This is a genomic window from Mycobacteroides sp. CBMA 271 (assembly GCF_009729205.1).
Taxonomy (GTDB): domain Bacteria; phylum Actinomycetota; class Actinomycetes; order Mycobacteriales; family Mycobacteriaceae; genus Mycobacterium.
The window spans coordinates 283,662-340,978 of the sequence record NZ_VTHB01000004.1 but is presented as its reverse complement, the minus strand read 5'-3'; the positions used below and the strand labels follow the sequence as shown (position 1 = coordinate 340,978).

The following is a 57,317-nucleotide window of genomic DNA, read 5'->3' as shown; positions in this document are numbered from 1 at the left end:
GCCGCCACCGATGCCGACGACCTTGATCACCGCGAGGTAGTTGTGTGGAGGCGTCATAGTCGCCTTCCTCCCTGGTTGCTGCCGTGGTCTGTAGGGTTCCGGGCCCCTCGCAAACTCTCAACCTTTACCTCAGGCTTAGAGTTATGTCAGGTTGTCCCGCTGAAACAGAACGGTAGGGGGCGCGGTCGGACCGCGCCCGTAGGCGCGCCGAAGCATGCCGGGAATTTCCCGTGGCTATTTCTAGATGCCACGAGTAGACGGATAGCCTGCCGCATCCTCGTCGAGTGTGCGGTTTACGGTGAGAAAACGCCGAAAACCACCGAAATCCGCACGCTCGAACCGCACAGCCATGGCGCCGCCGATCTCTTCTGCGACCTTGTCCCCTATTTGACGGTGGGCAGGTCAGGGCTGGACACGTCATAGGTACGGCCGGGCTGCGTCAGCAGCGCGCCGAGCTTCTCCGCTTTCTCCGCGGTGCGCTCGGTGGTCCCCCACACGATGATGCGACCATCATCGAGGGTCAGCGTGATCGACGACACCGACGGCGCCGCCACCTTCGCGACCTGCCGCGCCAAGTCCGGCGCCAGCGAGGTGAGCACCTGCAAGGCCGCCTTGGTCGTCGGGTCCTGCGGACCCGGAGCCACCACATCCAATGCCGGAATACCCGGCGGCGGCGGTTCGGTGCCGAAGTCCACGCCATCGCGGTCGATGAGGTGTATGCCGTCACTGCCCTGCCACGCCGCGACCGGAACCCGCTCGACGATCGTGACCCGCAGCGTGGACGGATACTCGCATTGCACTCTGGCACTGGCCACCCGGCGGATGCTGGCCACCCGATCCGCGGCAGCCGCCGTGTCGATCTGCAGCAGCCGCGTTCCCTGCGGAATATTGAGTGCGCCAAGGACATCCTGCTGGGTGACGACCCCGGTCCCGGTCACCACGGTCTGGCGCACCGACATCAGCGGTGTGAAGTAGAGGATCAGCCCAAGACCCACCGCGATCAGCGCGAGAAGGAGCGCAAGCAGCAGGGTCTGCAGACCGTGGACCTTGCCACGCCCCGCACCCTTGGCCTGGTCGACGTACTTACCCTTGGCCGCAGCCTTTGCCTCGCGCCGGGCCTCTTCCAGGGCGATGGCCCGCTGCTGTGCATCGCGCCGTTCCGCCCGCTCCCTCCGCGCTCGCATCCGCGGGCCTTCGGCGTCAGCCTGATCCTGATCGGCCGTCTCGGCCCCGGAATCCTCGGTCTCCGCGACCGTGGTCGACTCCTCCTCGGAAGTCTCATCCGGCTCGCTCATCGACCATTCCCCGGCGGTGGCCAGTCAACGGCACGTGCGCGCAGCGCACGCACGATCTCCTTGCCCTGCAACGTGACATCGCCCGCGCCCATGGTGACCACGAGATCACCAGGGGCGGCGGCGGCGGCGACCTGTTCGGCCACCGTGGACAGGTCCGGCAGGTAGTGCACCGACACGCCGGAGACCTGCTCGGCGATCAACGCCCCACTGACGCCCGGCAGCGGCTGTTCCCGCGCCCCGTACACGTCGAGCACGAACACCACGTCGGCAGCACTCAGCGCGTCGGCGAAGTCTGCCGCGAAAGCGGCTGTACGCGAATACAAGTGCGGCTGGAAGACGACAACGGAGCGGCCGTGCCCCTGCTGCGCGACAATCCCCGAGACCGCCTGCAGCACCGTGCGCACCTCGGTGGGATGGTGCGCGTAGTCATCAAAAACTCGGACACTCTCGACCTGGCCGACCAATTCGAATCGGCGACGCACGCCCTCGAATCCGGCCAACCCGTCGAGGACATCGTCGACGGAGGCCCCGATCTCGGCGGCCGCCACCACGGCGGCCAGGGCGTTGAGCGCCATGTGCCGGCCCGGCACCGACAAACGCATGGTGCGTGGAATTACCTCGCCTGCCAGCTGAATCTGGGCAATGGCCCCGGTGTCCTTGAACTGCCAATCGCACAGACGCCCCGCGACCGGAACATCCGCGGCGTCGGCCTGTTCGCCGCTGCCATAACCACGCACCCGAATACCACGCTGATGGGCCCGGCGCGCCAACGCCGCCGACCCCGGATCGTCCAGACACACAACCAGAACCCCTTCGGGCCCAAGGTTTTCCGCGAACTCGTCGAACACCGCGGTGTACGCCTCGACGCTGCCGAAATGATCGAGATGGTCGGCCTCGATGTTGGTGACGATGATCAGGTTGGGTCGATACTGCGGCAGGGAGCCGTCGCTTTCGTCCGCCTCTGCCACGAACACGTCGCCGCTGCCGTGGTGGGCGTTGGTGCCGGCCTCGTTGAGCTCGCCGCCGACCGCAAAAGACGGGTCGTATCCGCAATGCTGCAACGCGACGATGAGCATGGATGTGGTGCTGGTCTTGCCGTGCGTCCCGGTCACCATCAGGGTGCGGTACCCGGCCATCAGATCCGCCAGCACTACCGGCCGCAGCAGGACCGGTATACCCCGCCGATTCGCTTCCACCAGTTCGGGATTGGTCTTGGGGATGGCGGCATGGGTGGTGACGACCACGGTGGGACCGCCGGGCAGCAGGTCCAGGGCATCACCGTGGTGACCGACGTTGACAAGGGCTCCGCGCGCGCGCAGTGCGAGCACCCCGCGGGACTCCTTGGCATCCGAACCGGATACCTGCGCTCCCCTGTCCAGCAGAATCCTGGCGATACCGGACATTCCGGCACCACCTATCCCGACCATGTGCACGCGGCGCAGGTGCTCAGGTAGCGGACCAACGGTCATCGTGTCGTGCCTCGTTCCTGAAAGCGCTGATCGCGGGCCACGTCCAACGCCACCTGTGCCACTTGTCGTGCGGCATCGGGATGCCCCGACAACGCGGCGGCCGAGGTCATCTCGGCGAGCTTGCCGGAATCGGCCACGATCTCGATCACCATGCGCGCCAATGTTTCCGGAGTGAGATCACGATCCGCGACGATGACGCCGCCACCAGCATCGACCACCGGCAGCGCATTGAGACGCTGCTCGCCGTTGCCGATGGGTAGCGGCACATAGATCGCGGGCAGCCCGACCGCCGAGACCTCCGCCACGGTCATGGCGCCGGATCGACACACCGCGATATCGGCCGCGGCGTACGCCAGGTCCATCCGGTCCAGGTACGGCAGCGCGACATAGCGGGGGGCACCCGGAGCGGGCTCGGACAGCTCGACGGTGTTCTTTGGTCCATGCGCGTGCAGCACCGAAACACCTGCGGCGGCAAGGTCGTTGGCGGCAGCGGAGACGGCGTTGTTCAGGGACACCGCCCCCTGGGAACCTCCGAATACCAACAGCACCAGCGCGTCATCGTCGAATCCATAGTGGGCGCGGGCCTGCTGACGCATCGCGGCCCGATCCAGCGAAGTGATCGACCCGCGAACCGGGACACCGACCACCTCGGCGCCACGCAGACCGGAGCCCGAGACCGCCGAGAGCACGCGTTGCGCTCCGCGGGCACCGACCCGGTTGGCAAGGCCGGCACGGGCGTTCGCCTCGTGGATGACCACCGGAACGCGTGCGCGGCGCAGCGGTCCACGGCGAGCCGCCAGGTATGCCGGCAGCGCTACGTAGCCGCCGAAACCGATCACCACATCGACCTCGACATTGTCGAACACTGCCCGCGTCTGCCGGACCGCCCTGCGCACCCGCACCGGCAGCCGCACCAGATCACCGGTAAGGCGCCGCGGCAGCGGCACCGGGACGATCAATTCCAGGTCGTACCCGCGGTCGGGCACCAGCCGCGTCTCCAAGCCTCGCTCGGTACCCAGTGCGGTAATCCGCACCGAGGGATCGATCTCACGTAACGCATCGGCGACCGCCATCGCCGGCTCCACGTGCCCAGCGGTACCGCCTCCGGCTAGCACCACAGAGAACGGCCGATCCGATGCTCTATCACTCACTGGTCGAGCATCCTTTCGGTTTGGCAGCGGTCACATGATCGGCGACTATCGGTAGCTTCGGGTCCGTGTGCCGCCGGCCCGGGACTGCTCCCCGGACCGACCGCTCGCACGCGTGGCCCTGTTGGCAACCGCTCCGGCACCACGCTGCACCTGCCTATGATGCCCTGCTTCGTTGTCGGTGCGTGCACGTGGCTTGCGCTTGGCCCCCTGCTTGGGTTCGGGCTGCCGTTTGGCCGTCCCAGCACCCTGCCCGGCCGACTTGGCCCGGAGCCGATCGCGCGCGGTGTCGATCCGCGGCGGTGCATACGGCTCAGGCGCCGGGAGCCGCAGCAGCTTGTTCATGCGGTCACCGGAGCCCGCCCGCAAGGCCGCGACCGCTTCCGGCTCGTGGCGCGCAGCGTTGGCTATCAGGCCGATCATGAAAAGAGCTGTTGCCGTGGCCGTTCCGCCCGATGAGATGAGAGGAAGCTGGATACCGGTGACGGGAAGCAGACCGATCACGTATCCGATGTTGATGAAGGACTGGCCGATGACCCACATGCCGGCGGTGGCGGTGAGCATTCGCAGGAATGGGTCGGCACTGCGCTTGGCGATGCGCATGGCGGTGTAGGCGAAAACCCCGAACAGCGCGAGCACGCCCAGGCAGCCGACGAAACCGAGCTCCTCGCCGATGATCGCGAAGATGAAGTCGTTGTGAGCATTGGGCAGGTAGTGCCATTTAGCCGAACCCTGCCCCAGGCCCTGGCCGAAGAAACCACCCTGTGCCAGCGCGAATCGGGCCTGACGGGACTGGTACCCGGTCGCCTGCGGATCGGCCGACGGATCCAGCCACGCCTTCACCCGGTCCGATCGATACCCAGCCGACACGGCGAGGATGGCCGCCGCCAGCACGGCAGCGACCACCGAGCTCAGGAAGACCTTCAAGGGCAGACCGGCGTACCAGAGCAACGCCAGCAAGATGATGCTCATCGAGACCGTCTGCCCGAGGTCGGGCTGGATGACGATCAGCACCAGCGCAATCATCGCGGCGGGCACCAACGGAACGAGCATTTCGCGCATCGAGGCCTTCTCCATGCGGCGCGTGGCCAGCAGGTGCGCGCCCCAGATCGCGAAGGCGATCTTGGTGAGCTCCGAGGGCTGCATCGACATGCCGCCGTAGACGAACCAACCGCGAGATCCGTTGGAGTACGTGCCGATTCCGGGGATCAGCACCAGGGTGATTAGGACGATGGTGAAGACGAATGCCGGGAACGAGTACTTGCGCATCACCCTGATCGGGGTGCGTAGCGCGATATAGAACCCGACGAGGCCCACGCAGACCCAGAGCACCTGCTTGCCGAAGACGGCCCACGCCGATCCGTCCAGGTCGTAGGACTCGACGCCCGACGCGGACAGCACCATGATGAGACCCAGCGTGGTCAGCAACGCGGCCGTCGCGATGATCAGGTGAAACGACGTCATCGGCCGGTTCAGCCAGGCACCCAGACGAGTGCGGGCGACCAGCCCGTCGGCCTTAGACCCCGAGGCCGCCTTGGCCGGCTGTTTGGCAGCCTTCGCGCGCTCGGAACGGAAAATCTTGGTGAATGGGGCGGTCAGGGTCGACACAGGGCGGGTTACCTAACCGGTAAGTGCGTGCACCGCCGCGGCGAATCGGTCGCCACGTTCGGAGTACCCGCTGAATTGGTCGAAGGATGCACCGGCCGGAGCCAGCAGAACGGTGTCGCCAGGCTGTGCCACTGTGCTGGCGTGCCGGACGGCCGCGGCCATGACTCGGGTACCCACATCGCCCACAGCACAGCCACCCCCATTCGCCTCATCAGTCACATAAACCACATTTGCCTCTTGCACCCCAGCATCCTCGCGCGTAACAACCGCCACGACGGGTACATCCGGCGCGTGTCGCGCCAAAGCCTCAGCAATCACGCCGCGATCCCGGCCGATCAGCACCACCGCGCCCAGCCGGGCGGCACAATTGCGCACCAGATCATCGATCGCGGCGCCCTTGAGCAGCCCCCCTGCGATCCAGACGACCCGCGGATATGCCGCGATGGATGCGGCAGCAGCGTGTGGATTGGTGGCCTTCGAATCGTCGACGTAGTCCACCTCGGCAACCCGAGCCACCAGCTCGGCCCGGTGCCGCCCAACCTGGAAGGCTCCCAACGCCAGGGCAACGGCCGCTGCGGGCATACCCACCGCACGTGCCAGCGCCGCGGCAGCAAGGGCGTTCAGCACGCCAATCGGTCCCCCGACGGGAAGCTTCGACACCTCGATCAACGGCTCATCGACCCCGAACGCGCGGTCCACCAGCCAACCGTCGCGCACCCCGAGCTCGCCGGGCGCGGGCTCACCGATGCGAAATCCCGCCTTGGCCGGCGCCGCGGCACCGGAGAGCAGACCCGCGGCCACCGCGTCATCGAGACCGACGATGGCGATCTCACCGTCGAGCACCCGCGCCTTGTCCCGCGTGTACGCCGCCATGCCGCCGTGCCAATCGAGGTGATCCTCGGCGACGTTGAGCACCACCCCGGCCGCCGGCCGCACCGAGGGCGCCCAGTGCAGCTGGAAGCTGGATAGCTCGACGGCCAGAAATTCGACATCGCGATCCAACACATTCAGCACCGGATCGCCGATGTTTCCGCACAACGCGCTGGTGCGGCCCGCTGCCGTCAGCATGTCGTGGACCATCGCGGTGGTGGTCGTCTTGCCATTGGTTCCGGTCACCACCAGCCATCGCTTGGGCGGTCCATACCGGCCGGAAGCGTCGAGGCGCCAAGCTAATTCGACATCGCCCCAGATGGGCAGCCCGGCCTGCTGGGCCGCGAGCACGATCGGAGAGGACGGGCCGAAACCGGGGCTGACGATCACCAGGTCGTGATCGGCCATGGACCGCGCCGCCTCGGCGGTGGTGAGCGCCGCGCGCCCGGCCTCGCGGTGGCGCTGCAGGGCTTCCTCGTTGTCATCGCAGACGGTGATGCGTAATGCAACATCGGCGAGGGAATCCAGCGCGGCAACGACTGCGTCACCGGTGACACGCGCCCCGCAGACCAGAACCTTTGTGCCGCTTGCCAGCTCGGGCAAGTTAGTCACCGATCGTCGCCAGCCACTCGCCATAGAACAACCCCAGGCCCAGTCCACAGGCGATGGCTGTCAACAGCCAGAACCGGATGATGACCGTCGTTTCCGCCCAGCCCGTCAGTTCGAAATGGTGATGGAACGGCGCCATTCGGAACACCCGGCGGCCGGTTGTTCGGAACGCGGCGATCTGCAGGACCACCGACACGATCTCGGCGACGAACAGCGCGCCCAGCACCACGGCGAGCAGCTCGGTACGGGTGGTCACCGACAGGCCCGCGATGATGCCACCGAGTGCCAGCGATCCGGTGTCCCCCATGAAGATCTTGGCGGGTGCGGCATTCCACCACAGAAATCCGATGCACGCGCCCGCGGTCGCCGCCGCGATCACCGCCAGGTCCAGCGGGTCGCGGACGTTGTAGCAGGCGATGCCGGGATGGGTGGAGCAGGCGTTGCGGTACTGCCAGAAGGTGACGATGACGTAGGCGCCCGTCACCATCGCCATACAGCCGCCGGCCAGTCCGTCGAGGCCGTCGGTGAAATTGACCGCATTGGACCAGGACATCACCAGGATCACGCAAAACAGCACGAATATCGCGGCGGGCATCACGACGGTGGTGATTTCGCGGACATAGGACAGCGACTGGCTGCCCGGTGTCAGACCGTCGCTGTTGCGGAACTGCAGCACCAGAATGCCGAAGACGAGCGCCGACAGGATCTGGCCGACGGTCTTGGATGTCTTGTTCAGGCCAAGATTGCGCGCCTTACGGATCTTGATGAAGTCGTCGATGAAACCAACGCCGCCGAGCATGGTCGCCAACAGCAGCACCAGCAGTCCCGATGCCGAGGGCCCGTCGGCGTCGAACGCGATACCGACCAGGTGCGATCCGAAGTAGCCGGCCCACATCCCGGCCAGGATCGCGACGCCGCCCATCGACGGGGTGCCGCGCTTCTTCTGATGGTGCTGTGGACCGTCGTCGCGGATTTCCTGGCCGAACCCCTGCCGGGAGAACACCCGGATGAGCACCGGGGTGAGCATGATCGAAACCAGGATCGCGATCCCGGCGGCAATGATGATCTGCCTCATGCGTCACCCGCCTTCAGCAGCTCATCGGAGCCGTCTTCTCTTCGCGCAAGCAGCTCATCGGCCACGACCCAGAGACCGGCCGACTGCGAGGCCTTGACCAGCACCACATCGCCAGCGGCCAGCTCGCTGGCCAGCAGCGTGGCGGCTGCCGCAGGATCGTCCACCAGCACCGCCTCGGACCCCCACGACCCCTCCATCACTGCACCTGCATGCATGGCCCGCTGCGACCTCCCGGTTCCGACGACGACTAACCGACTGACATCTAATCGCACTGCGGCCCGTCCGATGCGGTCGTGCTCGGATATGGCATCCGGCCCCAGCTCAGCCATCTCGCCGAGCACCGCCCAGCTGCGACGCGCCGGATTGCCGTGGCGGGCCATCGAGACCAGGGCCTTAAGCCCCGCCATCATCGAATCCGGGTTGGCGTTATAAGAGTCGTTGATCACCGTGACCCCGTCCGCACGCGTGCTGACCTCCATGCGGCGCCGCGACACCGGACCCGCCTGCGCGAGCGCGGCGGCGACCTGCGCGAGGGTGGCGCCGCATTCCAGCGCGACCGCCGCCGCCGCCAGCGCATTGCCCACCTGATGTTCTCCGTGCACCGCCAACCGGACCGGCACCGAGCTTTCCCCGGCGTTCAGGGTGAAGTGGGCGCGAGCCAGGTCGTCGACACTCACCTCCGTCGCCCAGATCTCGGCCGGCCTGTGCACGCTAGTGCGCACCACTCTGGCCGACGTCGTGGCGGCCATCGCGGCCACCGCGGAATCGTCGGCATTCAGAACGGCCACGCCACCGTCCGAAAGCGATTGCGGCAGTTCACCCTTGGTATCGGCGATAGCCTGCCGGGAGCCGAACTCCCCGAGATGGGCGGTGCCGACGTTGAGCACCACCCCGATCGCCGGCGGTGCGATGGCGGCCAGGTCAGCGATGTTCCCGGGACGCCGGGCCGAGAGCTCCAGCACCAGAAATTTGGTCGACTCGGTCGCCCGCAGCACCGTCCAGGGATGACCGAGCTCGTTGTTGAAGGATCCGGGCGGAGCCACCACCTCGCCAAGCGGGGTGAGCACCGCGGCGATGAGGTCCTTTGTCGATGTCTTCCCCGATGAACCGGTGACTCCGACGATCCGCAGCCCCCGCGCCGTCAGCCGCTTGGCCACCTCGGCGGCCAGCGCGGCCGTCGCGGCGAGCACCGCTGCACCCGAACCGTCCGAATCGTGTTCCAGGGCTGACACTTCGGTGCGCGCCACGCCGGTCGGCGACACCACGATGGCGGGTACCCCGACCGGCCGCGCGGCCAGTACAGCAACAGCACCGCCTGCCACGGCACCCGCGGCGTGGTCATGCCCGTCCACACGGGCGCCGGGCAGCGCCAGGAACAGCCCACCGGGGCCGATCTGGCGGGAATCAAATTCGACGGTGCCGGTGACGCGCGTGGCGCGGGCCTCCTCGGGGCTGATCCCGTCGAGACGTCCGCCGACGATCTCGGCGATCTCGGCGACACTCATCTCAATCATCTGAACTCCCGGGTTTGTCCAAGTTCTCTAGGGCTGCCCGCAGTTCGACCCTGTCGTCGAAGGGCACCGTGACATCGCCTGACTTCTGGCCGCTCTCATGCCCCTTGCCCGCAATCAAGACGGTGTCCCCCGGCCGCGCCCAACGGGCGGCGTGTTCGATGGCGGCGCGCCGGTCACCGATCTCGATCACTTCGATATCTGAACCGGCCGTCCCGGAGATGATTTCGGCACGTATCGCGGCCGGATCTTCATTCCGCGGATTATCGTCGGTGACCACCACCAGGTCGGCAAGCTGCGCGGCGACCTCCCCCATATCGGCGCGCTTACCGCGGTCTCGGTTGCCACCGGCACCGAAGACCACCGCAAGTCGGCCCGCACGGTGAGTGCGCAGGCTCTCCAGGACCGCACGCAACGCGCCGGGCTTGTGCGCGTAGTCGACGACGGCCAGGAACGGCTGGCCGGCGACCACCGATTCCATGCGACCCGGCACCGCGGCGGTGGCGATACCCGGTGCGGCAAGGTCGGCGGGAACCCCCAGTAAGTCCAAGATAGCCACGGCCACAAGACAATTGGCAACATTGTAATGTCCGGGAAGTGCAGTGCCGAGCTCGACGCTGCGCGCCGGGCCATTGACGACAAACCGCTGGCTGCCGTCATGGCCCACCGCCACGCCGGAACAGGTCCAGTCCGCGTCGGCGCCGGCCCGCGAGCTCACCGTGAGCACCTGGGCGCCCCCCGCCAACGCGACATCGGCCATGGCCCGGCCTGCCTCGTCATCCACGCAGATCACGGCGCGCTGCGCTCGCGTCGGCGAATCGCGTTGGAACAGACGGGCCTTGGTGGCGAAGTAGTCCTCCATATCCGGGTGGAAGTCGAGGTGATCTCGCGACAGGTTGGTGAACGCACCCACCGTGAAGCTGATGCCGTCCACGCGGCTGAGGGCCAGCGCGTGGCTGGACACCTCCATGACCACGGTGTCGACGCCGCGCTGCACCATTTCCGCCAGCAGTTCCTGCAGCGCGGGGGCCTCGGGGGTAGTCAGGGCGCTGGGAACATCCTCGCCGTCGATCCGCACTCCGACGGTCCCGATCAGGCCAACCCGCCGCCCGGCGGCGCGCAGACCGGCCTCCACCAAATAGGTAGTGGTGGTCTTACCGGAGGTTCCGGTGACACCTACCAGCCGAACCTGGCGGGAAGGGTCTCCGTAGACAGTCGCGGCGAGCTCGCCGAGTACCGCGCGCGGGTTCTCGTGAACCAATATCGCGACATCCGCCATGTCGCGGCCCTGGTCGCCGAGTATCCGGGCTCCGGCATCGTCGGTGAGCACGGCACTCGCTCCCGCGGCAAACGCCTCGGAGGCGAATTGCGCACCGTGTGCCGAGCTGCCGGGCAGGGCCGCGAACAGGTCACCCGGGCGGGCGTCCTGGGCCCTGAGGGTGACGCCGGAGACCGTCGCGTCGGCGTTTCCACCGCTCAGTTCGGCCGACACCATGGCGGCGAGCTCGGTGACCGGGTGCTGGCGCGTCCGTGGGAGGAACCGGTGGGTTCCGGATGCCGCCACCTGTGATCACCTCCTGCCGTTGTGCCGCCCCCTGTCCTCGGGCGTCAAACGACACTACCGGGCGTCCCATGGTCCCCTGATCAGATAACGAACGGCTCAGGTGGCCTGCAAGATCAAAGGTGGTCCGGGATCGGGTGACAGTGGCACGTTTTCGCGGCGCATCAACCAAGACGCAATGTTGTGGAACAACGGCGCGGCGGTGCTCCCAGGACGACCGTCGGCTGCCCGGTGCGGTGCGTTCATCTCGATGCCGATGACGTAACGAGGGTCATCCGTGGTGGCTATGCCCGCGAAGGTGATCCAGTACACGTCATCGAAGTAACATCCGCAGGCCGGGTTGATCTGCTGGGCGGTGCCGGTCTTGCCGCTCAATTGGTAGCCCTCGACCGCACCGGCGGCACCGGTTCCGTTCTGGATCTGACGCGCGTCCGGTTGCAGCACCGCACGCAGCATGTTGCGGACCGTGCGTGCGGTTCCGGCGTTGACCACCTGCACCGGCACGGCGCGCGGCTCTTCCTTACGGGTGCCATCCGGGGCCGTGATACTCCTGACGATACGCGGTGGTATCCGCACTCCATCGTTGGCGATCGCCTGGTACATGCCGGCCATCTGCAGCAGCGTCATCGACAAGCCTTGACCGATCGGCAGATTCGAGAAGGTGCTGCCCGACCACTGCTCGATCGGCGGAACCAGCCCCTCGCTCTCGCCGGGCAGCCCGACACCGGTGCGCTGCCCCAGCCCGAACTTGTCCACCAGATCCATGAAGCGCTCCGGGCCGACCCGTTGGGCCAGCATCAGCGTGCCCACGTTCGAAGACTTTCCGAAGACGCCGGTCGTGGTGTACGGCACGGTGCCGTGTACCCACGCATCGCGGACCGTGACCCCACCCATATTGATGGAGCCCGGAACCTGCAGCACCTCATCGGGATTGGACAGATCGTTTTCGATGACCGCGGCGGCGGTGATGATCTTGTTGACCGACCCCGGCTCGAACGGCGAGGACACCGAGAGATTGCCCATCTCACGGCTCCCCTGCTTGCCCAGGTTCTGTGACGGGTCGAAGGTGTTGTCATTGGCCATCGCCAGGACCTCACCGGTCTTGGTATCGAGCACCACTGCGGAGACGTTCCGGGCGCCCGACAGGTCCTTAGCCTGCTGGACCTGCTGCTGCACGTAGAACTGAATGTCGTTGTCCAGCGTCAATTCCACGGTAGATCCGTTGACGGCATCGTGGCGATCGCGGTAGCTGCCGGGGATCACCGCGCCATCGGTGGCGCCACGGTCATAGGTCAGGGCCCCGTCCTTGCCCGCGAGCGCGCTGTCCAGGGAATCCTCAAGGCCGAGAAGGCCGTAACCCTCCCAGTCGATGCTGCCGACGATGTTCGCGGCCAGCGAGCCGCCGGGATACTGGCGGATGTCCTGCCGCTCAACCCCGACTTCTGGGAACTCCTTGGTGATCTCGGTGGCGACGGCGGGATCGACCGAGCGCGCCAGGTACGCGAAGGTGTCATCACCGCGGAGCTTCTTCAGCAGGCTCTTGGCATCGGGCTTGTTGCCGAGCTTCGCCGAGACGCCAGCGGCGATGTCCTGCAGCCGACGCTCCGGCTCGACGGCCCTTATTTTCGCCGCCGCGGCCTTATCGGCGTCGCTCTTCCCGGGGTCCTTGAGGGTCTCCTGGCTCTTCTCCCACGCCTTGTTGAGCTGTTCGCGAATCTTCTTCGGCTGGAACGTGAGAGCACGAGCCTCGATGGTGAACGCCAGCTTGTTGCCCGCCCGGTCGACGATGGTGCCGCGCAACGCCTTCTCGGTCTCGGTGACCTTCAGCTGACCCGATGCCTCGGCGCGTAGACCGGCGGCACGGGGACCCTGCAGCGTGAACAGCTGGACGGCAGCGATCGCCAACGTCAGGAAGATGATGATGTTGCCCGTACGGTGCCGGAAAGCAAACCCCGCGGTCCGTGAGACGGCGGCGCCGGGCCGCCGGGTGCGACGGGCACCGACCGGCCTGGACCGATCCTGCCGGTTCACGCCGTCGGGTGGGGACTCGTTGTTGCCACGGGATTGAATTGTTCCCCGGTGACTGGCGAATTCGCGATATTTGATGCTTGCGGCGCGTCGGCCACAGGGGGCGGTATCAGGTTAGCGGGGTCCGGCGCCGGAACCACCGGCGCGGGAGCTGCGGCGACCTCCGGTGCCGGCGGTGCAACGGGCCCGTGAGCTATCAGGGGCGCGGGTTCCTGCCCGGCGGGCACGTCGGCAGGCGTGGGCATATGCGGTGCAACGGCCACGGGAGCGGGTACGGGCGGCAGTTGTACCGGCACCTCGACCGAATTGCCTGCTTTCGGAACGGCATCGGCGTCATCGGGGATCACCGAGTTCAGCGGGGCGGGTGCGACGCCCTCGGCCGGCTTCGGCGCACCCACCAGCAGCCAGTTGCCCTGCGGGTCGCGCACCAGGTGCGCAATATCGCGCGACGGAATCATGCCGAGATCACGGGCGGAATCGGCCAGTGCGGGTGCCGATTCCGCGCGCAGCACATCGCGCTCAAGGGCTTCCTTGTGCTGCAGCAGCTGCTCGTTGGTGCGACGTTGGCTACCCAGCTGATATGAACGCTCCGCGGCATCGGTCGACAACCACAGCGTGATGGCCAGGCCGACGCCAAGTGCGCCGATGACCAGCACGACAAACGGGACCTTAGCAATCCATGTATGTGGCCGCAGGTCTACCTGAGAGAGACGGGTGAGGATTCGCTCGCGTAGCGGTATCCGAATGACCTTGGGCGCCTTGGCCTTGCGAGCCTTAGCACGCGCTTTCGCCTGCCGGGTGCTGGTTGCCGGACGAATCTTCTCGGGCGCCTTGCGCTGCACCGGGATCGGCATGGTCTGCGGGGCGGAACGGCGCGGGCGGGCAGAAGGCCCGGCGGCATTCGCCTTGGGCGTAGCACCACGACGCTGGGCGGGCTTGGCTGTGTTGGCCCTCTTGGGCGCCTCGCTTGCCTTCTTGCGTACCCCGATCATGCGTTCCTCCTATCCGCAACTCTCTCGACAGCCCGTAACCGCACTGGTGCACTGCGCGGATTGGCTTCTATCTCCGATTCGTTCGCCTGCTCCGCACCTCGGGTGAGCGCGGTGAATTCCGGTGCATCATCAGGAAGTTCAACGGGCAGATCGATGGGTGACCGGGAGGCGGTGGCAGCGGTGAACTCCGCCTTGACGATCTTGTCCTCAAGCGACTGGTAGGCCATGACGGCCAGCCGGCCCCCCGGGCGCAGCGCGGCCATCGCGGTTGGGATTGCGGCGGCAAGGGAATCCAGTTCGGAGTTGACCGCGATCCGAAGTGCCTGAAAAGTCCGCTTCGCCGGGTGTCCGCCGGTTCGGCGGGTCGCCGCGGGGATCATTGCGTACAGCAGTTCGACCAGTTGCCCACTGCGCGTGAAGGGTTCGACGGTGCGGCGGCGGACGATCTCGCCGGCGATACGGCGCGCGAAGCGCTCCTCGCCGAACCTGCTGAGCACCCGGGATAACTCGCCCGCGGAATAGGTGTTCAGGATATCGGCCGCGGTCAGTTCGTCCTGTGCGTTCATCCGCATGTCCAGCGGGGCATCCACCGAATAGGCGAATCCGCGTTCGGCCTGATCGAGCTGCATGGACGACACGCCCAGATCGAAGAGCACCCCGTCAACCGAAGATGTTGTCTGGTAACCCAACCCGTCGAGCGCATCCGCGAGGCCGTCATAGCGGGTGTGCACGCCGGTGAAGCGCGCGCCGAAGCGCGCCAGCCGCGCCCGGGCAATGTCGAGGGCGTTGGTGTCCCGATCAAGACCGATGACCGTCAGGCCCGGCAGTACGGACAGAAAGTGTTCGGAGTGCCCTCCGGCACCCAAGGTCGCATCGACGAAGACGGCACCCGCCCCGTCCGCGGACCGAGCGGTGAGTGCGGGAGCGAGCAGGTCGAAGCAGCGGTCGAGCATGACCGGGACGTGGCCGAAACCACCTGTCAGGCTTGAGGAATCAGACACTGCGACACCCCTCTGCGAGCGGGAAACGCCCCCGCGGGAGCGCTGGTAGGGAGAATGGGAGCGGCATAGCGCCCGCGAAGCCCGGTCCCTGCCCGATGGTGCGAACCTGGCGTCGGGGAAGTACGCCAGGGCCGTATCGGACAGAGGCCGCGCCGCGCGGGCCTGTGGAGCTGTTGCCTCAGAAAATGCCATTGAGGGATTCATCACTGGCGGTCGAGAAGTTCTCTTCGTGTTCCTCCAGGTACTGCTGCCACTTGACAGCATCCCAAATCTCTAGGTAGTCAACGGATCCAATGACGACGCAGTCCTTGGACAGGTCCGCGTACCGCCGGTGGTCGGCGGCCAGGGTGATGCGTCCCTGTGCGTCCGGATGCTGCTCATCGGTGGCCGCAGCCAGGTTGCGCAAGAACGCGCGGGCCTCGGGGTTGCTCCGAGAGGCTGCAGCGGCCTTGCGTGCGAGCTGCTCGAACTCTGCCCGGGGGTACACGGCGAGGCTGTGATCCTGGCTCTTGGTGACCATCAACCCTCCCGCTAGTGCGTCCCGAAACTTGGCGGGCAACGTCAGCCGCCCCTTGTCGTCGAGCCGGGGCGTGTAGGTACCGAGAAACATCCCGCGACCTCCCGCCTTGCCCTATCGGAGCTACCCTTCCCTCCGATAGGCGCCACTTTACCCCACAATCCCCCACTTTGAATCTGATTTGCCGCGTGTCTCCCCACCACGCACCCACCATTGACGCGGGAGACCACCTCGACTCGCCGTTATCCCAGGTCAACCCGGTGGGGACGAGTGGGGGGCGGTGATGCTGACGTTCTAAACGACTAGATAACGATTTGGCCTGCCTACCCGAAGAGGCTTGCGAGGGATCACCCCACGGCGCGCCGCGGCAGTTCGAGCCGCCTTAGACAGCAACAGACCCGCGCTGATTGCGCGGGTCTGTGGTCCGAGAGTGCGTTAGACGAAGTTTGTCAGTTATCGAAGCGGCGGCGGAAGCGCTCTTCCATGCGCTGGGCGAACGATCCAGACGCGCGCGGCCGACGGATGCGACCACTGGCCCCACCCGATACTCCTTGCCCGGCCTGGCTCGCTGTGCCCGATTCGGAGCGCCGGCTTCCAATGATTGCGAAGACCGCGGCCCCGAACATGACCACAAATCCGATCACGCTCAGGACGGGAAAGTTTCCAATCTGGGTGGCGGGCACCGCGACACCGATAACCAGCATGGCCAACCCAATGCAGAACAGCGCCGCACCCTGCAAACGACGACGGCCGGAGGTCGCTCCCAGGCGTCCTCCACGCACGCTCGACGCAAACTTGGGATCCTCCGCGTACAGCGCGCTCTCGATCTGGTCAAGCATGCGCTGCTCGTGCTCGGAGAGTGGCATCGGTCCCTCCCTCTGGCGCACCGCAACCGGTTGAGTGTGTGTTCTGAGTATCCACACTGGATACCAAGATCTTTTACCAAGGGTGCCGCGGTTACAACACCCTCACGTCCATAATACGAGGTGAATACCCGCCATACCACCCGGTTCGCCGACCAATCTCCCAACCGCCCTGCCTGGCAACACCACACACCGCGGCGCGCCGATGGACCCGGCGAAACTCCGGTCAGCACCCGCAGAATCCGCCGATCGTGATAAACCCGGGCGGTACACGCCACGCCCACACGGAAACCAAAAGGACGCACGTTGACGACATTCCTGGCCGACCTGTCGCAACGCGATATGCAGCGCCGGCTCAGCGAAGCGCTTCGTGTCTACGTCATTGCCATGGGCTACCCACACGGCACCGAGGATCAGCGCGCGCCAATGTGGCTGGAACATAGCCGCAGGCGAGGGTGGCAGGCCGCCGCCATCTTCGACGATGCAGTAGCCCCTACCGAGCTCAGCACCCCGCGTGTCCTTGACCCCGACCAGTCGCGCATCGTCGGGATCGCGTACGGCTACCGAGGTGCCGCTGACCAATGGTGGCATCAACAAGTCAGTCAGGGTCTGCGAAAATCGGGAGTACCGCATGACCGGATCAGCGCTCTTCTCGACCAGTACTTCGAGCTGACTGAACTGCACGTCGACCCCGGCATTCAAGGGCATGGCCTGGGTGAGGCGTTGGCCCGGCGGCTGCTCGCGGGCCGCACCGAACCGCATGTACTGCTGTCCACCCCAGAGATCACCGGCGAATCCAACCGAGCCTGGCGGCTGTACCGCCGACTCGGATTCACCGATGTCATCCGGGAGCACCAGTTCGCGGGAGATCCGCGGCGATTCGCGGTGCTGGGCCGGTCTTTGCCGCTGGGGCCCGTAGATGGGCCGCCGGATGCGGCCACCGTCTGGCACGATGAGCCGCGATGACTAGCCCAACACTCTTCGCCCACGGGCCTCATCGGAGCCCTAAGCGGGTGGCTCGTATCGCCGCCGTGCTGCTGTTGACGACGCTGCCGCTGCTATCGGGCTGCGTGCGCGTCAAGGCATCGATGACGGTGACCACCGACGATCACGTCTCCGGACAGCTGATCGCCGTCGCCAAGCCGCAGGGCGCCAATGACAAGGGCCCCCAGCTCGATCGCAACATGTCCTTCGCCCAGAAGGTTCAGGTGTCCCCGTACGAGGAAAACGGCATGGTGGGATCGCGAGCCATCTTCAACGACCTCACATTCGCGGAGGTCCCGCAGCTGGCCGGGATGAACAAGAACGCCGCCGGGTTTGATCTGACGCTGCGTCGCAACGGAGACGTGGTGGTGCTGGAAGGCCGCGCCGATCTCACCGCGTTGGAAGACACCTCGGATGCGGATGTCTCCCTGGCCATTTCCTTCCCCGGGGATATCGAATCCACCAATGGCGAGATGCTCGGTTCCGACGCCGTGCAGTGGAAACTCACTCCCGGGGTGGTGAGTACCTTCGCCGCGACCGCTCGCTATACCGACCCCAGCACCCGGTCATTCAACGGTGCCGCGATCTTCGTGACGGTGGCCGCACTGCTGGTGGGCGCCCTCGTCGCCTCCATGGCCTGGCTGGCCCGCGACCAGTCCCCGCGGTTTACGCCCGAACAGTTCCCGGAGTAACTCGAACCCCGAGGTTCTCCAACACCTCGGAAGTGGCCCGCGCGAAGTTCAGCGTCATAAAGTGCAGGCACGGAACGCCCTCGGCCAGCAGACGGGAGGCCATCCGGGTGGTCACCTCGACCCCGACCTTGCGGACCTCGTCACGGTTCTCTTCCGGTCCGTCTCCTGCCGCCCGCAGCAGCCGCTCCTCCAGCGCCGGGGGCAGCGTCGAGGAGGAAAGCTCCACCTGACGGCGCACCGACCGTAGCGACGTGATGGGCATCAACCCGGGCACGATCGGCTTGGCGCCCTGCTCGGGATCCGCGGCCACCACGCGGTCCCGCAGTCGCAGATAGTCGTCGACGTCGAAAAACATCTGGGTGATCGAGTACTCGGCGCCGGCACGGAGCTTGTTCACCAGATGGGCGGTGTCGCGCTCGAGGTCGATCGCCTGGGGGTGCCCCTCGGGGAAGGACGCCACCCCAACATGGAAATCACCGAGGTCACGAACCAAACGCACGAGCTCCTCGGCGTAGGTCAGGCCGCCCGGGTGCGGGACCCATTCGGCATTAACGTCCCCCACCGGATCACCGCGTAAGGCAAGGATATTGGTGATGCCGCGGTCCACATACGCGCCGACCATGGCACGCAACTCGTCGACGGTGTGTCCCACGGCGGTCAAATGAGCGACGGGCAGCAGTGTGGTGCTCTCGGCCAGCTCGCCGGTCACCCGCACTGTGCGGTCCCGGGTTGATCCGCCCGCACCATAGGTGACCGACACGAACACCGGCTGGTACCGCTCGAAAACTCTTGCTGCCCGCCACAACCGCGCCTCCGCCGCCTCATCACGCGGCGGCATGAACTCGACCGAGAACGCGACCTCGCCGGGCGCAGCGGCGGCCAGGCGGTCAGCGATCGACCCCGGATCCTGCAGCTCGGCGACCGGTCCAGCGCGGTCGAGCGGGTTAGTTGTCACCTGTCCAGGATAGGTGGGATTAGGCTGACTTCACTCCCGGTGCATCCGGGACCAGTTACCGCACTGAGAAAGGACGCCCCGCTGAGTGTCAACGTAGCCGCTGCCAATGCCCGGCACCTGACCGATGCGGTGAGCGACCAACTGAGCCAATTCCTGGCCGAATGCCGCGATCACACCGCCCATATCGGACCGAACTACGAGCATGCGATCTCCGCCCTGGATCGGTTCGTGTTGCGTGGCGGCAAGAGGCTGCGCCCGGCGTTCGCGTACTGGGGCTGGCGGGCCGTCACCGACGACCCCGACCCGTGGAACCCCGCGGTGCTGCGGGTGTGCGCGGCCTTCGAACTGCTCCATACCTGCGCGCTCATCCACGATGACGTCATCGACAGCTCGGCCACCCGGCGCGGCGAGCCCACCATCCACGTCGAGTTCGCGGCCCTGCACCGGCATAACGGGTGGTCCGGCTCTCCCGAACAATTCGGGATATCTGCCGCGATCCTCCTCGGTGACCAGGCGCTCACCTGGGCCGACGACATGGTGGTCGGCGCCCAGCTGTCTGCCCAGGCACATGCGCGGGTGCGGGCAGTGTGGTCGATGCTGCGCAGCGAGTTGCTCGGCGGTCAATATTTGGACATTCTGTCCGAATCTTCGGGAGACGAGTCCGTCGAAACCGCCTTGCGGGTAATCCGATTCAAGACCGCCGGCTACACGGTGCAGCGACCGCTGCAGCTCGGCGTCGCGATCGCCACCGAGAACCCGGAAATCTCGGGGCTTCTCGGTGACATCGGCCTCGATATCGGCGTCGCGTTTCAGCTTCGCGACGACGTGCTGGGGGTTTTCGGCGACCCGAAGGTTACCGGGAAACCCGCCGGGGATGACCTACGTTCCGGAAAGCGCACCGTGCTGCTGGCCGAGGCTCTTCGACTGGCGCGCATCAATGACAGCGCCGCCGAGGATCTGCTGCACTCCTGGATCGGCACCCCGCTCACCGACCAGCAAGTCGCCGAAATGTGTTCACTGATAGTCGACTTGGGCGCTGTCGCGGCAGTGGAAGCCCGCATCGAAGAGCACACGCACCGCGCACTGGACCAGCTGGCAAGCGCCGAGATCGCCGACGACGCCCGTGCCGCGCTGTCGGATCTCGTCCGACTGGTATCGCACCGGAGCGCATGACCACGTGAGCACATCATCGAAGGCATTGGAGCCCCCCAGCAAGAGCCGAGACAGCTGGGCGGCCGGCTTCCTGCACGCCCCTGCCGGCCGCGCAGCCATCACCGGATTCGGCGGCGCCATGCTCATCGCCATCGGCGGATTGGGCGCGGGCAGCACCCGACAGCACGATCCGCTGCTGGAATCCTTCGGACTGTCCTGGCTGCGTTTCGGCCACGGGCTGGTGGTGTCCTCGATCACGATGTGGCTCGGGGTGGCCCTCATGTTGATGGCCTGGCTCGGCCTCGGCCGACACGTCATCGCGGGCAAAGTGACCAAGGAGTCTCTCTTCGTCGTCATCCCCTGTTGGCTGCTGCCGTTGCTAGCCTCGGTGCCGGTCTTCAGCCGCGACGCCTATTCCTATCTCGCGCAGGGTGCGCTGCTCCGCGACGGATTAGATCCGTATCTGGTGGGTCCGGTCGAGAACCCGAATGCGTTGCTGGAGAACGTCAGTCCGATCTGGTCCACCACCACCGCCCCCTATGGGCCGCTGTTCTTACTGATCGCGCGATTCGTCACCCAAATCGTCGGTGATGACGTGGTGGCGGGAACCATGCTGCTGCGATTGTGCATGCTGCCCGGGCTGGCGCTGCTGGTATGGGCGACACCCCGCGTCGCAAAGTTCTTCTCAACCAACGCCAGTATGGCGTTGTGGATCTGCGCGCTCAATCCGCTGGTGATCATCCACCTCATGGGCGGTGTGCACAACGAAATGCTGATGGTCGGTCTCATGATGGCCGGCATCGCACTCACCCTTGAGCGCCACCATGTTTGGGGTATCGCGGTGGTTGCACTGGGGGTGGTGGTCAAGGCCAGCGCCGGCCTAGCCCTTCCGTTCCTGGTATGGATCTGGATGCGTCGCCTGACCACAGATCACGGTGACGGCGTGCCGCCGCGCCGCCCTTCGGTAGCATTCGCGCTCGCCTCGACCGGTTCGGTGGCGATCTCGGTCACGGTGTTCGCCCTCATGTCCTGGATCACCGGCGTCGGGTTCGGATGGCTCACCGCATTTGCGGGATCCGCTGTGAAGATCGTCAATTGGCTCACCGTGCCGACCGCCGTCGCCAACGTGATCAATGTCTTCGCGGGCCTATTCGTGACCGTCAATTTCGATGCCGTGCTGGAGGTCACGCGCATCATCGGCGTCATGGTCATCGCGCTCAGCCTGCCGGTGGTGTGGTGGCGACACCGCCACAACGAACGCGACGCCATGCTCGGGATCCTATGGGCAATGGCGATCGTGGTGCTCATGGCGCCCGCCGCATTGCCGTGGTACTACAGCTGGCCACTTGCGGTCGCGGCGCCGCTGACCCAATCTCGGGCCGCCATCGCCGCCATCGCAGGGTTCTCCACCTGGATCATGGTGATCTTCAAACCCGATGGCTCCCACGGCATGTACGTATGGATCCATGTGCTGATCGCCGCTACCTGCGCAGCAATCGCCTGGCGGATGATCAACACCGCACCCGAACCGCAGGATCCGGACGCACCGAAGGCGTCTGTCCCCGCACCGGCCGGCTAGTAGGCCATCGCCTGCGCCCGGCGCAGCACTTCCCGCGCCTGATGCCCGTGTAACGCGTCGACCGGGCGGGCCGCCTCGATGCGTTCGGTGGTGCCATCGCGGGTCACCGTGAGCGACTCATCACCGGTGAACAACCAGCGCATGATTTCGGGCTCGTGGAAGCCGCCGTCCCGCAGCACCGACAACAGCCCGAACAAATGCTTCACCACGGGGCCGTCGACGCTGAAAAAGATGACAGGAACCTTGATTTCGCCATCGCGTTTCACGGCAATCAGCTCACCGTCGCGCAGATACTGCTGAACCTTGTTCACCGGGAGCCGAAGGCGGGCGGCCACCTCTTTGAGGGTGAACAGCGGCTCATCGACGTCAAGTGTGTCGGCGACAAACGGAATTGAGCTCATAACAAAAGACGGTAGTCGTCCCGCGCGCCAACCTCGGCCAAAAATGGCCTCCGGGTGTGGTGACGCGCGTAACCTCGGACCGAACCACACGGCGAGAGGCGCGACTTGACTTCAGGCGACCCGACATCGATCACGTTCACCGAGTTTTACCCCCACCCCGTCGAAAAAGTCTGGGAAGTCCTCGTCTCGCTGGAACTGGTCGCCTCACAGGTGAACGAGGTCAGCGATACGCCAGTTGAGGTCGGACAGACACGCGTCATCGTCACCCATCCCCAACCCGCGGTCGGATTCGACGGCGTCGTTACCACCACGTACACGAGCGTGGTGCCCAATGAGCACATCGAGCAGGTGTTGAGCGCCCCCGGAATCGAAGTGACGTCCCGCTGGAACCTGCTGCCGGAGCCCGGCGGCACCCGGCTCCGCGTCACCTACGGCCGGTTCGACCCGACCATTCCCCTGCACCGTCAATGGCGAACGATGCTGTTTTCGGGAGCTGGGCCGATCCTTCTCTCCCTTCGCGAAATGCTCGACGAGCGGCATTGACGGACGGGGACCACGGCGTCACTCGATACCATCAATGCGATGACATCGCCCAAGTCCCCGACGCACCGCATCGATCCGATGGTCGGCGCGGTGCTCGACAGTCGGTACCGCATCGAGGCTCCGATCGCGACGGGTGGGATGTCCACCGTGTACCGCGGGTTGGATACCCGGCTGGACCGCCCTGTCGCGGTGAAGGTGATGGACAGCCGATACGCCTCCGACACCGGGTTCCTCGCTCGCTTCCGGCTTGAGGCCCGCGCAGTCGCACGGCTGCATCACCCCGGCCTGGTGGCGGTCTTCGACCAGGGCATGGACGGCAAGCACCCGTTCCTGGTGATGGAGCTCGTTGACGGGGGCACCCTGCGAGAGCTGCTGCGTGAGCGCGGCCCCATGCCACCTCACGCGGTCGCCGCGGTGTTCCACCCGTTGCTGAGCGGCCTGGCGGTGGCACACCGGTCCGGACTGGTGCACCGCGACGTCAAACCCGAGAATGTGCTGATCTCCGATGACGGCGATGTCAAACTCGCCGACTTCGGGCTGGTGCGTGCCGTCGCTGAAGCCGGAATCACGTCTACCAGCGTGATCCTGGGAACCGCGGCATACCTATCCCCTGAACAGGTGCGCACTGGATCTGCGGGCCCACGTAGCGACGTCTACTCGACGGGCATCCTGATGTACGAATTACTCACCGGTTCAACACCATTCACTGGAGACACGCCGCTGGCGCTCGCCTATCAGCGCATCGATCGTGACGTGCCCGCGCCTAGCGAGGCGATCGACGGCGTCCCCGAGGAATTCGATGAGCTGGTGTTGCGTGCCACCTCCCGGGACCCCGATGCCCGCTACGCCGACGCCGCACAGATGGGTGCCGAACTGCAGGCGATCGCCCGCGACTTACAGCTGCCGGCCTTCCGAGTGCCCGCCCCGAAGGACTCCAAACAGCATGTCGCCGAACAGCTGTACCGCAGCCGGCTGATAGACCCGACCGGCGGCACCACCGGCAACCTCAGCGCCCCGGGCAAATTGGATGCCGCCGATACCGCCTCGGCCGCGGCCGCCCTGGGTGTTTCGCCACGCCCCAAGGTGCCCAACCCCACGCGAATGATGGACCCGGTGCCCGCGTACGACCCCGGATACGGCAGCGAATATGACGAATCGCCTGAGTCGCCCTTCTTCGCCGATGTCGACGACTCGGACTACCGGTACGAACGTCAGCAGAGCCGCCGGGCGATCTTCATGTGGCTAGTGATCCTGCTCATCGTCACCAGCTCGGTGGCGGCGGGATGCTGGTCACTGGGCGCCAACATCACCCACCTGTTCTAGTCCCTGAGCATCTCCGCGACGAGGAACGCCAGCTCCAGCGATTGCTGGGTATTGAGTCGGGGATCGCATGCCGTCTCGTAACGTCCGGCCAGGTCATCATCCGAAATATCCTGTGCCCCACCAAGACATTCGGTGACGTTCTCACCGGTGATCTCGACGTGAATGCCACCGGGATGTGTACCGAGGGCGTTGTGCACCTCGAAGTAGCCCTGCACCTCATCGACGATCCGGTCGAAATGCCGCGTCTTGTAACCGCTGGGTGACTCATGGGTGTTGCCATGCATCGGATCGCACTGCCAGACCACCTGATGGCCGGTCGCCTGCACCTTCTCGATGATGGGTGGAAGCAGGTCGCGCACCTTTGAGTTGCCCATCCGCGAAACGAATGTCAGGCGACCCGGCTTGTTGTGCGGGTCAAGGCGTTCCACGTACTCGACGGCCTGATCGGGCGTGGTCGTGGGACCGATCTTCATCCCGATCGGGTTAGCGATGATCTCGGCGAAGGCCACGTGCGCGTGGTCGAGCTGTCGGGTGCGGTCGCCGATCCACAGGTAGTGGGCCGACAGGTCGTACAGCGCGGGCTCACCGTTCTCGTCTTCACCCAGGCGCAGCATCGCGCGCTCGTAGTCGAGCACCAATGCCTCGTGGCTGGCGTAGATCTCGGCGGTGTCCAGATTCGAATCCGCCACACCGCAGGCGCTCATGAACTTCAGCCCACGGTCGATCTCCGAGGCCAGCGCCTCGTATCGGGCTCCGGCCGGCGAGGTGCGGACGAATTCGCGGTTCCAGTCGTGCACCAAGGCCAGCGAGGCCATCCCCGAGCCCGTCACCGCGCGCATCAGGTTCATCGCGGCGCTGGCATTGGCGTAGGCGCGCACCAGGCGCGACGCGTCGTGCTCACGCAGCGCGGCGTCCGGGGCAAAACCGTTCACCATGTCGCCGCGGTAGGACCTCAATCCGAGCGCGTCGGTGTCCGAGCTGCGCGGCTTGGCGTACTGGCCGGCGATACGGGCCAGCTTCACCACCGGCATGCTGGACCCGTATGTCAGCACCACCGCCATCTGCAGCAGGGCGCGGATATTGGCCCGGATATGCGGCTCGGTGTTATCGGCGAAGGTCTCGGCGCAGTCGCCGCCCTGCAGCAGAAATGCCTCACCACGCGCCACCTGCGCCAACTGGCGCTGCAAACGCTGAATCTCCGCCGGAACGGTGATCGGGGGCACGCTTTCCAGCACCGTCCGCATGGCAGCGGCCTGATCTGCGGGCCAGCTCGGCTGCTGAGCAGCAGGTTTGGCGAGCGCAGCATCCAGGCGCTGACGCAGATCGGCCGGGAGCGGTGGCAACTCCGGCAATTGGTCGATGGGGACGTCGACTGTCCAGTTCACGAACCCATCTTAACCGTGCCTAATAGACGGATTTCTTGTCCCGGAGATTAAGCAAGCGGTGAGCCGGGAGGAACCATCGCGTGGTAGCGCAGCATGTTGTACCGGGCGTCCACCAGTGCATCGTGGGAGTCGGTGGGCCGTTTTGGCATGACAGGCCGGCCCTGGTCGTACCACAGCTGCTTGATCTCCAGCGTGAACCGCGGGATGGGCTGCGGGAGCGCCGTCATCGACCCCCACAGCTGGCAGAGCGCCACATGGTCGTAGGCGCCCACCCACGCCCATAGCTCAATGGGGTCCGCCGGGCCCGATCTAGGGCCCGAGCCGCCCAGGCCGAGAAACTCGGCCAGATCGTCACGGATCTGGCCACGGGATCGCCACAGCGGGGACGACAGCGCGGGCAGCTTGGGCAACACGTTCTGGCGCACCCAGGGGCCTGCCCGTTCCGGATCGAAGGCGGTGGAGACGGCGTAATACTCACGGCCGTCCTCGCAGACCATCCCGATCGAGATCAGATCGATGGTGCGACCGTCGTCGATGAACTCGGTGTCGTAGAAGAAGCGCACGCCGGCCGCCTAGTTGTGCGCCGGGGAGGCCGGCGCGAGCTCACTGGTCGACGCCGATTTATCCTCGCGTTCAACATCATTCGCTTCCGGTCGCTCTCGCCGCAGCCAGATCCAACTAGCGACCAACACCCCAAGGTGGACGAACACATAGAGGCCCGGGATCAAGTCGTTCAAGATGCCGCCGGGCCGCAGCGTCAACGCCCCGGAGTCTGGTGTCTTCCCACTCAGGCTAGTGAACCACGCCGCGAACACCACGCTGAACACCCACATCGTGGCCGCGGATGCCCTTTTGCCCAGCACATAACCCCGGTAAGCCAGGTGAACGACGAGCGGCACGAACCACACCCAGTGATGGCTCCAGCTGAACGGCGAGGCCGCCGCCGAGGCCATACCCACGATGGAGATCGCCAGCAGTAGCTGACCGCGCCGATAGGCCATCGCGGCGATCGCCAGGCTAGCCACCAGCACCAGCGCCGACAGCACAGTGGCCGTCCCGGCCGAGAGATCCAACCGCAGGAACAGGCCGCTGAGGCTGGTGCTCGCGGTGGGGTCGCGGGTAATGCGGCTGATCTTCTCGAAGGCGCGCTCTACCCAGTAGTAGTGCGAGGCCGACGGCAAGAAGACGAACCCTAGACCGATGGTGGCGATCAATGTGGCCGTGGCGACGACCGCCGCACGAATCCGTCCCACCACGAACAGAAAGACGATGAAGATCATCGGTGTCAGTTTGATGCCGGCCACGATGCCGATGCCGATCCCGGCCAGCTTCCACCGTTTGGGGGCCAGCATGTCCGTCACCACCAGGGCCAGGATGAGCAGGTTGATCTGGCCCAGCTGAATCGACAGCCGTACCGGCTCCAGCCAGGACACCAGACCCACCAGAAGGGCCAACAGTCCCCACATCCCGGCCTTGGCGGATACGCCCAACCAGGTCAACATGCGCCACACCGAGTAGATGAGCAGCGCCGGGAACACGATGAGCGCAAGGACCTGCGCGGTGAAGTCGGTGATAAAGGCCAACGGGGTGAATACCAAGGCCGCGAACGGGGTGTAGGTGAACAGCAGGTCGTCAAGCTCGCCGTTGCGGCCTATCGAGTACAGATCCAGACCATCCAGGACGCGCACGCCGCCGAACCGGTAGACCAACACATCGATCTGCAGCGCGTACGTCGGCCAGTGCACGAAGACGAGCACATGCAGCAACAGCGCGACCGCGAGGACGAGCGGCCCACCCCACGTGATCCATCTCGCGACACGACGAGCGGAGCCATCCGCGACGGTGGTTTCGGTCATGAATTCGGCACGCCCTCGCATCTCTCAGTTAGCCCGCGGGTGGCCTCAAGACTAGCGGTACCGGCGCGGATAGCTGACCGACACCGGGCTTAACCGGCGGCGCTCTCCGGGATGCGGTCTGGCTGTTCAGAGGATTCTGTGGGCTTGGCTGTGTCTTCCTTGAGCGAGGCCGCATAGATGTCGACGTACTCCTGACCCGACAGCTGCATCAGTTCATACATCACCTCATCGATGACGGCACGTTCGATGAAGCGGTTACCGGCCATCCCATCGAAACGCGAGAAGTCCAACGGCTTACCGATTTTCACGGTCACCTTGGCGAAGTGCCAGCGAGCGGTTCCCGGGGGGTTCATCACGTCGGTGCCGACCATGGCGATGGGGATGACCGGCGCCCCGGTCTCCATCGCCATCCGGGCCAAACCGGTCTTGCCCTTGAAGAGCCGACCGTCCGGAGACCGCGTGCCCTCCGGGTAGATGCCCAGTAGCTTGCCCTCACCGAGTAGACGCTTGGCAGTGCTCAACGCATTTTGGGCCGCATCGGCGCTGGTGCGGTCGATAGGCACCTGCCCCGCGCCACTAAAGAATGAGCGCTTGAGCCAGCCCTTGAATCCGGGTTCGGTGAAGTACTCGCTCTTGGCCAGGAAGGTCACCCGGCGACGCATCACCAGGCACAAGTAGAAACTGTCGACCACAGCCAGGTGGTTGCCCGCCAGGATCACCGGGCCCGAGGTTGGGATGTGCTCCATCCCTTCCACTTTCGGGCGGCCCAGAAGCTGCAGGATCGGCCCCATGAAGACGAACTTCAGCAGCCAATAGAACATCGCGCATCCTCTCCCGTTCCCCATCCCGGATCCAGTGAACTCCCTGGGGCTGGCGCCGAGCTTACCCTCGGCGCCGGCGAAACTCCGTGGACTGTCTAAGGTCCCGCGCACTCGCGTGCCGGGGATGCCGGAAGAGTTCGTCGACGGCGAATTCGTAGCGGTGGGCGATGCCTTCTCACCGGACTGGGCGCACGAGGCGCGGGACGTGATCTGCTCGCACATCGGGCCCTATCGGCACGACCGCTCGACATGGACCAAACGCTTCTGCTGGGCCTGGTCGAGACCTACGACGCAGGCTCGGACGAGCAGCACCGCGCCAACCCTGTGGTCGGCCGAGCCCGCCCTGCCGATGCTCCGAGTCGGGTCGCAATGGGACACGGTGTCCCGGAAGCAGTTTGAGGTGCTCGCGACCGGATCACTCGTCGATGTCGACCGGGATGGGCTGATACCCCGTCGATTGCGAGCTCGGCGGTGCCGGTGGAAACGGGCTCTGGTAACCGCCACCTGGACCGTCGCCGTCGGGGTCATCGGGACCGGCCGGATTGCCCGTCCCCTGTGCCTCCAGCATGGCCCGCACCACCATCACTAACGCGAGGCTGTGCTCGGCGATGGTCGCCAACAGCGGATGGTGTTCGCCCTCGACGAGTGCCGCCAGCGCACACACCGGACAGAACAGCTGATTGCACTTTCCACCGCCCGCGCTGCCGTCGCCAGGGGCGCGTGCTGCCTGCCGCAGCGCCGGGTCGAGCTTGTCGAGAATCGAGGCGGCCATCGCCCGCAGCTCGGGGCCGAGCTCCGGATGAGTATCCGTCACGTCGGCCACACCTCCGGATCCGCTCTAAACCGTATGGTCAGCTCGCCACCGACGAGCCGGGCATCGACAACCACACAGCGCCGCAGCACGGAGGCCAGCCGGACCCGCCGGCGCATCCCGTTTGCGCCGATGACCAGGTCATCTCCCACCCTGCCTAGGCTTAACGTGGCCGGGTCGATCTGCGGTAACTCTAGCCGTAGCCGATAGACGGTGTCGGCCCCGGATCCCGATTCGTGCTCGACGACGGTCGCCAGCGGGGCTGGCGGCTTGGCCCCGTCGCGACGCCGCACCAGATCGGCCAGTTCGCCGAGGGCTTCCGGACCGATCGGTTCGCGCGGCAGATGCGGGACCAGCAGCATCTCCACATCCCCCACCGCCTGCCCCAGCTCATCGAGAACGGCACGTTGGTCGGCGATGCGCTGCATGTACCAGTCGAATGCCGGATGAGCCGGCAGGTTGTGATACTCGTACGAATCATCCTGAATGAGAACCTGATTGACGATCACCTGGTCGATGCGCACACCCATCAGCGCCAGCGCTCCCAGGGTGCGGATGGCCTCGGCCACCACCACCCTTTCGGGAGTCAGCACAAGATGTGCGCCCACCCGATCAGCGTCGGAGAGCAGGCCGGCGAGCCGATCCGCCGACGCCGCAACACGTTCCAACAGTTCGGCCAGGATCAGGGCGCGCGGCGACCCGATGCCGCTAAGTCGACGATGCCGCGGCCAGGCCCGTTCCAGGTACACCGCGAAGGTTCCGGGCAGGGTCAGCATGCGCAACGCGTCGGCCGTCGAGGCGCAGTCGACAACCACGACATCCCATTCGCCCGTCTCGGCCAGCTGTTGTACCTCGTGCAGCCCCAGCATCTCCTGCACTCCGGGTAACGCGGAAAGCTCTTCGGGGGCAAGCGAACCGATATCGGATTCGGGATACTGCACGGCGATCGTCTCGGCGATATCGCCCCAGCGCCGCTCCAACAGGCCCAGAGTGTCCAGCGCCATCACGTCGAGCTGGCCCCCGTACGGGTCCTCGAGCACCCGCACACAATGAGCGCCCGGCGAGGGGTCGACCCGAACACCGAACACGTCACCGAGGGAATGCGCCTGGTCGGTGGATACCGCGAGCACCCGCTGCCCGGCACGGGCATAGCGCACGGCGGTGGCTCCGGCCAGCGTCGACTTACCCACGCCCCCCTTGCCGACGAAGAGACCGATGGTGGCTGTCAACGGTGATTCGACATCTGGGCGCGGCGCCGCGTCGACGTCGCTAGCGGTCAGATTCGACTCGCTTCTTCAGGTCCTTGAGCGCGGAATCGGTGATCTTGCGTTCGGCCTTGCGCTTGAGCATTCCGATCATCGGGATCTGAAGGTCGACCGCGAGCTCATAGGTCACCTCGGTGCCAGACCCCTTGGGCGCCAAAAGGTATGTCCCTTCTAGCGAACGCAACAGGGAACTTTCCGCCAGGGTCCAGGTGACCTTTCGGCCGTCCGGGGCCCACACATACTCGAGGACCTGGGTGTCCTTGAGAACTCCTGCGTCCAACACCAACCGGGCGCGCTTGACCCTGCCCTCGGAGTCGGTGTCGAGCACCTCGGTTTCCTTGTACTCCGACACCCATTCCGGGTAGGCGCCGATATCGGCGATCACCGCCATCACCTTGCCGGGTTCGGCATCGATGGCAATCGTTTGGGTAGTCTTCTCAGCCACCTGACAGACGCTACCCTTCTCATTGGCGCTCGGATACTCCCATCCTGGCATTTCGCTACAGCCTCCCAAAGGAGAGACGCCCATGAGCCGTCTAGTGGCCAAGATCCTCGGGGTGCACCAGAACGTCTACATCGCGTCGAAAGGCTATCTGGGACATCATGTTCCTGGGATGGCCCCCAGCCTGCTGCTGACTTCGATAGGCGCCAAGACCGGCGCGCAGCGCATCAACTCGCTGACCTACGCAAAGGACGGCGACAATCTCCTCATCGTGGCATCGAACGGCGGCGCGCGGCGCAATCCCGCCTGGTACCACAACCTGAGAACCCATCCTGACGTGCAAGTGCAGCTCGGCCGAGACAAACGTCGCGTTCGCGCCACCGCGCTGCTGCCCGGCGACACGGATTACGAGCGGCTATGGAAGTTGGCTGACACCAACAACTCTGGCCATTACAGCGCCTACCAGCGGGCGACCTCCCGACCCATTCCGCTGGTCGTACTCTCGCCGGCCTGATCAGGCGCTGGGCACCCGCGACTCGCCGATGGGCCGAGTGGCCTCGAGCTGCTGCTTGATCCCGAACGCAAACCGCTTGCCGACGATGCGACGGGCGTGATTGAGCTTGGCCAGATTCAGCTTGGCAACCTGCGCGGCGCTGGCGCCCGAGGGCTCGGCGTGCAGGAAGTAGTGCACGATCGCGCCGTCCAACACGGGCTGGAGCCACACCTCCATGGTGCCCGTCAGCGGCCCGGCCACCGTCCACCGGATGCCCTTCTCCGCGCGCTCCTCGACGACGTTGAGCTGCAGGTCAGGCCACCAGCGGCGCCAATCCGTGGAGTTGGAGATGACTCGGCCGATGTCCACGGGATCTGCCGCGATAAAGGTCTGGTCGGCGACCTGGATGCTGTTCATCGCGCACTAGCTTATGCACCCGAGAAAACCACCGTGTTTCCGTCTGGGTCGATCAGCATCAAGATCCGGAACGAACTCGTCGGCTGCGGCCCGGCACGCTCCGAGTCGGCCCACACCTGGACGCCAAACGTGCAGGCCAAGCGCCATTTGACCGCGGCGTCCAGATCCGCGACGGTCATCTGCGCCAACAGTCGCCGTATCTCCATACGAGGTATGGCTAGTTCGCCGCCGAGAGTTGATCGATGCCGACCGAATTGGGGCAACGGGTCCGACGATCTGCAGGCCGCGACTAGTCTGAGCCGGTGCGAGAGTTCAGCGTTCCTGCCCCATTCCCTGTCGAGGACAACGCGTCGGTTGTTCATGCCGTCTACGACTACGAGCGTGAAGACCCCAACCAAGCGGTGTTCTCCCGCCTCGTCGACGGCACCTGGACGCCCGTCACCTACGCGGAGGCCGCGGCGCAGATTCGCGCGGTAGCCAACGGCCTGATCGCCAAGGGCGTGGCGCCCGGGGACCGGGTAGCGCTGATCTCAGCGACACGCTACGAGTGGACGGTCATCGACTACGCAATCCTGTCGATCGGTGCCATCACCGTGCCGATCTACGAGACTTCAGCGGCAGATCAGGTCAGGTGGGTACTGCAGGATTCCGCCGCGGTCGCACTGTTCGTGGAAACCGATTCACACGCCAAGATCGCCGAACAACTGGCACCCGAACTGCCCAACCTGCGCACCGTCTTTCACATCGCCACCTCCGGCGCGCCGGCCGCCGTCGACGAGCTCACCGAAGCCGGCGCCGGAGTGGACCCCGCAGAGCTCACCAGCCGGCTCGCCGCCATTAAGGCCACCGATCCCGCGACGCTCATTTACACCTCGGGAACCACCGGACGTCCGAAGGGCTGCCAGCTCACCCACTCCAACCTGGTGTACGAAACCCGCGGCGCGCGTGCCGTTTTCCCCGACTATCTACAGAAGGGCAGCAGGACGCTGATCTTCCTGCCGCTGGCGCATGTGCTGGCGCGCGGTATCGCGATGGCCTGCCTGCAGTCCAAGGTCACCGTCGGATTCACCAGCGATATCAAGACGCTGGTGCCGACGTTCGGGGTCTTCAAGCCGACGTTTATCGTCTCGGTCCCCCGCATCTTCGAGAAGGTGTACAACACCGCCCGGCAGAACGCCCAGAACGACGGCAAGGGAAAGATTTTCGACACCGCCGCCGATACCGCGGTCGAGTACAGCCAGGCGCTGGATAACGGCGGCCCGGGCATTGTGTTGCGGGCCAAGCGTGCCGCCTTCGACAAACTGGTGTACGGCAAGCTGCGCGCAGCGCTGGGCGGTGAATGCGTGGCCTCGATCTCCGGCGGTGCCCCGCTGGGCGCCCGGTTGGGCCACTTCTACCGCGGCGTGGGCCTGACCATCTATGAGGGCTACGGCCTCACCGAGACAACGGCTGCTTGCGCGGTGAATGTCATCGGCGGTCTCAAGATCGGAAGCGTCGGAAGACCTTTGCCCGGCAATGCCGTCAAGATCGCCGATGATGGCGAGCTGTTGGTGTCCGGTGGCGTGGTATTCAGCGGATATTGGAACAACGACACCGCCACGGGCGAGTCGATCGTGGACGGTTGGTTCCACACCGGCGACCTCGGCGCGATCGATGAGGACGGCTTCGTCACCATCACCGGCCGGAAGAAGGAAATCATCGTCACCGCCGGTGGCAAAAACGTCGCACCCGCGGTGCTGGAGGATCATCTGCGCGCCCACCCATTGATCAGCCAGGCGATGGCCGTCGGCGACAAACAGCCGTTCATCGGCGCGCTGATCACGATTGATCCGGATGCGTTTGGCGGCTGGAAGTCGCGTAACGGCAAGCCGGATGCCGCCACCGTCGCCGACCTCACCGAAGACCCGGACCTGCTCGCCGAGATCGAAACGGCGGTGAAGGCCGCGAATCAGGTTGTGTCCCATGCCGAAGCGATCAAGAAGTTCCGGATCCTACCGGTCGATTTCACCGAAGCAACCGGCGAGATGACGCCGACGCTGAAGGTCAAGCGCAACGTCGTCGCCGAGAAGTTCGCGGCGGATATCGACGCGATCTATGCCGGAGCGCCCGCCGGCTAGTCGGTATCAGTCGAAAGGCCGCAAACGAAGCCGATCAGGCAGGACTGATCATTCTGGGCCGCTGACAAGTTCGGAGAATCGGGCGGCGTGGTGGTCCCATCGCCAATGATCGGTCACCCACGCGCGCCCGGCAGCCCCCATCATCGCGGCACGCGCCGGATCGTTCAGGATCTGGACAATCGCGTCGGTGATCTCCGGGACCGACCTGCCGTCGACGACGAGGCCCGTCTCGCCATCGCGCACGGTTTCCGGTGCGCCCCCGGAATTTCCGGCCACCACCGGAATACCGCAGGCCGACGCCTCCAGAAACACAATCCCCAGACCCTCGACATCGAGTCCCGCTCCGCGGGTACGACACGGCATCGCGAACACATCGCCCATCGCGTGATGTGCGGGCAGCTCCTCCCACGGCACGCCGCCGGTGAAGACCACGTTTTCCTCGACACCGACCCGATTAGCCAACGCGCGCAACGGCTCCGCGTACGGACCCCCGCCCACGATCACCAGCGCCGCGCCGTCCACCCGTTCCCGGATCGTCGGCAGCGCCTCGATAAGCATGTCTTGGCCCTTGCGGGGTACGAGACGGGAGACGCACACAATGGTCGGCCGGTCGCCGAGCCCGTAACGGCGCCGCAGTTCCTCGCGTGCCGCCGGGTCGGGCCGGAACCGTTCGGTGTCGACACCGGACGGCAGGTGCTCCAATGCGGCGTGCGGACCAAAGGCCGAGGCGAAGCGTCCCCGGGTGTAGCGGCTGACGTAGGTGATCACGTCGGCGCTCTCCCCGATCTGTCGCAGCGCAGACCGCGCCACCGGAAGCATCGACCAGCCCACCTCGTGCCCATGCGTACTGGCAGCCGTCACGGCGGCTCCGGCCGCCTTCGCCGCCGAGGACAACAGCGCCAGCGGCGCGGCCGCGCCGAACCACACCACATCGGAACGCTGCGACCTGATGAGATCCACCATGCGCTGGCGGACACCGGGCCCCGGAAGCATCAGCGAGGTCGGGTGACGCACCACCTGATAGTCGGCGGCGGCGTCGTAGCGCTCACACCCCTTCCACCGCGGTGCATAGACGGTGACCTCGTGCGATCCTGCCAAGCGGGTCACCAGCTCCTGCAGGTACGTTTGAATGCCCCCGGGCCTGGGGGGAAAATCGTTGGTGACCAACAGAATCCGCTGCCGCTGGCCACCAATGTGGAATGTCACAGTGATAAACCGTACTGGGCCTACCGCAGTGGGCGCGAGCCGAGCCAGCTCTGCCACTGGCGCACCAGCGTCGCCTCGTCCACGCCCAAGGCCCGCTGGATCGCCGCGGGCTGGGGGTCCGGCGCCAATTCGGCGCCATACCGGTACAGCTCCACCAGCGCGTGCTCGCCGAATGCCTCGGCCACATACTGCGCCACCGACCAGGCCTCCTCATACGCCTGCGTGCGATGCTCGCCGGGAGTATCGAGTTCCGCATCGGTGGGCAGATGATCCGGGACTCGCCCCACGGCAAGGGCTTTCGCTAATGTGGGCGCCGCATTCCGGAATGGAGTATCGCTGCCGCGGCGCCCGTTATAGTCAGCCACTCCCTCCACCAGCCACAGCGGAGCACGGTCACCGGTAAGCGCGCGGGCGGCCGCATGAAAGAGCTCGTGACGCAGCACCACGCGGAACTGGTCGGGCGGGAGCGCCGCCGCGCCGGGCGCGAAGATCACGCGCTGCCCCACCACAACTCCGCTGTCGACACGGTCGGCGACGGCCGCGGCGGCTATCCCCTCGGTGTGCTCACCGCCGACAAGTGCGGCGAATTCGGCATCGGATCCGGCCGCGATGAGCAGTACTCCCGCACGCCACTGCGCACCCCAGAACTGCGACAGCGACCCCAGCGCCCCGTCTACCTCGCCGGTCAGCCGTGGCACCACCGGCGAGCCGGGATGCCCGAGCACCACCACCTCGCGGTCTTGCACCCTAGTGCGCGTCTCCACCGCCGGAGCGAATTGCCAGGGCACGGCGATCGCGCTGGCATCGAATAGCCGCCAGTCACCTTGGTCATGCACCACAGCAACAGCGACCGGGCGCCGGACAGCAACCTTGTCCACCCCGCTGACCGCATAAAGAAGCGCGGCATCTAGTCGCCATTGTTGGTGCGGTACAATGGGATTCGCCGGAATTTCGGCCGCAAGACGGTACTCGAAGGTATCGGTTTTCAGACCCGCAAGATTCTCTTGCAGCCGCAGTTGAGCCTCGATGAACTTGGGTTTATCGGGGGCGATCACCGCCCGCAAAACCATGGGATCAGCGCTGCGTAGCGCCTCGGAGTACCGCGCCAACAATGCTCGAATCGACGTGCGCACGTCATTCGTCGGTGCGGCAGGCTGCGCTTCACACCCCCCGCACACAATCAGCAAAACCATCGCAATGAGCGATGACCTGCGTGCGCGCCGATAGTTACTCTTCTCGATCGTTCAACCTTCTCACCGATGACCGCACATTCCGAGTGCATGCAGAGACAAGATGGGTGTGAACTCGATGACAGTCGCCGAGCCGCGGTCGCCGGCGAGGCAGTTAGGCCGGGGCGGTCGCCGGCGACGGAAGTTCTGGCCCACCATTTCCCGGGCCTGCCGCCGGCACCTGCGGCGTTAGTTGCGAGGGTATTTGCGCGGCGATGGCAGGCCACGACATTGCCGCCGAGTCACCCCAGCGTTCGGAGTAGATACCGACCAGCAATCCCTCACCCGGCTGAGTAACGACGTACACCGGTGCACCGGAATCCCCAGGGTGTCCGGCGGCGCCGCTGATTGTGAACCAGCCGTCGTTGAGAGCCGAGATCTTGCCGCAGACCTGACCAGAAACCGAACCCATAAAACACACCGCGAGCCCGGGGTCTGGGTTTGCCCCCTGCGCCATCCGCAGGCGCGTTCCGTCGGGCATGGTGTTGGCAAGCTGGACCTGTGAACCGAACTGAATACCTGCGTAATCAGTAACCGAATCATCGCGAGCGACCGCGCCCACCTCGGTCGTGGATAGGTTGCGGCTCATCAGCACCACTTCCCCGATCAGGTTGCCCCGCACATCGGCCACTGAGCCCACGTCCGTGCATTGGCCCGCGGTGAAGCCGGTTCGAGTGACCGGATCGACGAAACTCAGGGTGCACTGGTCATGGCCCCGCACGATCGCCATGCCAGGGTAAGCGACCAGGGGCTCCGCCGTCGGTTCTGCCGTAGCGCGCGTAGAAGTAGCTGCACCGAAACAGCTGGTCGATACGACTAGTGCTGCGGCCATCGCCAGCCTGACAGCCATCACACCCTCCCTAACCACTTTGCTCGGCAATCAATGCTTTGAGTTCGTCATGGTGCTTCTCGGCAAGTTGCAGCGCTTCCTGACTCTGACGCCAAAGAAACTCTGCCTGCCCCGACTCCAAAGCCTCCTGGACCAGCACACGAGAACGCTTGTGGGTTTGGCGAATGCGAATCAGATCATCCGTCCATAGCCACTGGTGATCACCCGCATCGAGAGCAACTTGATATAGCTCTCGGCGCTCAATCTCCTGTTCCTTTCTCTTCTTCCGTTTCGCGGCCTCACGTTTTTGCCGCAGCACCTCAAGTTCTTGTCGCCGCCAGGCTGGCGCACGGGCAGCTTCGATCGCCGCCCAACGGCGGGTCTCGGCGGCAGCGATCGCCTGCTCGCGGTAGCGCTGCGCGACACCGCAAGAGCTGCAACGACATCCAGCCGCATACCCAGCAATACCGTGAGACGTCATCGCCGCCCCTGATCGACCCCTTGGTGGGCGCTGCGCCATGTAATCATGGATACAATGCAACATCATTTGAAACACTGTTGCAAGCTGGTCCGAAAACCAACACCCGCAAGCAAAGGCCACCCAACATGTACGACACCGTCAGCAACACCCAGATCGGCACGCCCAACCCGCATGCTGCGGACAGTTTCTACGGCCAGCTCTTCAAATGGGCGATCAACCAACCAGACGGCGGTGGCTACACAATGATCGGCGACTACCAGGAGCCAAGGGTCTTCTTCGCTCAAACACCCGACATTCTCGCCACTATCAACCACGCTGTCGCACTCGGCGCGACAGTTGCCCATCCGCCAATTGACAACGGCGACATCGAGTTTGCCCATTTGCACGATCCGCACGGCAACCGCTTCGGCATCTGGCAGCCTAAGTAACAGGTTTCACGCAGCGCGTTGGATTACCAGCGGTCCCAATGGACAGCGCCGTCGACGCTCAGTAGCGGCGTGCGTTGTAGATCGGTCCAGAGGACGTGATCGGCACGACCGCGACCGGAACGCCGTATGTGGAGGCGTGCACCATCATACCGTTCCCGACATAGATGCCGGTGTGCGAGGCATCACCGTAGAAGTTGATGACGTCGCCGGGTTGTAACTCGCCCAGCGAGACCGGAGTCCCACCACGCGCCAGGGCCTGGCTCGAGTGCGGCAGCGACACACCCTGCTGACCGTAGGCCCACATGACCAGGCCGGAGCAGTCAAAGGCGTTGGGACCCGAACCGCCCCACGAGTAGGGAGCACCGATGCGCGTCAATGCCGCGGCGACAGCATTCGAGCCGACGGCGGACCCACCGCCACCGATGGCGGCTTCCGGCGCGGGTGCGGCAGCGGCGGCCTGCATCAGCGGCTCAGGAGCATCGACGGCCTGACCCGGCTCGGCGACGGGCGGCGGGGGCACGGGTGCCGCCACCGCCAGCTGCGCGCGCTGGCTGGGGCTCAGGGTGTTGTACTGCGATTTGACGACAGCGATCTGTACCTGCAACTGGCTCTGCTTGGCCTGCAGCGATGCGCGCAGGTTCTTGGCCTGCTCGGCGGCCACCCGGGCCTGCTCGGCGCCATCACGGGACCGCTGCTCGGCCGCATCTGCCGAGGACCGCGCGGCCATGTAGGTGTCCATTCGGCTACGCATCTCGGTTCCCACCGTGCGCTGCACCGACAATTGGTCGATGAGGTTCTGCGGGGAGTTGGACGTCAGCACGGCGCCGTAACCGCTGGTATTACCGCCCATGTACGCGGCCACCACAGCCTTGTCTACGTCAACCTGGTAGGTGGAAACTGCCATGCGCGCGGCCTTCGCAACGGCCTCGTCGGCTAGGACGGCCTTCTCGGCGTCACGTTGGGCCGCCAGCTTGGCGTCGAGGTCGATTTTCGCGGAGTTAGCTGCCTCCGAGGTTGCCTCGGCCTGGCGGGATAGCTCGTTGAGCTTCTTGACGGCGTCATTGTTGGGATCGGCGGAAGCGACCTGACCGCCCGCAAAAACCCCACCGATCAGCGCGGCAGTAGTTACCGCAAGCATCGTTCGACGGAAGGGAGAGGGCGTCGATCGATCCGTGTGATCTCGAAGAAGACGCCCGACACTCACTGACTACATCCCTTTACTGCACATCGATCGCCGCGAACTCTGGCGCTGATAGGTCTCAGATAGGTTACGAAATGGCATCGGCATTGTCCACCGCAGCGCGAAACGACGTCAATGTCGCGTAAGCGCCGGTTCTCCTCCCCGTTCCCGGGGCGGGCCATCATGCACCTTCTTCGAGTGTGCCCTATGCGACCCCGGCATCGGGCGTCAATGGGACAACAGGCGTGTCGCGAGCGCGCTGAATCGGCACCAGCCGCAACCGGGGCGCCATCCCCGCCTCGGCCAATACCGCCAGCGCGGCGCGCTCGTCGTCACCGAGTGTCTGCGGGACCCCCAACAACACGCTGACCACGCAGTCGTCGCATCCCGGGCCGCGCATCGCGCAATCGTCACAGTCGATGAGCATGGCTTCTCCTTTCCGACCAATCGTTCTTTCTTTGGGTTTGAGCGGACGCTAACCGCAACCACCGACAAGTAACCGTTTCCTGGCACCCTGGCGGTATGACGGAACAGCCACCACCGGCACACAGCGACCGCCGCCGGGCCGAATCGTTTGGCGACTCCGCCGACGCCTACGACCGTCACCGTCCCCGCTATCCGCAGTCGCTCATCGACGAGCTCGTGGCGCGCGGGCGGACACGCGCCCTTGACGTCGGAGCCGGTACCGGGATCGCGGCGGCGCAGCTCATCGCGGCCGGCGCCGAGGTGCTCGCCGTCGAGCCGGATGCGCGGATGGCGCGTATAGGGGCCGGGAAGGGCATCGACGTCGAGGTGGCCGCCTTCGAGCAGTGGGAGCCCGAGGGCCGAACCTTCGACCTGGTGCTGTTCGCGCAGTCCTTCCACTGGGTAGAACCCATCGCAGCGCTACACAAGGTGGCGACGATGCTGCGTCCCGGTGGCCGGCTCGCCCTGGTGTGGAACCGCATCGTGCCCACTGCCCCGACACAGGACGACCTGGATACCGTCTACGCAGCATTCATGGACACCGCCAGGCGGCCCTCCATCGACACCGAGGACACAGTCTCCCCAACCATCGAGAAATCCGGCTATCGCGTGCAACGCCTGCATTTCCTGGAGCACCCAAATTTCTCCACGCAGGCGTACCTCGACATGGTCTTCACGTACTCCAATCACCTGACCCTTGATGCGTCCAGGCGCAGCGAGCTGCGGGTCAGGCTTGCGGAGAAGATCGGCGACGGCGGCGTCGCCACCATCAACGACGCACTCGCGCTGATCTGTACCCCCGAAACGAGCCCAGCGTGAGCCCGATATGTCGGTCCCGGGAATTACGGTCACGTCATGACGCGACCGGATGCTCTTCGCGCAGGCGCCTCATCGCAGTTGACTTTGGACGAGATGTCGTCTGCACAAGCACTGCGCGACACCACCTTTGTGGTGGTGGACTTGGAAACCACCGGCGGTAGCGCCGAGAACGACGCGATCACCGAGATTGGCGCGATCAAAGTGCGCGGCGGCGAGGTACTCGGCGAGCTGGCGACGCTGGTCGATCCCAAACGATCGTTGCCGCCGCAGATCGTCCGCCTCACCGGCATCACCTCGGCGATGCTGGTCGATGCACCACCGATCGAGCAGGTACTGCCCACCTTTCTGGAATTCGCCCGCGGCGCCGTGCTGGTGGCCCACAACGCGGGCTTCGATATCGGGTTCCTCAAGGCCGCCGCACGCCAGTGTGGAATCGATTGGCCCCAGCCCACCGTGCTGTGCACGGTCCGGCTGGCACGCCGGGTGCTCACACGCGACGAAGCCCCGAGGGTCAACCTGGGGGCCCTGGCGCAGCTGCTCGGCGCATCCACCACGCCCAATCACCGAGCGCTCGACGATGCCCGAGCCACTGTCGACGTGCTGCACGCGCTGATTGGCCGGGTGGGCAACCAGGGCGCCGACACCATGAATGAGCTGCGACGGTACCGCACCCAGGTGCCCAACGCCTTACGCAGCAAGCGCTCGCTAGCCGACGGAATGCCTTACGCCCCAGGAGTTTACCTGTTTCGTGGGCCGACAGGCGAGGTGTTGTACGTGGGCACCGCGGTCAACCTGCACCGGCGGGTGCAGCAGTACTTCACCGGTGCGGACCCGCGCGGCCGGATGCGCGAGATGGTCACCCTCGCCACCGCGGTGGATCACGTGACCTGCGCGCACCCTCTGGAGGCCGCGGTGCGCGAGCTGCGGCTGTTGGGCGCGCACGCACCGCCATACAACAGGAAATCCCGCTTCCCGCATCGCTGGTGGTGGGTGGTGCTCACCGAGGAGTCGTTTCCCCGGTTCGCCGTTGTCCGCGCGACGCAGGGACGAGCGTTCTTGGGCCCCTTTCGGGCGCGCGGCGATGCGTCAAACGCTGCACTGGCACTGGCCCGGTTCGCCGGCGTGCGCACCTGCACGACGCGTATCGGGGCCACCGGGCGGCATGGCGCGGCCTGCGACGGACAGGCCTACCCACATGACACGGCTTCCCGCTGTCCCGCCGAGGTGGGGGTGGACGCGGCCGGGTACCGGGACGCCCTCGCCCCGGCCCTCGCGGTTCTCGCCGGCTCCCACGCGCAGCCGCTGCATGCCATGTGCGACAGGGTGACCGAGCTGGCCGATCTGCGGCGTTACGAGACCGCCGCACGGCAGCGCGATGCGACGGCCGCCCTCGTCGCGGCGCTCGCCCGCCAGCACCGCCTGCATGCCCTCGCGCGCCTCGAAGAGCTGATCGCCGCACGCCCCGACGGTGACGGCGGCTGGCAGATCGCCGTGGTCCGCCACGGACAGTTGGCCGGGGCGGCGGTGGCCCGACGCGGCGTCCCCCCGCTGCCCGTGGTGGACGTTGCCTCCGCGGGGGCCCAGGTGGTGCTGCCGACCCCCGAACCGTTCGGTGGAGCCGCCCCCGAGGAGACGGGACTGCTCACCCGCTGGCTGGCCGAACCCGGAGTACGCCTCGTGTCCTCGACGAATGGGTACGCCGAGGCGACGGGATGCTCGGGGCCGCTGCGTGACTGGGCAGCGACAGCACGCAGCGCCAGGATGGCGAGCGCCGCGCACCCGGACGATTGGGGAATGGCCGAGCTGATCAAACCATTCCCGCGTCCCGCTGCGCCGCGAGCCGCCTGCTGACCTCCAACAACACATTTTTCAGGCTCATCTCAGCCACCGAAAATCGCGAGTTGGATTGCAAGCACAGGCATTTCACAGTTCCCCAAGGCACTATCGAGTTGGCGAGTGCGATGACTCGACATAGAGACATGGAGAACGAGATGCCGTGGTCAACGGGAAAGAGATCCCTGTTCGTGACGGGATCTGTCGTCGCGGCGATGGTTTGCTTGCCAGCAGTCGGGTGGGCAGCTCCCCCCGACCCGCCCGCTCCGGCTCCAGCGCCCGTGATGTCCATGCCCGAACCTGTGATGGCACCGGCACCCGTTGTCTCCGCGCCCGTTGTCTCTGCGCCCGTTGTCTCTGCACCCGTACCTGAAGCATCCGCGCCGGCGGCGGCAGCATCGCAGCCCGCACCGCAAGCACAGACACCGCAGCAGCCGGCGTCCCACGATGCGGGCCCGGCCGAGAGCCCCAAACCAGGCAATGCCCTGGGACCGGCCAGCCCAGAACCGCCTGCATCGGCCACCGCTCCGGCAACACCAGCACCCACCACCGCCGCGCCGGATCAGCCAAAGACACCGACACCTGGGGGGCCGAACAACCCAGCGGCACCGACTACTCCATCGGCCACACCGACCCACGTCGTTCCAACGCCTGCGCCCGCACCGGCGGGGACCGAACCGGGTCGCCACGGCGCGACCAAACCCGACCAACCGGCAACTGACGATTCTGCGCAGTACGCCCATCACCGATGGCCCTACAGCTGGCACTGGAAACGCGACCTGGCCTGGAACGACACCTACGCCTACGACTGGGCCAACAGCGGCTACTGGGACAACTGGTACCCCACTTGGACCAACACCTGCGCGTACCGGTGTCCCACCAACGACAACGGTCCCTACGCGCCTGACGTGCAGAATTATCTCGACGCCCATCCGGATCTGGCTGACGAATTCGCTCGTGTCCACCAGTTCCCCTGGGAGCTCCGACGCGCCCAGATTCAACCGTTCCTAGACGCCCACCCCGACTACCAAGCCTGGTTCAACGACGTCCAACCCTGGATCTAGCTACTCACACCGAGCTGTCATCGGTGAGCAGAGCGCCGAAAATCGCCACACCACATTGAGTTGCGGCGACCAGATCAAGCACCATCCCGGTCACCTGCGGATTGGCCGCGGACCATGTTTCGGCCGACGCGACGTCGGTGAAAAAGTTGAGATGGCCGCAACAGGTTTCCGCCAACGGCCCCTGCACTGCCTGGGCCCCGACGAACACCACCGTGGATTCCGGATCTGCCGTCGCCGTCGCCCCGTGGACCCGCACGGTAATGGGCGCCGATGTTCGGTGATCGACGGACGAAATGGTGACGGGTCGGCCCTGCAGCATCGCGGAGATGCCAAGAGCATCGATGGCACACATTGCGTAAACCTCTGCGCCACCATCGATCTGAACGCGATGCGCGGTGGCGGTCGCAGAGAACGGATACACCGAGTCGATGCCGCCCGCGCCGTCGAGACGGATGACGTCCGCCTGGTGCAGGTTGTGCAGGACGGATCCGACGGCCACATCCGTCGGGCCGGTGAGCCGTTCAAGGTCATCGAACGGGGGTGGACCGCCGCTGAATGCGAACGCCCGCAGGATGGCTGCGTGCACCGCACGTTCGGCGGGATCCGCTGGTCTGACCACACCGCGCCACGCCCCGAATACGGCGGAGGTGCCGCTGCATTCGTTGTTGCGTCCGCCGCGCAGAGCGGCACGCAGCGCGATCTCCGAAGGCGCCCCCTCGCGATGGCCACCGCTGTCTGCCGGATAGAGCCGGCACGACACCGCGGGTATCAGGCCGGGTTCATCGAAGGGGTCCCGGCCGTCGATGAGCAGAGTCGGCGATCCGGTCATGCCGTGCTGCTCGGCGGCGGCCAGGCTGTCGATCACGCGGTGGGTGATGGTCGCCGTCAGGTGTTCGGCTTCCAGCGCCCGGCCGATTCGGTCTTGCAGCACTGCAACATTCGGGCATTCGGGCACCTGCAGAATCTCAAGGTTCATCGGGCCGTCCCCTCGTCGTTCAGTGCCTGGATGAGTGGGCAGCAGCGGTCTCCCCGTGGACGATCGCACGTATTCACGAGGTCGGTCAGTGATTGCCGCATCCGTTCCAGCTCGCTCACCTTCATGGCGAGCTGGTCGATCTTGACCTGCGCCAGATCGCGGGCGGCCTCGCAGTCCTCGGGACCACCCTCGGCCAGGTGCAGGAGTTCCTCGATCTCGTCGAGCGTGAATCCCTGCTCTTGTGCCCTCTTGACGAAACGCACGACCGCGACCGCGTCCACCGGATATGCCCGGTAACCCGACGATGAGCGCGGCGGTCGCGACAGCAGGCCTCTGCGTTCGTAGTACCGCACTGTCTGAACACTCACGCCGGCCCCGGAGGCCACCTCACCGCTGCGCATGACGCCATTGTTGACCCTGCACCTAGCTACAGGGTCAAGTCGAGAGCCGCCCGTCAGGCCTCATCCGCGTCCTGCTGCTCCCCGAGCCGCTGGCTGACGACAATCCAGTTCTCCAGCAGCGCCGCCGCGGCCCCCGAGTCGATGGCGGTGGACACCCGCGCGAGGGCGTTCTCCCACGCAGGCACCCATTGGGCGTCGCTGGCCAGGCCGGCGTGCGCGACCATGGCACCCGCCGCGTTCAGCAGCACCGCGTCCCGCACGGCACCGGCGCGACCACCCAGCACCGCACGAACCTCGGCCGCATTGAACTCAGGATCGCCGCCGACCAGTTCCTCCAACCGGGCACGCGCGAAACCGAACGCCGCCGGATCGAACCTCAGCGTGTCGACGGTGCCCGCCTGAACGCGCCAGATGGTGCTGGTCGTGGTGGTGGTCAGCTCATCGAGCCCGTCGTCGCCGTGCACCACCAGCACGCTGGACCCGCGCCCGGCGAAGACACCCGCGGTCACCTCGGCCAGGTCGGCGAACGCGCACCCGATGAGACCCGCGCGCGGGCGGCCCGGATTCGTCAGCGGCCCTAGCAAGTTGAACACCGTGGGCACACCGATCTCACGGCGCACCGCCGAGGCGTGCCGATAGGACGGATGAAAATGCGGCGCGAAGCAGAACCCGATACCGACTTCGGAAACACTGTGGACCACCTGGTCGGGATCCAGGTCGATGCGCACCCCCAGCGCCTCCAGGGTGTCCGCGCCGCCGGCCAATGAGGATGCGGCCCGGTTGCCGTGCTTGACCACCTTGACCCCGCACGCCGCCACCACAATGGAAGCCATGGTGGAGAGGTTCACCGTGTTCGCGCCGTCTCCCCCGGTGCCGACGATGTCGACGGAATCCTTGCCGATCTCGTCACCGGCTCCCGCCGGAAAACGGATCGCGTGGGCCAGCATGGTGTCGGCCAACTCGCCGACCTCCGCCGAGGTCGGTCGTTTCATCCGCATCGACACCCCGAAGGCCGCGATCTGGGCCGGAGTCGCCGCGCCCGTCATGATCTGGTCCATGGCCCAGGCCGCCTGACCCGCCTTCAGATCCCGACGGACTGTCAGCTCCCCCAATACCTGGGGCCAGGACTGCTGGTCTTCGCGCGAGCGGCTCATCCGCGAATCTTCCGGCACGCCGCAAATGGTCCCATGGAGACAAGGGCGACGACAACGAAGTAATTACCCTGGCGCCAGCCGCGACACGCCGGGCGTACCGCACCGAACCCCCTCTCGGCAGTGGCCACGCACGTCGTCGGGAGTCGGTCACAAATCAATGTCGGACCCGAGTGGCTCTCGACAACTACAAAGCGTCATACTTACCGCGTGACGACCGCAGCAGCCCCAGGATCGCCGGCGGGAACCGCCATCACTCAGCGGGTTCATTCACTGAACCGGCCCAACATGGTGAGTGTTGGCACCATTGTATGGCTTTCCAGTGAGTTGATGTTCTTTGCTGGACTCTTCGCGTTCTACTTCACCGCCCGGGCCCAGTCCGGCGGTCATTGGCCCCCGGAGCCCACCGAGCTGAACATGGGTCTGGCGATTCCTGTCACCGCAGTCCTCGTGGCCTCGTCCTTCACCTGTCAGATGGGTGTGTTCGCCGCGGAAAAGGGCGACGTGTTCGGGCTGCGCCGCTGGTACATCGTCACCCTCATTATGGGCACCTTCTTTGTCATGGGCCAGGGCTACGAGTACATGAACCTCGTGCACGAGGGCACCACCATCGCAGGAAGCGCCTACGGGTCAACGTTCTACTTGGCCACCGGTTTTCACGGACTGCACGTTATCGGCGGTCTAGTCGCATTCGTCTACCTGCTGATTCGCACCCGGATGAGTAAGTTCACTCCAGCCCAAGCGACCTCTGCGATCGTGGTGTCGTACTACTGGCACTTCGTCGACATCGTGTGGATCGCGTTGTTCGCCACCATCTACTTCGTCCGATGAACCAGCCCGACTCGGTGAAGGGAGCCCCACAGTTGAACGTGGAGCCCGTACAAAACACAGCCGCCAAGAATCGCGCGCGCCGCAAGTTTCGCCGACGCATCTCAGCAGGTTTGCTGCTGATGGTTGCGCTGGTGGTCGCCGGCGGCCTGGCCACGACCTTTACACCCACCCCGCAGGTCGCGGTGGCCGACGAGGACAAGTCGGCGCTGCTGCGCACCGGTAAGCAGTTGTACGAAACCTCGTGCATCACCTGCCACGGCGCCAACCTGCAGGGTGTGCCCGACCGCGGGCCGAGCCTGATCGGCGTCGGCGACGCCGCCGTCTACTTCCAGGTGTCCACCGGCCGCATGCCCGCCATGCGCAACGAGGCGCAGGCCCAGCGCAAGGACCCGATCTTCGATGAGGAGCAGACCGACGCCCTCGGTGCCTACATCCAGGCCAACGGTGGCGGTCCGCAGGTGATCCGCGACGGCGACGGCGCGATCGCCCAGGGATCGTTGCGCGGCAACAACGTCGCCCGCGGTGGCGACCTGTTCCGGCTGAACTGCGCGTCTTGCCACAACTTCACCGGCAGGGGCGGTGCATTGTCCTCGGGCAAATTCGCACCCGAGCTGGATCCCGCCAACGAACAGCAGATCTATACCGCGATGCTGACCGGCCCGCAGAACATGCCCAAGTTCTCCGACCGCCAGCTCAGCCCGGAAGAGAAGAAGGACATCGTCGCCTTCGTCCGCGCGTCGAGTGAAACACCGGACCCCGGCGGCTACGGACTCGGCGGACTCGGCCCGTCCTCTGAGGGTATGGCCATCTGGATCATCGGCATCGTCGCCGCCATCGGCGCCGCAATGTGGATTGGAGCACGCGCCTGATGAGTGCCGAACAGACTGATAAACCCACCGACGAGCAGCTCGCAGCCATGAGCCGCGACGAGCTCGTCAAGCTCGGCACCAACCTCGACGGTGTTGAGATCGTCTACCGCGAGCCGCGCTGGCCCGTCGAGGGCACCAAGGCCGAGAAGCGCGCCGAGCGCCTCATCGCCATGTGGTTTGCCCTCGGAGGCGTGTTCGGCCTCGCCTTGCTCGGGGTGTTCCTGTTCTGGCCGTGGGAGTACAAGCCGTTCGGCGACCCGGGCAATGCCGCCTACAACCTGGCGACCCCGCTGTACGGCCTCACCCTGGGCCTGTCGGTGCTCTCGCTGGGAATCGGCGCGGTGCTCTACACCAAGAAGTTCATCCCCCAGGAGATCTCGATCCAGGACCGCCACGACGGCGGCTCCTCCGAGGTGGATCGCAAGACCATCGTCGCGCAGCTGCAGGACACCCTCGACACCTCGACGCTCCCCCGCCGCAAAATGATCGTTCGCGCCCTCGGCTTCGGCGTCGGCGCAATGGGCGCGGGCGCGACGGTCGCTCTCATCGGCGGCATCATCAAGAACCCTTGGGCGCGTGTGGTACCCACCGCCAACGGCAAGCAGCCGGTGCTGCTCACCAGCGGCTGGACACCCCGCTACAAGGGCGAGACCGTCTACCTAGGCCGGGCCGTCGGCAGCAGCGCCAACATTCTGTTGAAGGTCCGCCCGGAGGATATCGACGCCGGCGGTATGGAGACCGTGTTCCCGTGGCGCGAGTCCGATGGTGATGGCACCACCGTCGAGTCACACGAAAAGCTGTCGCACATTCAGATGGGCGTGCGAAACCCGGTGATGATCATTCGGGTGCGGCCCAACGACATGTCCAAGGTGGTCAAGCGCCAGGGACAGGAGAGCTTCAACTACGGCGACCTGTTCGCGTACACCAAGATCTGCTCGCATCTGGGTTGCCCCACTTCGCTTTTCGAGCAGCAGTCATACCGCATCCTGTGCCCGTGTCACCAGTCGCAGTTCGACGCGCTGCACTTCGCCAAGCCGATCTTCGGCCCGGCGGCACGCGCCCTGGCACAGCTGCCGATCACCGTCGATAAGGACGGGTACCTCGTCGCCGCCGGCGACTTTGTCGAACCCGTCGGACCCGCATTCTGGGAGCGCAAATCATGAGCGACACAGCCCAAAAGCCGTCACGCATAGGCAAGATCGCCGCCGGTCAGGCCGAGGCGATGGATTCCCGCTATCACCTCGCCGCGGGGATGAAACGGCAGATCAACAAGGTCTTCCCGACCCACTGGTCGTTCATGCTCGGTGAGATCGCGCTGTACAGCTTTGTCATCCTGCTGCTCTCCGGCGTGTACCTGACCCTGTTCTTCGACCCGTCGATGGCCGAAGTGACCTACAACGGCGTCTACCAGCCGCTGCGCGGTGTGCAGATGTCGAAGGCCTACGAGACCGCGCTGAACATCAGCTTCGAGGTACGCGGCGGCCTGTTCGTGCGGCAGATCCACCACTGGGCGGCCCTGATGTTCTCGGCCTCGATCATGGTGCACCTCGCTCGCATCTTCTTCACTGGCGCCTTCCGGCGCCCCCGCGAGGCCAACTGGGTCATCGGCTCGCTGCTGCTCATCCTGTCGATGTTCGAGGGTTACTTCGGCTACTCGCTGCCCGACGACCTGCTCTCCGGTATCGGGCTGCGCGCGGCGTTCTCATCCATCACGCTGGGCATTCCGATCATCGGCACCTGGATGCACTGGGCGCTGTTCGGCGGCGACTTCCCCGGCGTCATCTTCATCCCCCGGATGTACGCACTGCACATCCTGCTGATCCCGGCGATCATCCTGGCGCTCATCGCGGTTCACCTGGCGCTGGTGTGGTACCAGAAGCACACCCAGTTCCCCGGCCCCGGCGCCAAGGAAACGAATGTTGTTGGCGTGCGCATCCTGCCGGTGTTCGCGCTCAAGGGTGGGGCCTTCTTCGCCTTCACCACCGCCATCCTGGCGCTGATGAGTGGCCTGCTGCAGATCAACCCGATCTGGAACCTTGGCCCCTACCGGCCATCCCAGATCTCCGCGGGTAGCCAGCCCGACTTCTACATGATGTGGACCGAAGGCATGGCGCGTCTGTGGCCGGCCTGGGAGCTGTACATCTTCGGGCACACCGTGCCCGCGGCCTTCGGTGTCGCGATCATCATGGGACTGGTCTTCGGCCTGCTGACCATGTACCCGTTCATCGAGAAGAAGCTCACCGGCAACAACGCGCACCACAACCTGCTGCAGCGTCCGCGTGACGCCCCGGCCCGTACAGCCATTGGCGCGGCAGCGATCTCGTTCTACATGATCCTGACGCTGGCTGCGATGAACGACATCATTGCGGTCAAGTTCCACATCTCGCTGAACGCGACAACGTGGATCGGCCGTATCGGCATGGTCATCTTGCCGATCGTCGTGTACTACATCGCCTACCGGTGGGCCATCGGCCTGCAGCGCAGCGACCGCGCGGTGCTCGAGCACGGTATCGAGACCGGCATCATCAAGCGGCTGCCGCACGGCGAGTACATCGAACTGCACCAGCCGCTGGCCGGTGTCGACGATCATGGCCACGCCATTCCGCTCGAGTACCAGGGTGCGGCGGTGCCTCAGCGTATGAACAAGCTGGGCTCGGCCGGCGCACCCGGCACCGGCTCGTTCCTGTTCGCCGACCCCATCGACGAACAGCAGGCGCTGGTGGATGCCGAGCACGAGGCGCACCACAAGTCGCTGCTCGCCCTGAAGGAATATCAGGACGGCGACGCGTCGACCAACGGCTCGACGAACGGCCACGGCCACTAGAAGTCCGCTCGACAGTTGGGCCCCGCATGCGAAAGCATGCGGGGCCCAACTGCTTTAGGGTGGCTCTATGCAGGAGATGACCCGTGCTGAATGGTGGGCTTTCGCCAACGAGGGCACCCGCACCGGCATGCTCGGCCTGGTGCGCGCCAATGGTGCGCCCATCGTGACGCCCGTCTGGTTCCTATTGAACGAAGGCCCCGATGGGGACGAGCTGATCTTCACCACCGGAACGGACACGTTGAAGGGCAAGGCAATTCGGCGCGATCCGCGCATCTCGCTGGCGGTCGACAATCAGCTACCACCGTTCTCCTACGTCCAGTTTTCGGCAGAGGCGCGACTGACCGACAATCACGACGAGATGCTCGATTGGGCGACCAAAATCGGCGGACGCTACATGGGCGCGAACCTCGCCGATGAGTATGGCCGCCGCAACGCGGTTCCCGAGGAATCGCTTGTCCGCGCAACCATCACAAAGGTGATCGCCCGCGCGGGTATCGCCGATTAGATCTGGGTTGCCAGGAATCTCGCCGAGATCGACGCTGTGCAGCGGCCTACTTGTCAGACCACCCTGACGCGCGGAGCTCATGCAGTTTCTTCAGCGTGAACCACGGGATCACGGCCATCGCGCAGGTAATCAAGCCGGCGAACACGAAGGCGACGATGGCGGCGGTATCGCTCTCGACCGCCATCAGATAGGTGCCCGTCACCACCGCCAGCAGTGCCAGACCGATCCCACCGGTGAGCCCTACCGCGGCCCGGAGCCACAGCCGGTCCACCACTACCGATTTCGCGGCGGCCTCGGCAGCCTCTCGATGCGCAGGCGATCCGGGGCCGCTGTACTCCAGCGGCGTGTGGCTCACCGGGTCGGAGAGACCGCCGAATGTCCTGAGCTTCTCGGTTGAGGCCTCTACGGGAGGCGACCCCGATGGCCCCGATTCCACGCGGGAAGCACTGGAGCCCTTGGCTTTCGGCGTGACGTTCGAGGCGCCACGCGTGGGGCGCTGAGTGGCCGTTTTGCGTGCCCGCAGCAGCAGTGGCACCGCGCCGACGATGACGGCCAAGGACACCCCGATGACGATGTAGATCCCCCACGACGAACGAGCGGACCCATCCGACGGGCCCGCCGAACCCTGCCCCATCCCGGTCATCACGACAATGGCACCGACCAGCATTCCGACAAACGCCAGCCAGATGAGCGCACACAATCCCACCAGCATGCGGTCGACAGACTCCGGAGAAGAACGCCGCACCGGCCCGGCAACCGCCTCCAGCGGCTTGGCCCATCGACCGGCTGGCATCAGCAGGTTGCCTGCGCTGAATTGTTGCTGTTGGCGGACAGAACCTGACCATCGCTGGTGGTAATGGTGCAGTTGAGCTGGCTCAACCGCAGGAAGCTGCTCGCCGACACCGAACCGATCTCCGAGTTCGACATCGGAGTGACCGTGATCGACCACGGGATGTACACATTCGGATTCACCCGGGTACGCCCCGATCCGTCGGTCCAGGTGATCGAGATGCGATCGAGCGGGGCCTTTGAGCCCGTCACCGAATAGGTGATCTGCCGCGGCGCGGACGGCGTCGTGGTGGTTGTCGTCGGTGGAGGCGGCGGTGTCGTAGTCGTTGTCACCGGCGGTGGCGGCTCATGCGTCGCCGGTGGCGGAGGGGGCGGCGGCGCAGGCGGCTCGACCGTCACCGTCTCGGTGACCACCGGCGGGGGTGGAGGCGGAGGCTCACTGGTGGGCGGAGGGGGCGGCGGCGGAGGCGGCTCCGTCGTGGTGGTGATGATCTCGTTCCACGGGGTGGTGGTCGGGGTAGGTGTGACCGAGGTGCTCTTGGCAGCACCGGTCGTCTCGTCCGAGCGCCCCGCGACCAACAACGCAACGGAGGCAACCAACGTGATCGCGGCGATGATCGCCGCTACCCCAACGATCCACGGCCATCGCGGCGGAGGCGGTTCGTCATCACCCACTAATTGGGTGTCGTATTCGTCGTACGGCACGTACGGACTGGTGAACTGCTCAGATTCGGGCGCCGAGTACGCCTGCGAATGAAACGCGGAAGAATCCGCCCCGGACGAGTCAGCAGCTGCGCCATCCGCGCTCGAGCCGTCCAGATCCGGAACTTCCCCGGGTGTCCCCGACCCTGGGTTGTCCGTCCCACTCATCTACACAAGTTCCTTTTCGTCACTTCCTGCTCCCCACCGAGCCACCTTCTGGAGGGGCCATGGCAACGATAGCCAACGCGATAAGGAGCGATGAAACCTGACGGCCGGAAAAACCAAACTGACCACCGGATTGTTACCGAAAATGTGATGGCAGGCACGGTGACGTCACACCAGCCACGGGAGTCCCGCCGCAAAGTGCGTGTGGAGCCGCGAGAAGTCGCGGAAAACGCGCGATGAGAGCTAGTGCTTCTCGGCGCCCACGTGATATTCGAAGACCAACCCGGCAACCGCGCTGAGCACGAACACCGCACCGGCAGCGATCAGCCACGGCAGCCACAGCGCCACACCCACGGCAGCGGTGGCGGCGGCAAGGGCCACCATGATCGGCCACCAGCTATGCGGGCTGTAGAAGCCCAGCTCGCCGGCGCCGTCGGCGACCTCGGCATCCTCGTAGTCCTCGGGCCGGGTGTCCAGACGCCGGGCCACGAAACGGAAGAACGTCGAGATGATCAGTGACAGACCTGTCGTCATGACCATGGCGGTGGTTCCCGCCCACTCGACGCCACCGTTGGCGTATAGCCCGGTGAGTACCGCGTACACCACGGTGCACAGCGCGAAGAATCCGGTGAGGATCTCGAAGAGTCTGGCTTCGATATGCATGGCTGCGCTCCTCGCCTAGTTCTTGGCCGCGTTGTTGTCCGCCGGGGCAAGCTCCCCGCGACGGCCGTCGAATGGCCTGGTGGTGGTGGAGACCGGCGACTGGTTGATCGACGCCAATGCCTCGGCGTTCGTCTTACCCGCCTTACGCGCATCCAGATAGAACTTGAAATCGTTGGGGCTCACCACGCGCAGTTCGAAGGCCATCATCGAGTGGTAGGTGCCGCACATCTCGACGCAGCGGCCGACGAACGCACCCTCCTTCAGGATCTTGCTGACCTGGAAGACGTTGTCGGAGTTGTTCGCCTTGGGCTCGGGCATCACGTCGCGAGTGAAGAGGAACGGCACCACGCGGAACGAATGGATGACGTCGGCCGAGGCCAGCTGGAACTCGATGCTCTTGCCGCTGGGCAGCACCAGCACCGGGATCTCCGAGGAGGTGCCGATGGTCTCGATCTTGTCGAAGTTCAGGTAGGTACGGTCCTCACGGTTGAGTCCGCGCACCGCGCCGACGAGCTCTTTGCCATGCTCGTCTTTGCCCTCGGGCTTGGAGCTCATCGCCTTCTTGCGCTCGGGATCGGCGCCGTTGTAGACGGGGGTTCCGTCCTTGAGGTCAACCTTCTGGTAGCCGAACTTCCAGTTCCACTGGAAGGCGGTGACATCAATGACGACGTCGGGGTTCGGGTCCTTGTGCATGACCCGGTTCTGCACGACGACAGTGAAGTAGAAGAGCACCGCGATGATCAGGAACGGCACCACCGTCAGGACCAGCTCCAGCGGCAGGTTGTACCCGAACTGACGCGGAAACTCGGTGTCGCCCGGCTTGTGCCGGTGGAACGCGATGGTCCAGAAGGTCAGGCCCCACACGATGACGCCGACGACCAGCGAGGCGACGACCGCCCAGGTCCACAGCGGTGCCATGTAGTCATGGGCCTCGGGGGTGATGCCCTCGGGCCAGCCGAAGCGCAGTACTTCCTGGACGCTACAACCGCTGAGCAGGAAGCTCGCCGCGCCCAACAGCACCACAGTGGCCAGCAGGGACGGCCGTGAGCCGGACCGTGACGTCACGTTTGTAGCCTCCTGTTTCGGTACAGAATCCATCGCTGACCAGTGGCAGCAATCGAATACTACGCAGCGTAGACCACACCGTCGCATCAGGGCTGCGACGGGGCCGGTGTGGGGACGAACGCCCCGTGATGTTGCATACTTGGCCGCGTGTGTGGACTGGTGGCGTGGCTGGGCCCGCCCGGGTCTTCCCTCGAATCTCATAGCCCGGCGGTGGATGCGGCGATGGTGCATATGCGCCATCGCGGCCCCGATGAACCCGGGATTTGGCACGACGAGAACGTGCTGTTCGGTTTCAACCGGCTCTCGATCATCGACATCGCGCATTCGCATCAGCCGCTGCGCTGGGGCCCGGCCGACTCCCCCGGCCGGTACGTGTTGGTGTTCAACGGCGAGATCTACAACTACTTGGAGATACGGACGCAGGTCGCTGAGGAACATGGCGCCGTTTTCGCCACCGAGGGCGACGGCGAGGCCATCCTGGCGGCGTATCACTTCTGGGGTGTGGACGTGCTGCACCGGCTGCGCGGCATGTTCGCGTTCGCGATCTGGGACACCGTCGAGCGGGAGTTGTTCTGCGCGCGTGACCCGTTCGGCATCAAACCGCTTTTCATGGCGACCGGCCCGGGCGGAACCGCCCTGGGGAGCGAGAAGAAGTGCCTGCTGGACCTGATGGACCAGTTGGGCATCGGAACCGAGCTGGATCTGCGGGCGCTGCAGCACTACACCGCACTGCAGTACGTTCCGGAGCCCGAAAGCCTGCACACCGAGATCCATCGCCTCGAATCCGGTTCCTACGCCCGCATCGCCCCGGGCCAGGAGCCACGCGTCACGCGATACTTCCCGGCTCGCTTCGATGCGAAACCGTTCACCCGCGCAACCCGTCAATCCCGGTATGACGAGATCACCGAAGCGCTCTCCGATTCGGTGGCCAAGCACATGCGCGCGGATGTCACGGTGGGGTCGTTCCTGTCGGGCGGGATCGACTCGACGGCCATCGCGGCGCTCGCCATTCGGCACAATCCGAAGCTCATCACCTTCACGACAGGCTTTGAGCGGCAGGGCTATTCCGAAGTGGACGTGGCGGTGGAGTCGGCCGAGGCGATCGGTGCCCGGCACGTCGTGAAGGTGGTAAGCCAAGAGGAGTTCGTCTCGGCGCTACCCGAGATCGTCTGGTATCTGGACGATCCGGTGGCCGACCCGTCGCTGGTGCCGCTGTACTTCGTTGCCAAGGAGGCCCGCAAGCACGTCAAGGTGGTGCTTTCCGGCGAGGGTGCCGACGAGTTGTTCGGTGGCTACACGATCTACCGTGAGCCATTGTCGCTCAAGCCTTTCGATTACCTTCCCGGTGCTCTGCGACGTGGCGCCGCCCGGCTGTCGGCCGCCCTTCCGGACGGGGTACGCGGCAAGAGCCTGCTGCGCCGCGGCTCGATGACCCTGGAGCAGCGCTACTACGGAAACGCTCGCAGCTTCGACGACGAGCAGCTGCGCGCGGTGCTCAAGAACTACCGCCCGGAATGGGGCCACCAGGACGTCACCGCGGCCCTCTACGAGCGGTGTGCCGGCTGGGATCCGGTGGCGCGCATGCAGTATGTAGATCTGTTCACGTGGCTGCGCGGCGACATCCTGGTTAAGGCCGACAAGATGACGATGGCCAACTCACTGGAACTGCGGGTGCCGTTCCTGGATCCCGAGGTCTTCAAGGTGGCCTCAACGCTGCCCTACCAAGAGAAGATCACCCGGGAAACCACCAAGTACGCGCTCCGCAAGGCGCTCGAACCCATTGTGCCGGCGCATGTCCTACACCGGAGCAAGCTCGGTTTCCCGGTGCCCATTAGGCACTGGTTCGTCGACGGGCTGCTGCACGACTGGGCCCGGGAGATGCTCGCCACCACCCAAACCGGGCACCTCATCAACGTGGACGCGGTGAGCGCGATGCTCACCGAACACGCCGCCGGGGTCGCCGATCACAGCCGCAGGCTCTGGACGGTGCTGATCTTCATGCTGTGGCACGCGATCTTCGTCGAGCAGTCGGTGCGCCCGCAGATCCAAGAACCGCACTACCCGGTGGAGTTGTAGCGGTGCCGCGCTAGAGCGCGGCACCGATCTCGTCGGCGGCCTCCTGGCCGTAGGCGTCCGCTAGGCGACCCAGTGCACTCTCGCGCTCCCATGCCCATTCCTGGGTGCCCACGGTCTCCAGAACCAGCACGGCCACAAGCGAACCCAGCTGTGCCGAACGCTCCAGGTTCAGTCCGGCGCTACGGCCGGTGAGGAATCCGGCACGCCAGGCGTCGCCAACACCGGTCGGGTCAACCTGCCCCTTTTCGGGCACCACACCCACCTTGAGCGAGGTGCCGTCCTTCTCAACGATCTCAACTCCGTTGGGCCCCAACGTGGTGACCCGGAGCTCCACACGCTCACGCACGTCGGCCTCGGTCCATCCGGTCTTGGATAGCAGCAGGTCCCATTCGTAATCGTTGGTGAACAGGTAGGTGGCGCCGCCGACGAGTTCGCGGGCCTGCTCACCGGAGAGCCTCGCCAGCTGCTGCGAGGGGTCGGCCGCGAACGGCAGTCCCAGGCTGCGACATTCCTCCGTGTGCCGGAACATGGCGTCGGGATCGTTGGCCCCGACGATAACCAATTCCGGTGTGCCGGTGCGTGATACGACATCGGCCAGCGAGATGTCGCGGGCCTCGGACATTGCGCCCGGGTAGAAGGAGGCGATCTGCGCCATGTCCTGGTCGGTGGTGCACACGAACCGCGCGGTGTGCGCGGTCTCGGAGATCTTGACCGCGTCGCAATTGACGCCGTGACCCTCAAGCCATGACCGGTACTCCGCGAAGTCCGCACCGACCGCACCAACCAGGGCCGGCTTGCCACCAAGCACGCCGATGGCGAAGGCAATGTTCCCTGCGACCCCACCGCGGCGGATTTCCAGGTCGTCCACCAGGAAGCTGAGGGACACCTTCTGCAGGTGTTCGACCAACAGCTGTTCCGAGAACTTGCCGGGGAAGTTCATGAGGTGGTCGGTCGCAATGGATCCGGTGACGATGATGGACACG

Annotated in this window: 57 protein-coding genes (1 of these 57 only partly in view); 18 read left to right on the top strand and 39 right to left on the bottom strand. The window is 65.6% G+C overall.

Going from position 1 to position 57,317, the window contains the following annotated elements:
* The 14 genes from ftsZ to FZI91_RS12930 all read right to left on the bottom strand — a co-directional run.
* Positions 1–57, bottom strand: partial view of a cell division protein FtsZ gene (gene ftsZ / locus FZI91_RS12995; RefSeq protein WP_155939382.1) — the start only. It extends 1,101 nt beyond the left edge of the window; 57 of the gene's 1,158 nt are visible here — the first part of the coding sequence; the start codon lies at positions 55–57; its stop codon lies beyond the left edge, outside the window.
* A gap of 326 nt (positions 58–383) precedes the next feature.
* Positions 384–1,295: a cell division protein FtsQ/DivIB gene (locus tag FZI91_RS12990; protein WP_155939381.1), complete on the bottom strand. Its 912-nt coding sequence runs from the start codon at positions 1,293–1,295 to the stop codon at positions 384–386.
* Entirely contained in the window at positions 1,292–2,764 is a 1,473-nt protein-coding gene (gene murC, locus FZI91_RS12985) for a UDP-N-acetylmuramate--L-alanine ligase (RefSeq protein WP_155939380.1), read from the bottom strand. Before murC ends, FZI91_RS12990 begins: the two co-directional genes overlap by 4 nt.
* Complete coding sequence (gene murG, locus FZI91_RS12980) at positions 2,761–3,915, bottom strand: undecaprenyldiphospho-muramoylpentapeptide beta-N-acetylglucosaminyltransferase (RefSeq protein ID WP_375234375.1); 1,155 nt, start codon at positions 3,913–3,915, stop codon at positions 2,761–2,763. Before murG ends, murC begins: the two co-directional genes overlap by 4 nt.
* 45 nt (positions 3,916–3,960) lie before the next feature.
* Positions 3,961–5,520: a putative lipid II flippase FtsW gene (ftsW, locus tag FZI91_RS12975; protein ID WP_162526376.1), complete on the bottom strand. Its 1,560-nt coding sequence runs from the start codon at positions 5,518–5,520 to the stop codon at positions 3,961–3,963.
* A 12-nt stretch (positions 5,521–5,532) separates the two neighbouring features.
* On the bottom strand, positions 5,533–7,026 hold the full coding sequence (murD, locus tag FZI91_RS12970) for a UDP-N-acetylmuramoyl-L-alanine--D-glutamate ligase (protein WP_155939378.1): 1,494 nt from the start codon (positions 7,024–7,026) through the stop codon (positions 5,533–5,535).
* Positions 6,995–8,074 carry a phospho-N-acetylmuramoyl-pentapeptide-transferase gene (gene mraY / locus FZI91_RS12965; RefSeq protein WP_155939377.1) on the bottom strand — a complete coding sequence of 360 codons (1,080 nt, stop codon included), beginning with the start codon at positions 8,072–8,074 and terminating at the stop codon, positions 6,995–6,997. The genes murD and mraY overlap by 32 nt, the downstream gene beginning before the upstream one ends.
* On the bottom strand, positions 8,071–9,588 hold the full coding sequence (murF, locus tag FZI91_RS12960; protein ID WP_155939376.1) for a UDP-N-acetylmuramoyl-tripeptide--D-alanyl-D-alanine ligase: 1,518 nt from the start codon (positions 9,586–9,588) through the stop codon (positions 8,071–8,073). Before murF ends, mraY begins: the two co-directional genes overlap by 4 nt.
* Entirely contained in the window at positions 9,581–11,149 is a 1,569-nt protein-coding gene (locus FZI91_RS12955; RefSeq protein WP_162526375.1) for a UDP-N-acetylmuramoyl-L-alanyl-D-glutamate--2,6-diaminopimelate ligase, read from the bottom strand. The genes murF and FZI91_RS12955 overlap by 8 nt, the downstream gene beginning before the upstream one ends.
* 96 nt (positions 11,150–11,245) lie before the next feature.
* On the bottom strand, positions 11,246–13,177 hold the full coding sequence (locus tag FZI91_RS12950) for a penicillin-binding protein 2 (RefSeq protein ID WP_162526374.1): 1,932 nt from the start codon (positions 13,175–13,177) through the stop codon (positions 11,246–11,248).
* Positions 13,174–14,166: a hypothetical protein gene (locus FZI91_RS12945; RefSeq protein WP_155939375.1), complete on the bottom strand. Its 993-nt coding sequence runs from the start codon at positions 14,164–14,166 to the stop codon at positions 13,174–13,176. Before FZI91_RS12945 ends, FZI91_RS12950 begins: the two co-directional genes overlap by 4 nt.
* On the bottom strand, positions 14,163–15,371 hold the full coding sequence (rsmH, locus tag FZI91_RS12940; RefSeq protein WP_155939374.1) for a 16S rRNA (cytosine(1402)-N(4))-methyltransferase RsmH: 1,209 nt from the start codon (positions 15,369–15,371) through the stop codon (positions 14,163–14,165). Before rsmH ends, FZI91_RS12945 begins: the two co-directional genes overlap by 4 nt.
* On the bottom strand, positions 15,346–15,777 hold the full coding sequence (gene mraZ / locus FZI91_RS12935) for a division/cell wall cluster transcriptional repressor MraZ (protein WP_155939373.1): 432 nt from the start codon (positions 15,775–15,777) through the stop codon (positions 15,346–15,348). The genes rsmH and mraZ overlap by 26 nt, the downstream gene beginning before the upstream one ends.
* Before the next feature lie 356 nt (positions 15,778–16,133).
* Positions 16,134–16,550 (bottom strand): DUF3040 domain-containing protein, encoded by a 417-nt coding sequence (locus FZI91_RS12930; protein ID WP_155939372.1) that lies wholly within the window; start codon positions 16,548–16,550, stop codon positions 16,134–16,136.
* Positions 16,551–16,853: 303 nt separating this feature from the next.
* Here FZI91_RS12930 and FZI91_RS12925 point away from each other — a divergent pair, with 303 nt between their 5' ends.
* Both FZI91_RS12925 and FZI91_RS12920 read left to right on the top strand, forming a co-directional pair.
* A complete protein-coding gene (locus tag FZI91_RS12925) occupies positions 16,854–17,513 on the top strand; it encodes an N-acetyltransferase (RefSeq protein ID WP_155939371.1) in 660 nt (219 codons plus the stop codon).
* Positions 17,514–17,560: 47 nt separating this feature from the next.
* A complete protein-coding gene (locus FZI91_RS12920; protein WP_162526416.1) occupies positions 17,561–18,223 on the top strand; it encodes an LppM family (lipo)protein in 663 nt (220 codons plus the stop codon).
* On the opposite strand, the gene metF is transcribed toward FZI91_RS12920, so the two are convergent.
* Positions 18,198–19,178: a methylenetetrahydrofolate reductase [NAD(P)H] gene (gene metF, locus FZI91_RS12915; protein WP_162526372.1), complete on the bottom strand. Its 981-nt coding sequence runs from the start codon at positions 19,176–19,178 to the stop codon at positions 18,198–18,200. The genes FZI91_RS12920 and metF overlap by 26 nt on opposite strands.
* A gap of 129 nt (positions 19,179–19,307) precedes the next feature.
* On the opposite strand from metF, the gene FZI91_RS12910 reads away from it, so the two are divergent.
* Together FZI91_RS12910 and FZI91_RS12905 are read left to right on the top strand one after the other, a co-directional pair.
* Complete coding sequence (locus tag FZI91_RS12910) at positions 19,308–20,351, top strand: polyprenyl synthetase family protein (RefSeq protein WP_166548253.1); 1,044 nt, start codon at positions 19,308–19,310, stop codon at positions 20,349–20,351.
* A gap of 118 nt (positions 20,352–20,469) precedes the next feature.
* A complete protein-coding gene (locus FZI91_RS12905; RefSeq protein ID WP_239001845.1) occupies positions 20,470–21,909 on the top strand; it encodes an alpha-(1->6)-mannopyranosyltransferase A in 1,440 nt (479 codons plus the stop codon).
* Here the strand turns inward: FZI91_RS12905 and FZI91_RS12900 are convergent.
* Positions 21,906–22,310, bottom strand: coding sequence for an Rv2175c family DNA-binding protein (locus tag FZI91_RS12900; RefSeq protein WP_155939369.1), 405 nt, complete (start codon positions 22,308–22,310; stop codon positions 21,906–21,908). The two genes, FZI91_RS12905 and FZI91_RS12900, sit on opposite strands and share 4 nt — an antisense overlap.
* 105 nt (positions 22,311–22,415) lie before the next feature.
* Here FZI91_RS12900 and FZI91_RS12895 point away from each other — a divergent pair, with 105 nt between their 5' ends.
* Both FZI91_RS12895 and FZI91_RS12890 read left to right on the top strand, forming a co-directional pair.
* Positions 22,416–22,853 (top strand): SRPBCC domain-containing protein, encoded by a 438-nt coding sequence (locus FZI91_RS12895; protein WP_155939368.1) that lies wholly within the window; start codon positions 22,416–22,418, stop codon positions 22,851–22,853.
* A gap of 39 nt (positions 22,854–22,892) precedes the next feature.
* Positions 22,893–24,176 carry a protein kinase domain-containing protein gene (locus FZI91_RS12890; protein WP_155939367.1) on the top strand — a complete coding sequence of 428 codons (1,284 nt, stop codon included), beginning with the start codon at positions 22,893–22,895 and terminating at the stop codon, positions 24,174–24,176.
* On the opposite strand, the gene FZI91_RS12885 is transcribed toward FZI91_RS12890, so the two are convergent.
* The 7 genes from FZI91_RS12885 to FZI91_RS12855 form a co-directional block, all read right to left on the bottom strand.
* Positions 24,173–25,561 (bottom strand): class II 3-deoxy-7-phosphoheptulonate synthase, encoded by a 1,389-nt coding sequence (locus tag FZI91_RS12885; RefSeq protein ID WP_162526370.1) that lies wholly within the window; start codon positions 25,559–25,561, stop codon positions 24,173–24,175. The genes FZI91_RS12890 and FZI91_RS12885 overlap by 4 nt on opposite strands.
* A gap of 47 nt (positions 25,562–25,608) precedes the next feature.
* Positions 25,609–26,124: a polyadenylate-specific 3'-exoribonuclease AS gene (locus FZI91_RS12880; protein WP_162526369.1), complete on the bottom strand. Its 516-nt coding sequence runs from the start codon at positions 26,122–26,124 to the stop codon at positions 25,609–25,611.
* A 9-nt stretch (positions 26,125–26,133) separates the two neighbouring features.
* Positions 26,134–27,417, bottom strand: coding sequence for a glycosyltransferase 87 family protein (locus FZI91_RS12875; protein ID WP_155939366.1), 1,284 nt, complete (start codon positions 27,415–27,417; stop codon positions 26,134–26,136).
* Positions 27,418–27,506: 89 nt separating this feature from the next.
* Complete coding sequence (locus FZI91_RS12870; RefSeq protein ID WP_155939365.1) at positions 27,507–28,238, bottom strand: 1-acyl-sn-glycerol-3-phosphate acyltransferase; 732 nt, start codon at positions 28,236–28,238, stop codon at positions 27,507–27,509.
* 415 nt (positions 28,239–28,653) lie between these two features.
* A complete protein-coding gene (locus tag FZI91_RS12865; RefSeq protein WP_162526368.1) occupies positions 28,654–29,052 on the bottom strand; it encodes a hypothetical protein in 399 nt (132 codons plus the stop codon).
* Positions 29,049–30,329, bottom strand: a complete 1,281-nt coding sequence (locus tag FZI91_RS12860) for an ArsA family ATPase (RefSeq protein WP_155939364.1) — start codon at positions 30,327–30,329, stop codon at positions 29,049–29,051. Before FZI91_RS12860 ends, FZI91_RS12865 begins: the two co-directional genes overlap by 4 nt.
* Positions 30,319–30,759, bottom strand: a complete 441-nt coding sequence (locus FZI91_RS12855; protein WP_162526366.1) for an SRPBCC family protein — start codon at positions 30,757–30,759, stop codon at positions 30,319–30,321. The genes FZI91_RS12860 and FZI91_RS12855 overlap by 11 nt, the downstream gene beginning before the upstream one ends.
* Before the next feature lie 82 nt (positions 30,760–30,841).
* On the opposite strand from FZI91_RS12855, the gene FZI91_RS12850 reads away from it, so the two are divergent.
* Positions 30,842–31,270, top strand: coding sequence for a nitroreductase family deazaflavin-dependent oxidoreductase (locus tag FZI91_RS12850; RefSeq protein ID WP_155939362.1), 429 nt, complete (start codon positions 30,842–30,844; stop codon positions 31,268–31,270).
* Here FZI91_RS12850 and FZI91_RS12845 read toward each other — a convergent pair whose 3' ends face one another.
* Positions 31,271–31,666 (bottom strand): polyketide cyclase / dehydrase and lipid transport, encoded by a 396-nt coding sequence (locus FZI91_RS12845; RefSeq protein ID WP_155939361.1) that lies wholly within the window; start codon positions 31,664–31,666, stop codon positions 31,271–31,273.
* 11 nt (positions 31,667–31,677) lie between these two features.
* The gene (locus FZI91_RS12840) at positions 31,678–31,872 is read right to left on the bottom strand and encodes a hypothetical protein (RefSeq protein ID WP_155939360.1); all 195 of its coding nucleotides are present in this window, start codon (positions 31,870–31,872) and stop codon (positions 31,678–31,680) included.
* A 96-nt stretch (positions 31,873–31,968) separates the two neighbouring features.
* On the opposite strand from FZI91_RS12840, the gene FZI91_RS12835 reads away from it, so the two are divergent.
* A complete protein-coding gene (locus FZI91_RS12835) occupies positions 31,969–33,783 on the top strand; it encodes a long-chain fatty acid--CoA ligase (protein WP_162526365.1) in 1,815 nt (604 codons plus the stop codon).
* 48 nt (positions 33,784–33,831) lie between these two features.
* Here the strand turns inward: FZI91_RS12835 and FZI91_RS12830 are convergent, their stop codons facing one another.
* From FZI91_RS12830 to FZI91_RS12815, 4 genes are all read right to left on the bottom strand, one after another.
* Complete coding sequence (locus FZI91_RS12830) at positions 33,832–34,989, bottom strand: glycosyltransferase family 4 protein (protein ID WP_162526364.1); 1,158 nt, start codon at positions 34,987–34,989, stop codon at positions 33,832–33,834.
* Between the two features lie 20 nt (positions 34,990–35,009).
* Complete coding sequence (locus tag FZI91_RS12825) at positions 35,010–36,173, bottom strand: hypothetical protein (protein ID WP_162526413.1); 1,164 nt, start codon at positions 36,171–36,173, stop codon at positions 35,010–35,012.
* A 160-nt stretch (positions 36,174–36,333) separates the two neighbouring features.
* The gene (locus FZI91_RS12820; RefSeq protein ID WP_155939358.1) at positions 36,334–37,068 is read right to left on the bottom strand and encodes a hypothetical protein; all 735 of its coding nucleotides are present in this window, start codon (positions 37,066–37,068) and stop codon (positions 36,334–36,336) included.
* A 10-nt stretch (positions 37,069–37,078) separates the two neighbouring features.
* Entirely contained in the window at positions 37,079–37,528 is a 450-nt protein-coding gene (locus tag FZI91_RS12815) for a hypothetical protein (RefSeq protein WP_155939357.1), read from the bottom strand.
* Positions 37,529–37,551: 23 nt separating this feature from the next.
* On the opposite strand from FZI91_RS12815, the gene FZI91_RS12810 reads away from it, so the two are divergent.
* Positions 37,552–37,956 (top strand): VOC family protein, encoded by a 405-nt coding sequence (locus FZI91_RS12810; RefSeq protein ID WP_313884533.1) that lies wholly within the window; start codon positions 37,552–37,554, stop codon positions 37,954–37,956.
* Between the two features lie 58 nt (positions 37,957–38,014).
* Here the strand turns inward: FZI91_RS12810 and ripC are convergent, their stop codons facing one another.
* Both ripC and FZI91_RS12800 read right to left on the bottom strand, forming a co-directional pair.
* The gene (ripC, locus tag FZI91_RS12805) at positions 38,015–39,094 is read right to left on the bottom strand and encodes a peptidoglycan hydrolase RipC (RefSeq protein ID WP_155939355.1); all 1,080 of its coding nucleotides are present in this window, start codon (positions 39,092–39,094) and stop codon (positions 38,015–38,017) included.
* A 247-nt stretch (positions 39,095–39,341) separates the two neighbouring features.
* Positions 39,342–39,563, bottom strand: a complete 222-nt coding sequence (locus FZI91_RS12800; protein ID WP_155939354.1) for a hypothetical protein — start codon at positions 39,561–39,563, stop codon at positions 39,342–39,344.
* A gap of 95 nt (positions 39,564–39,658) precedes the next feature.
* Between FZI91_RS12800 and FZI91_RS12795 the strand changes: the two genes are divergently transcribed.
* The 3 genes from FZI91_RS12795 to FZI91_RS12785 all read left to right on the top strand — a co-directional run bounded on the left by FZI91_RS12795 (position 39,659) and on the right by FZI91_RS12785 (position 43,317).
* Positions 39,659–40,420, top strand: a complete 762-nt coding sequence (locus tag FZI91_RS12795; RefSeq protein ID WP_155939353.1) for a class I SAM-dependent methyltransferase — start codon at positions 39,659–39,661, stop codon at positions 40,418–40,420.
* A gap of 36 nt (positions 40,421–40,456) precedes the next feature.
* A complete protein-coding gene (locus FZI91_RS12790) occupies positions 40,457–42,271 on the top strand; it encodes a DEDD exonuclease domain-containing protein (protein WP_155939352.1) in 1,815 nt (604 codons plus the stop codon).
* Between the two features lie 272 nt (positions 42,272–42,543).
* Positions 42,544–43,317, top strand: a complete 774-nt coding sequence (locus FZI91_RS12785; RefSeq protein ID WP_155939351.1) for a heme-binding protein — start codon at positions 42,544–42,546, stop codon at positions 43,315–43,317.
* 4 nt (positions 43,318–43,321) lie between these two features.
* Here FZI91_RS12785 and FZI91_RS12780 read toward each other — a convergent pair whose 3' ends face one another.
* From FZI91_RS12780 to trpD, 3 genes are read right to left on the bottom strand one after another with little or no spacing between them, the layout of a single operon-like run.
* A complete protein-coding gene (locus FZI91_RS12780) occupies positions 43,322–44,293 on the bottom strand; it encodes an alkylmercury lyase family protein (protein WP_155939350.1) in 972 nt (323 codons plus the stop codon).
* Complete coding sequence (locus FZI91_RS12775) at positions 44,290–44,694, bottom strand: MerR family transcriptional regulator (RefSeq protein WP_155939349.1); 405 nt, start codon at positions 44,692–44,694, stop codon at positions 44,290–44,292. Before FZI91_RS12775 ends, FZI91_RS12780 begins: the two co-directional genes overlap by 4 nt.
* 53 nt (positions 44,695–44,747) lie before the next feature.
* Positions 44,748–45,848 carry an anthranilate phosphoribosyltransferase gene (gene trpD / locus FZI91_RS12770; RefSeq protein ID WP_155939348.1) on the bottom strand — a complete coding sequence of 367 codons (1,101 nt, stop codon included), beginning with the start codon at positions 45,846–45,848 and terminating at the stop codon, positions 44,748–44,750.
* 285 nt (positions 45,849–46,133) lie between these two features.
* Here trpD and FZI91_RS12765 point away from each other — a divergent pair, with 285 nt between their 5' ends.
* From FZI91_RS12765 to FZI91_RS12745, 5 genes are all read left to right on the top strand, one after another.
* Positions 46,134–46,676, top strand: coding sequence for a heme-copper oxidase subunit III (locus tag FZI91_RS12765; protein WP_239001843.1), 543 nt, complete (start codon positions 46,134–46,136; stop codon positions 46,674–46,676).
* On the top strand, positions 46,673–47,545 hold the full coding sequence (locus FZI91_RS12760) for a c-type cytochrome (protein WP_155939347.1): 873 nt from the start codon (positions 46,673–46,675) through the stop codon (positions 47,543–47,545). The genes FZI91_RS12765 and FZI91_RS12760 overlap by 4 nt, the downstream gene beginning before the upstream one ends.
* Positions 47,545–48,708, top strand: a complete 1,164-nt coding sequence (locus tag FZI91_RS12755) for a ubiquinol-cytochrome c reductase iron-sulfur subunit (protein WP_155939346.1) — start codon at positions 47,545–47,547, stop codon at positions 48,706–48,708. The genes FZI91_RS12760 and FZI91_RS12755 overlap by 1 nt, the downstream gene beginning before the upstream one ends.
* Entirely contained in the window at positions 48,705–50,369 is a 1,665-nt protein-coding gene (locus FZI91_RS12750; RefSeq protein WP_155939345.1) for a cytochrome bc complex cytochrome b subunit, read from the top strand. The genes FZI91_RS12755 and FZI91_RS12750 overlap by 4 nt, the downstream gene beginning before the upstream one ends.
* 67 nt (positions 50,370–50,436) lie before the next feature.
* Complete coding sequence (locus tag FZI91_RS12745) at positions 50,437–50,874, top strand: PPOX class F420-dependent oxidoreductase (protein ID WP_155939344.1); 438 nt, start codon at positions 50,437–50,439, stop codon at positions 50,872–50,874.
* A 46-nt stretch (positions 50,875–50,920) separates the two neighbouring features.
* Here the strand turns inward: FZI91_RS12745 and FZI91_RS12740 are convergent, their stop codons facing one another.
* From FZI91_RS12740 to FZI91_RS12725, 4 genes are all read right to left on the bottom strand, one after another.
* Complete coding sequence (locus FZI91_RS12740; RefSeq protein WP_155939343.1) at positions 50,921–51,667, bottom strand: DUF2561 family protein; 747 nt, start codon at positions 51,665–51,667, stop codon at positions 50,921–50,923.
* The gene (locus FZI91_RS12735) at positions 51,667–52,533 is read right to left on the bottom strand and encodes an MmpS family transport accessory protein (protein ID WP_155939342.1); all 867 of its coding nucleotides are present in this window, start codon (positions 52,531–52,533) and stop codon (positions 51,667–51,669) included. Before FZI91_RS12735 ends, FZI91_RS12740 begins: the two co-directional genes overlap by 1 nt.
* Positions 52,534–52,773: 240 nt before the next feature.
* Complete coding sequence (locus tag FZI91_RS12730) at positions 52,774–53,193, bottom strand: cytochrome c oxidase subunit 4 (protein ID WP_155939341.1); 420 nt, start codon at positions 53,191–53,193, stop codon at positions 52,774–52,776.
* A 15-nt stretch (positions 53,194–53,208) separates the two neighbouring features.
* The gene (locus tag FZI91_RS12725) at positions 53,209–54,258 is read right to left on the bottom strand and encodes a cytochrome c oxidase subunit II (RefSeq protein ID WP_162526362.1); all 1,050 of its coding nucleotides are present in this window, start codon (positions 54,256–54,258) and stop codon (positions 53,209–53,211) included.
* A gap of 147 nt (positions 54,259–54,405) precedes the next feature.
* Between FZI91_RS12725 and asnB the strand changes: the two genes are divergently transcribed.
* A complete protein-coding gene (gene asnB, locus FZI91_RS12720) occupies positions 54,406–56,334 on the top strand; it encodes an asparagine synthase (glutamine-hydrolyzing) (protein ID WP_162526361.1) in 1,929 nt (642 codons plus the stop codon).
* Positions 56,335–56,344: 10 nt separating this feature from the next.
* Here the strand turns inward: asnB and FZI91_RS12715 are convergent, their stop codons facing one another.
* Positions 56,345–57,316: a carbohydrate kinase family protein gene (locus tag FZI91_RS12715; protein WP_162526360.1), complete on the bottom strand. Its 972-nt coding sequence runs from the start codon at positions 57,314–57,316 to the stop codon at positions 56,345–56,347.
* Position 57,317 lies beyond the last annotated feature (1 nt).

Excerpts from the sequence above, each read along its gene's own strand:
- FZI91_RS12990 (WP_155939381.1), bottom strand. The coding sequence starts at position 1,295 with ATGAGCGAGCCGGATGAGACTTCCGAGGAGGAGTCGACCACGGTCGCG.
- murC (WP_155939380.1), bottom strand. The coding sequence starts at position 2,764 with ATGACCGTTGGTCCGCTACCTGAGCACCTGCGCCGCGTGCACATGGTC.
- murD (WP_155939378.1), bottom strand. The coding sequence starts at position 7,026 with ATGGCGAGTGGCTGGCGACGATCGGTGACTAACTTGCCCGAGCTGGCA.
- mraY (WP_155939377.1), bottom strand. The coding sequence starts at position 8,074 with ATGAGGCAGATCATCATTGCCGCCGGGATCGCGATCCTGGTTTCGATC.
- murF (WP_155939376.1), bottom strand. The coding sequence starts at position 9,588 with ATGATTGAGATGAGTGTCGCCGAGATCGCCGAGATCGTCGGCGGACGT.
- FZI91_RS12945 (WP_155939375.1), bottom strand. The coding sequence starts at position 14,166 with ATGATCGGGGTACGCAAGAAGGCAAGCGAGGCGCCCAAGAGGGCCAAC.
- rsmH (WP_155939374.1), bottom strand. The coding sequence starts at position 15,371 with ATGAATCCCTCAATGGCATTTTCTGAGGCAACAGCTCCACAGGCCCGC.
- mraZ (WP_155939373.1), bottom strand. The coding sequence starts at position 15,777 with ATGTTTCTCGGTACCTACACGCCCCGGCTCGACGACAAGGGGCGGCTG.
- FZI91_RS12930 (WP_155939372.1), bottom strand. The coding sequence starts at position 16,550 with ATGCCACTCTCCGAGCACGAGCAGCGCATGCTTGACCAGATCGAGAGC.
- FZI91_RS12905 (WP_239001845.1), top strand. The coding sequence starts at position 20,470 with ATGCTCATCGCCATCGGCGGATTGGGCGCGGGCAGCACCCGACAGCAC.
- FZI91_RS12900 (WP_155939369.1), bottom strand. The coding sequence starts at position 22,310 with ATGAGCTCAATTCCGTTTGTCGCCGACACACTTGACGTCGATGAGCCG.
- FZI91_RS12890 (WP_155939367.1), top strand. The coding sequence starts at position 22,893 with ATGACATCGCCCAAGTCCCCGACGCACCGCATCGATCCGATGGTCGGC.
- FZI91_RS12875 (WP_155939366.1), bottom strand. The coding sequence starts at position 27,417 with ATGACCGAAACCACCGTCGCGGATGGCTCCGCTCGTCGTGTCGCGAGA.
- FZI91_RS12870 (WP_155939365.1), bottom strand. The coding sequence starts at position 28,238 with ATGTTCTATTGGCTGCTGAAGTTCGTCTTCATGGGGCCGATCCTGCAG.
- FZI91_RS12850 (WP_155939362.1), top strand. The coding sequence starts at position 30,842 with ATGAGCCGTCTAGTGGCCAAGATCCTCGGGGTGCACCAGAACGTCTAC.
- FZI91_RS12845 (WP_155939361.1), bottom strand. The coding sequence starts at position 31,666 with ATGAACAGCATCCAGGTCGCCGACCAGACCTTTATCGCGGCAGATCCC.
- FZI91_RS12840 (WP_155939360.1), bottom strand. The coding sequence starts at position 31,872 with ATGGAGATACGGCGACTGTTGGCGCAGATGACCGTCGCGGATCTGGAC.
- FZI91_RS12820 (WP_155939358.1), bottom strand. The coding sequence starts at position 37,068 with ATGGCTGTCAGGCTGGCGATGGCCGCAGCACTAGTCGTATCGACCAGC.
- FZI91_RS12815 (WP_155939357.1), bottom strand. The coding sequence starts at position 37,528 with ATGACGTCTCACGGTATTGCTGGGTATGCGGCTGGATGTCGTTGCAGC.
- ripC (WP_155939355.1), bottom strand. The coding sequence starts at position 39,094 with ATGCTTGCGGTAACTACTGCCGCGCTGATCGGTGGGGTTTTTGCGGGC.
- FZI91_RS12800 (WP_155939354.1), bottom strand. The coding sequence starts at position 39,563 with ATGCTCATCGACTGTGACGATTGCGCGATGCGCGGCCCGGGATGCGAC.
- FZI91_RS12795 (WP_155939353.1), top strand. The coding sequence starts at position 39,659 with ATGACGGAACAGCCACCACCGGCACACAGCGACCGCCGCCGGGCCGAA.
- FZI91_RS12790 (WP_155939352.1), top strand. The coding sequence starts at position 40,457 with ATGACGCGACCGGATGCTCTTCGCGCAGGCGCCTCATCGCAGTTGACT.
- FZI91_RS12785 (WP_155939351.1), top strand. The coding sequence starts at position 42,544 with ATGCCCGAACCTGTGATGGCACCGGCACCCGTTGTCTCCGCGCCCGTT.
- FZI91_RS12780 (WP_155939350.1), bottom strand. The coding sequence starts at position 44,293 with ATGAACCTTGAGATTCTGCAGGTGCCCGAATGCCCGAATGTTGCAGTG.
- FZI91_RS12775 (WP_155939349.1), bottom strand. The coding sequence starts at position 44,694 with ATGCGCAGCGGTGAGGTGGCCTCCGGGGCCGGCGTGAGTGTTCAGACA.
- trpD (WP_155939348.1), bottom strand. The coding sequence starts at position 45,848 with ATGAGCCGCTCGCGCGAAGACCAGCAGTCCTGGCCCCAGGTATTGGGG.
- FZI91_RS12765 (WP_239001843.1), top strand. The coding sequence starts at position 46,134 with ATGGTGAGTGTTGGCACCATTGTATGGCTTTCCAGTGAGTTGATGTTC.
- FZI91_RS12760 (WP_155939347.1), top strand. The coding sequence starts at position 46,673 with ATGAACCAGCCCGACTCGGTGAAGGGAGCCCCACAGTTGAACGTGGAG.
- FZI91_RS12755 (WP_155939346.1), top strand. The coding sequence starts at position 47,545 with ATGAGTGCCGAACAGACTGATAAACCCACCGACGAGCAGCTCGCAGCC.
- FZI91_RS12750 (WP_155939345.1), top strand. The coding sequence starts at position 48,705 with ATGAGCGACACAGCCCAAAAGCCGTCACGCATAGGCAAGATCGCCGCC.
- FZI91_RS12745 (WP_155939344.1), top strand. The coding sequence starts at position 50,437 with ATGCAGGAGATGACCCGTGCTGAATGGTGGGCTTTCGCCAACGAGGGC.
- FZI91_RS12740 (WP_155939343.1), bottom strand. The coding sequence starts at position 51,667 with ATGCCAGCCGGTCGATGGGCCAAGCCGCTGGAGGCGGTTGCCGGGCCG.
- FZI91_RS12735 (WP_155939342.1), bottom strand. The coding sequence starts at position 52,533 with ATGAGTGGGACGGACAACCCAGGGTCGGGGACACCCGGGGAAGTTCCG.
- FZI91_RS12730 (WP_155939341.1), bottom strand. The coding sequence starts at position 53,193 with ATGCATATCGAAGCCAGACTCTTCGAGATCCTCACCGGATTCTTCGCG.